Annotated in this window: 56 protein-coding genes, 3 tRNA genes and 3 pseudogenes (2 of these 62 running past the window's edge); 25 read left to right on the forward strand and 37 right to left on the reverse strand. The window is 50.6% G+C overall.

All coding sequences use genetic code 11. The annotated features are described in order from the left end of the window. Window positions 1-385 carry the end of an ABC transporter permease gene (locus tag ACTHSW_RS00815; protein ID WP_070459637.1) on the forward strand. 869 nt of this gene lie to the left of the window's left edge, so only the last 385 of its 1,254 coding nucleotides appear in the window; its start codon lies beyond the left edge, outside the window; the stop codon is at window positions 383-385. Window positions 386-580: 195 nt separating this feature from the next. Here ACTHSW_RS00815 and ACTHSW_RS00820 read toward each other — a convergent pair. From ACTHSW_RS00820 to glnE, 5 genes are all read right to left on the reverse strand, one after another. Continuing rightward, window positions 581-656, reverse strand: a tRNA-Lys gene (locus ACTHSW_RS00820). Between the two features lie 59 nt (window positions 657-715). After that, window positions 716-1,795: an iron-sulfur cluster carrier protein ApbC gene (apbC, locus tag ACTHSW_RS00825; RefSeq protein WP_070459640.1), complete on the reverse strand. Its 1,080-nt coding sequence runs from the start codon at window positions 1,793-1,795 to the stop codon at window positions 716-718. A 162-nt stretch (window positions 1,796-1,957) separates the two neighbouring features. Beyond that, window positions 1,958-4,099 carry a glycine--tRNA ligase subunit beta gene (gene glyS, locus ACTHSW_RS00830; RefSeq protein ID WP_070459643.1) on the reverse strand — a complete coding sequence of 714 codons (2,142 nt, stop codon included), beginning with the start codon at window positions 4,097-4,099 and terminating at the stop codon, window positions 1,958-1,960. Window positions 4,100-4,267: 168 nt separating this feature from the next. Then, entirely contained in the window at window positions 4,268-5,362 is a 1,095-nt protein-coding gene (locus ACTHSW_RS00835) for an FAD-dependent oxidoreductase (protein WP_070459646.1), read from the reverse strand. A 268-nt stretch (window positions 5,363-5,630) separates the two neighbouring features. Further along, window positions 5,631-8,315, reverse strand: a complete 2,685-nt coding sequence (gene glnE, locus ACTHSW_RS00840; protein WP_219089327.1) for a bifunctional [glutamate--ammonia ligase]-adenylyl-L-tyrosine phosphorylase/[glutamate--ammonia-ligase] adenylyltransferase — start codon at window positions 8,313-8,315, stop codon at window positions 5,631-5,633. A gap of 127 nt (window positions 8,316-8,442) precedes the next feature. Here glnE and ACTHSW_RS00845 point away from each other — a divergent pair, with 127 nt between their 5' ends. The 3 genes from ACTHSW_RS00845 to coaD all read left to right on the forward strand — a co-directional run bounded on the left by ACTHSW_RS00845 (window position 8,443) and on the right by coaD (window position 10,188). Next, entirely contained in the window at window positions 8,443-8,718 is a 276-nt protein-coding gene (locus ACTHSW_RS00845) for an oxidative damage protection protein (protein ID WP_070459650.1), read from the forward strand. A 163-nt stretch (window positions 8,719-8,881) separates the two neighbouring features. After that, window positions 8,882-9,568 carry a Bax inhibitor-1 family protein gene (locus tag ACTHSW_RS00850; RefSeq protein ID WP_107768682.1) on the forward strand — a complete coding sequence of 229 codons (687 nt, stop codon included), beginning with the start codon at window positions 8,882-8,884 and terminating at the stop codon, window positions 9,566-9,568. 107 nt (window positions 9,569-9,675) lie between these two features. Then, window positions 9,676-10,188, forward strand: a complete 513-nt coding sequence (coaD, locus tag ACTHSW_RS00855) for a pantetheine-phosphate adenylyltransferase (RefSeq protein ID WP_107768681.1) — start codon at window positions 9,676-9,678, stop codon at window positions 10,186-10,188. 47 nt (window positions 10,189-10,235) lie between these two features. Here coaD and ACTHSW_RS00860 read toward each other — a convergent pair whose 3' ends face one another. After that, window positions 10,236-10,796: a hypothetical protein gene (locus ACTHSW_RS00860; RefSeq protein WP_107792161.1), complete on the reverse strand. Its 561-nt coding sequence runs from the start codon at window positions 10,794-10,796 to the stop codon at window positions 10,236-10,238. Between the two features lie 205 nt (window positions 10,797-11,001). Here ACTHSW_RS00860 and ACTHSW_RS00865 point away from each other — a divergent pair. From ACTHSW_RS00865 to ACTHSW_RS00905, 9 genes are all read left to right on the forward strand, one after another. Further along, window positions 11,002-11,077, forward strand: a tRNA-Phe gene (locus ACTHSW_RS00865). A 308-nt stretch (window positions 11,078-11,385) separates the two neighbouring features. Next, window positions 11,386-12,294 carry a hypothetical protein gene (locus ACTHSW_RS00870; RefSeq protein ID WP_107792162.1) on the forward strand — a complete coding sequence of 303 codons (909 nt, stop codon included), beginning with the start codon at window positions 11,386-11,388 and terminating at the stop codon, window positions 12,292-12,294. A 34-nt stretch (window positions 12,295-12,328) separates the two neighbouring features. Further along, window positions 12,329-12,574 carry a GNAT family N-acetyltransferase gene (locus tag ACTHSW_RS00875; RefSeq protein WP_070459813.1) on the forward strand — a complete coding sequence of 82 codons (246 nt, stop codon included), beginning with the start codon at window positions 12,329-12,331 and terminating at the stop codon, window positions 12,572-12,574. Between the two features lie 19 nt (window positions 12,575-12,593). Further along, window positions 12,594-13,760 (forward strand): beta-ketoacyl-ACP synthase III, encoded by a 1,167-nt coding sequence (locus ACTHSW_RS00880; RefSeq protein ID WP_070459664.1) that lies wholly within the window; start codon window positions 12,594-12,596, stop codon window positions 13,758-13,760. Next, window positions 13,761-14,156, forward strand: a complete 396-nt coding sequence (locus ACTHSW_RS00885) for a hypothetical protein (protein WP_070459667.1) — start codon at window positions 13,761-13,763, stop codon at window positions 14,154-14,156. Between the two features lie 8 nt (window positions 14,157-14,164). Continuing rightward, window positions 14,165-14,839, forward strand: a complete 675-nt coding sequence (locus ACTHSW_RS00890; protein ID WP_070459670.1) for a glutathione S-transferase family protein — start codon at window positions 14,165-14,167, stop codon at window positions 14,837-14,839. 162 nt (window positions 14,840-15,001) lie between these two features. Next, a complete protein-coding gene (tsaB, locus tag ACTHSW_RS00895) occupies window positions 15,002-15,676 on the forward strand; it encodes a tRNA (adenosine(37)-N6)-threonylcarbamoyltransferase complex dimerization subunit type 1 TsaB (protein WP_070459674.1) in 675 nt (224 codons plus the stop codon). Continuing rightward, window positions 15,673-16,116, forward strand: coding sequence for a ribosomal protein S18-alanine N-acetyltransferase (gene rimI, locus ACTHSW_RS00900; protein ID WP_070459676.1), 444 nt, complete (start codon window positions 15,673-15,675; stop codon window positions 16,114-16,116). Before tsaB ends, rimI begins: the two co-directional genes overlap by 4 nt. Then, window positions 16,110-16,877, forward strand: a complete 768-nt coding sequence (locus ACTHSW_RS00905; RefSeq protein WP_070459679.1) for a uracil-DNA glycosylase family protein — start codon at window positions 16,110-16,112, stop codon at window positions 16,875-16,877. The genes rimI and ACTHSW_RS00905 overlap by 7 nt, the downstream gene beginning before the upstream one ends. A gap of 71 nt (window positions 16,878-16,948) precedes the next feature. Here ACTHSW_RS00905 and ACTHSW_RS00910 read toward each other — a convergent pair whose 3' ends face one another. The 8 genes and pseudogenes from ACTHSW_RS00910 to ACTHSW_RS00945 all read right to left on the reverse strand — a co-directional run bounded on the left by ACTHSW_RS00910 (window position 16,949) and on the right by ACTHSW_RS00945 (window position 22,927). After that, the gene (locus ACTHSW_RS00910; protein WP_049332237.1) at window positions 16,949-17,737 is read right to left on the reverse strand and encodes a thiazole synthase; all 789 of its coding nucleotides are present in this window, start codon (window positions 17,735-17,737) and stop codon (window positions 16,949-16,951) included. 118 nt (window positions 17,738-17,855) lie between these two features. After that, the gene (thiS, locus tag ACTHSW_RS00915) at window positions 17,856-18,050 is read right to left on the reverse strand and encodes a sulfur carrier protein ThiS (RefSeq protein ID WP_070459683.1); all 195 of its coding nucleotides are present in this window, start codon (window positions 18,048-18,050) and stop codon (window positions 17,856-17,858) included. Between the two features lie 42 nt (window positions 18,051-18,092). Then, window positions 18,093-18,710, reverse strand: coding sequence for a thiamine phosphate synthase (gene thiE / locus ACTHSW_RS00920; RefSeq protein WP_070459686.1), 618 nt, complete (start codon window positions 18,708-18,710; stop codon window positions 18,093-18,095). A 114-nt stretch (window positions 18,711-18,824) separates the two neighbouring features. Next, window positions 18,825-19,283, reverse strand: a complete 459-nt coding sequence (locus ACTHSW_RS00925; protein ID WP_070459692.1) for a methyltransferase family protein — start codon at window positions 19,281-19,283, stop codon at window positions 18,825-18,827. Window positions 19,284-19,350: 67 nt separating this feature from the next. Then, window positions 19,351-19,494 (reverse strand): annotated as a pseudogene (locus ACTHSW_RS00930) (FAD-dependent oxidoreductase); the annotation flags it as partial. A gap of 100 nt (window positions 19,495-19,594) precedes the next feature. Further along, entirely contained in the window at window positions 19,595-21,067 is a 1,473-nt protein-coding gene (gene mgtE / locus ACTHSW_RS00935) for a magnesium transporter (protein ID WP_070459695.1), read from the reverse strand. A 232-nt stretch (window positions 21,068-21,299) separates the two neighbouring features. After that, window positions 21,300-21,392, reverse strand: a complete 93-nt coding sequence (locus ACTHSW_RS00940; protein ID WP_036472778.1) for a methionine/alanine import family NSS transporter small subunit — start codon at window positions 21,390-21,392, stop codon at window positions 21,300-21,302. After that, the gene (locus tag ACTHSW_RS00945; protein ID WP_083290018.1) at window positions 21,392-22,927 is read right to left on the reverse strand and encodes a sodium-dependent transporter; all 1,536 of its coding nucleotides are present in this window, start codon (window positions 22,925-22,927) and stop codon (window positions 21,392-21,394) included. Before ACTHSW_RS00945 ends, ACTHSW_RS00940 begins: the two co-directional genes overlap by 1 nt. Window positions 22,928-23,708: 781 nt before the next feature. On the opposite strand from ACTHSW_RS00945, the gene gap reads away from it, so the two are divergent. Then, window positions 23,709-24,737: a type I glyceraldehyde-3-phosphate dehydrogenase gene (gene gap / locus ACTHSW_RS00950; RefSeq protein ID WP_003682614.1), complete on the forward strand. Its 1,029-nt coding sequence runs from the start codon at window positions 23,709-23,711 to the stop codon at window positions 24,735-24,737. 100 nt (window positions 24,738-24,837) lie between these two features. Then, window positions 24,838-27,045 carry a DNA helicase II gene (gene uvrD, locus ACTHSW_RS00955; RefSeq protein WP_440373741.1) on the forward strand — a complete coding sequence of 736 codons (2,208 nt, stop codon included), beginning with the start codon at window positions 24,838-24,840 and terminating at the stop codon, window positions 27,043-27,045. A gap of 96 nt (window positions 27,046-27,141) precedes the next feature. Here the strand turns inward: uvrD and ACTHSW_RS00960 are convergent. From ACTHSW_RS00960 to polA, 3 genes and pseudogenes are all read right to left on the reverse strand, one after another. Beyond that, window positions 27,142-27,327, reverse strand: a pseudogene (locus ACTHSW_RS00960) (DUF2339 domain-containing protein); the annotation flags it as partial. A 324-nt stretch (window positions 27,328-27,651) separates the two neighbouring features. Continuing rightward, the gene (locus ACTHSW_RS00965; protein ID WP_070459744.1) at window positions 27,652-28,764 is read right to left on the reverse strand and encodes a hypothetical protein; all 1,113 of its coding nucleotides are present in this window, start codon (window positions 28,762-28,764) and stop codon (window positions 27,652-27,654) included. Window positions 28,765-28,805: 41 nt separating this feature from the next. Then, window positions 28,806-31,601 carry a DNA polymerase I gene (gene polA, locus ACTHSW_RS00970; RefSeq protein WP_107768671.1) on the reverse strand — a complete coding sequence of 932 codons (2,796 nt, stop codon included), beginning with the start codon at window positions 31,599-31,601 and terminating at the stop codon, window positions 28,806-28,808. Between the two features lie 181 nt (window positions 31,602-31,782). Between polA and ACTHSW_RS00975 the strand changes: the two genes are divergently transcribed. From ACTHSW_RS00975 to ACTHSW_RS00995, 5 genes are all read left to right on the forward strand, one after another. Further along, entirely contained in the window at window positions 31,783-32,283 is a 501-nt protein-coding gene (locus ACTHSW_RS00975; RefSeq protein WP_107768670.1) for a hypothetical protein, read from the forward strand. Between the two features lie 53 nt (window positions 32,284-32,336). Continuing rightward, window positions 32,337-33,005 carry a PspA/IM30 family protein gene (locus tag ACTHSW_RS00980; protein ID WP_070459753.1) on the forward strand — a complete coding sequence of 223 codons (669 nt, stop codon included), beginning with the start codon at window positions 32,337-32,339 and terminating at the stop codon, window positions 33,003-33,005. Between the two features lies 1 nt (window position 33,006). Continuing rightward, window positions 33,007-33,450 (forward strand): hypothetical protein, encoded by a 444-nt coding sequence (locus ACTHSW_RS00985; protein ID WP_070459756.1) that lies wholly within the window; start codon window positions 33,007-33,009, stop codon window positions 33,448-33,450. Window positions 33,451-33,540: 90 nt separating this feature from the next. Beyond that, window positions 33,541-34,206, forward strand: a complete 666-nt coding sequence (locus tag ACTHSW_RS00990) for a YqiJ family protein (protein ID WP_070459759.1) — start codon at window positions 33,541-33,543, stop codon at window positions 34,204-34,206. 212 nt (window positions 34,207-34,418) lie between these two features. Next, window positions 34,419-36,131, forward strand: coding sequence for a flotillin family protein (locus ACTHSW_RS00995; RefSeq protein WP_004519001.1), 1,713 nt, complete (start codon window positions 34,419-34,421; stop codon window positions 36,129-36,131). A gap of 373 nt (window positions 36,132-36,504) precedes the next feature. Here the strand turns inward: ACTHSW_RS00995 and ACTHSW_RS01000 are convergent, their stop codons facing one another. The 11 genes from ACTHSW_RS01000 to ACTHSW_RS01050 form a co-directional block, all read right to left on the reverse strand. Further along, the gene (locus tag ACTHSW_RS01000) at window positions 36,505-36,930 is read right to left on the reverse strand and encodes a F0F1 ATP synthase subunit epsilon (protein WP_003683708.1); all 426 of its coding nucleotides are present in this window, start codon (window positions 36,928-36,930) and stop codon (window positions 36,505-36,507) included. 10 nt (window positions 36,931-36,940) lie between these two features. Beyond that, window positions 36,941-38,338: a F0F1 ATP synthase subunit beta gene (gene atpD, locus ACTHSW_RS01005; protein ID WP_003683789.1), complete on the reverse strand. Its 1,398-nt coding sequence runs from the start codon at window positions 38,336-38,338 to the stop codon at window positions 36,941-36,943. 38 nt (window positions 38,339-38,376) lie between these two features. Continuing rightward, window positions 38,377-39,252, reverse strand: a complete 876-nt coding sequence (gene atpG / locus ACTHSW_RS01010; protein ID WP_004519003.1) for a F0F1 ATP synthase subunit gamma — start codon at window positions 39,250-39,252, stop codon at window positions 38,377-38,379. Window positions 39,253-39,276: 24 nt separating this feature from the next. Beyond that, window positions 39,277-40,824: a F0F1 ATP synthase subunit alpha gene (atpA, locus tag ACTHSW_RS01015; RefSeq protein WP_070459762.1), complete on the reverse strand. Its 1,548-nt coding sequence runs from the start codon at window positions 40,822-40,824 to the stop codon at window positions 39,277-39,279. Between the two features lie 10 nt (window positions 40,825-40,834). Further along, window positions 40,835-41,368: a F0F1 ATP synthase subunit delta gene (locus ACTHSW_RS01020; RefSeq protein ID WP_049328782.1), complete on the reverse strand. Its 534-nt coding sequence runs from the start codon at window positions 41,366-41,368 to the stop codon at window positions 40,835-40,837. 4 nt (window positions 41,369-41,372) lie between these two features. Beyond that, a complete protein-coding gene (locus ACTHSW_RS01025) occupies window positions 41,373-41,843 on the reverse strand; it encodes a F0F1 ATP synthase subunit B (protein ID WP_004464459.1) in 471 nt (156 codons plus the stop codon). Window positions 41,844-41,916: 73 nt separating this feature from the next. Next, entirely contained in the window at window positions 41,917-42,153 is a 237-nt protein-coding gene (atpE, locus tag ACTHSW_RS01030; protein WP_003676106.1) for a F0F1 ATP synthase subunit C, read from the reverse strand. Window positions 42,154-42,217: 64 nt separating this feature from the next. After that, window positions 42,218-43,084: a F0F1 ATP synthase subunit A gene (atpB, locus tag ACTHSW_RS01035; protein ID WP_070459764.1), complete on the reverse strand. Its 867-nt coding sequence runs from the start codon at window positions 43,082-43,084 to the stop codon at window positions 42,218-42,220. Further along, window positions 43,074-43,427: an ATP synthase subunit I gene (locus ACTHSW_RS01040; protein ID WP_083290022.1), complete on the reverse strand. Its 354-nt coding sequence runs from the start codon at window positions 43,425-43,427 to the stop codon at window positions 43,074-43,076. Before ACTHSW_RS01040 ends, atpB begins: the two co-directional genes overlap by 11 nt. Before the next feature lie 277 nt (window positions 43,428-43,704). Continuing rightward, the gene (locus tag ACTHSW_RS01045) at window positions 43,705-44,565 is read right to left on the reverse strand and encodes a ParB/RepB/Spo0J family partition protein (protein ID WP_070459768.1); all 861 of its coding nucleotides are present in this window, start codon (window positions 44,563-44,565) and stop codon (window positions 43,705-43,707) included. Window positions 44,566-44,666: 101 nt separating this feature from the next. Then, entirely contained in the window at window positions 44,667-46,448 is a 1,782-nt protein-coding gene (locus tag ACTHSW_RS01050; RefSeq protein WP_107810948.1) for a bifunctional chorismate-binding protein/class IV aminotransferase, read from the reverse strand. A 166-nt stretch (window positions 46,449-46,614) separates the two neighbouring features. Here ACTHSW_RS01050 and ppk2 point away from each other — a divergent pair, with 166 nt between their 5' ends. Beyond that, window positions 46,615-47,544, forward strand: a complete 930-nt coding sequence (gene ppk2, locus ACTHSW_RS01055; RefSeq protein ID WP_107810947.1) for a polyphosphate kinase 2 — start codon at window positions 46,615-46,617, stop codon at window positions 47,542-47,544. A gap of 53 nt (window positions 47,545-47,597) precedes the next feature. Here ppk2 and ACTHSW_RS01060 read toward each other — a convergent pair whose 3' ends face one another. From ACTHSW_RS01060 to tpiA, 5 genes are all read right to left on the reverse strand, one after another. Then, window positions 47,598-48,032, reverse strand: coding sequence for a pyridoxamine 5'-phosphate oxidase family protein (locus ACTHSW_RS01060; RefSeq protein WP_070459778.1), 435 nt, complete (start codon window positions 48,030-48,032; stop codon window positions 47,598-47,600). Window positions 48,033-48,083: 51 nt separating this feature from the next. Then, entirely contained in the window at window positions 48,084-48,641 is a 558-nt protein-coding gene (locus tag ACTHSW_RS01065; RefSeq protein WP_070649836.1) for a UbiX family flavin prenyltransferase, read from the reverse strand. Between the two features lie 90 nt (window positions 48,642-48,731). Beyond that, window positions 48,732-48,817 (reverse strand) — tRNA-Leu (locus ACTHSW_RS01070). 15 nt (window positions 48,818-48,832) lie between these two features. Continuing rightward, a complete protein-coding gene (gene secG / locus ACTHSW_RS01075; protein WP_003683944.1) occupies window positions 48,833-49,192 on the reverse strand; it encodes a preprotein translocase subunit SecG in 360 nt (119 codons plus the stop codon). Window positions 49,193-49,199: 7 nt separating this feature from the next. Then, complete coding sequence (gene tpiA, locus ACTHSW_RS01080) at window positions 49,200-49,973, reverse strand: triose-phosphate isomerase (protein WP_004519014.1); 774 nt, start codon at window positions 49,971-49,973, stop codon at window positions 49,200-49,202. 182 nt (window positions 49,974-50,155) lie between these two features. Between tpiA and ACTHSW_RS01085 the strand changes: the two genes are divergently transcribed. Both ACTHSW_RS01085 and ACTHSW_RS01090 read left to right on the forward strand, forming a co-directional pair. Continuing rightward, on the forward strand, window positions 50,156-50,812 hold the full coding sequence (locus ACTHSW_RS01085; protein WP_070459784.1) for a protein-L-isoaspartate O-methyltransferase family protein: 657 nt from the start codon (window positions 50,156-50,158) through the stop codon (window positions 50,810-50,812). 52 nt (window positions 50,813-50,864) lie between these two features. Continuing rightward, window positions 50,865-51,194 (forward strand): rhodanese-like domain-containing protein, encoded by a 330-nt coding sequence (locus ACTHSW_RS01090; RefSeq protein WP_070583862.1) that lies wholly within the window; start codon window positions 50,865-50,867, stop codon window positions 51,192-51,194. A 55-nt stretch (window positions 51,195-51,249) separates the two neighbouring features. Here ACTHSW_RS01090 and ACTHSW_RS01095 read toward each other — a convergent pair whose 3' ends face one another. The 3 genes from ACTHSW_RS01095 to acpP all read right to left on the reverse strand — a co-directional run bounded on the left by ACTHSW_RS01095 (window position 51,250) and on the right by acpP (window position 53,769). Continuing rightward, the gene (locus ACTHSW_RS01095) at window positions 51,250-51,942 is read right to left on the reverse strand and encodes a hypothetical protein (RefSeq protein WP_049351302.1); all 693 of its coding nucleotides are present in this window, start codon (window positions 51,940-51,942) and stop codon (window positions 51,250-51,252) included. Window positions 51,943-52,122: 180 nt separating this feature from the next. Then, a complete protein-coding gene (fabF, locus tag ACTHSW_RS01100; RefSeq protein ID WP_070459816.1) occupies window positions 52,123-53,370 on the reverse strand; it encodes a beta-ketoacyl-ACP synthase II in 1,248 nt (415 codons plus the stop codon). Between the two features lie 162 nt (window positions 53,371-53,532). Beyond that, window positions 53,533-53,769 carry an acyl carrier protein gene (gene acpP, locus ACTHSW_RS01105; RefSeq protein ID WP_003679644.1) on the reverse strand — a complete coding sequence of 79 codons (237 nt, stop codon included), beginning with the start codon at window positions 53,767-53,769 and terminating at the stop codon, window positions 53,533-53,535. 252 nt (window positions 53,770-54,021) lie between these two features. On the opposite strand from acpP, the pseudogene ACTHSW_RS01110 reads away from it, so the two are divergent. Together ACTHSW_RS01110 and ACTHSW_RS01115 are read left to right on the forward strand one after the other, a co-directional pair. Beyond that, window positions 54,022-54,676 (forward strand): annotated as a pseudogene (locus tag ACTHSW_RS01110) (IS1595 family transposase). Window positions 54,677-54,947: 271 nt separating this feature from the next. Next, window positions 54,948-56,405 (forward strand): DUF389 domain-containing protein, encoded by a 1,458-nt coding sequence (locus ACTHSW_RS01115; protein ID WP_070583969.1) that lies wholly within the window; start codon window positions 54,948-54,950, stop codon window positions 56,403-56,405. 44 nt (window positions 56,406-56,449) lie between these two features. Here the strand turns inward: ACTHSW_RS01115 and ACTHSW_RS01120 are convergent, their stop codons facing one another. Further along, window positions 56,450-56,615, reverse strand: the 3' portion of a protein-coding gene (locus tag ACTHSW_RS01120; RefSeq protein WP_234396205.1) for an aminotransferase class IV. Its footprint extends 50 nt past the window's final position; only the last 166 of its 216 coding nucleotides appear in the window; the start codon falls outside the window, past its right edge; it ends in the stop codon at window positions 56,450-56,452.

Genomic DNA, 56,615 nt, shown 5'->3' on the forward strand with positions numbered 1-56,615 from the left:
CCTCATACTCAACGGCAGCCTTGTTCCCTACGCGCTACTGTCCGCCGCCGTCAGCGCCGCCGCACTCGGCTACGCGCTGTTAATCAGCGTCTGCGCCAAATCCACCGAACATGCCGTCGTCCTCGGCGGCGGCGGCATCATCCTGATGGCGGCAATCGGCGGCATTATGGTACCCGCCCACGTCATGCCCGAAACCATGCAGCAACTCACTTGGATTTCCCCGATGGCTTGGGGCTTGAAGGCTTTTCAGGAATTGCTGCTCAACCGCAGCGGACTGGACGGAATCGGCCGTTATCTGCTTTTATTGTCTGCATTCTCTTTTGCCACGCTGACTGCTGCCGTATTGGTTTATCGTAGGCAGTTGCAGACGCAGGTAAGGTTTTAAACGTTTGTCTGCCCTAAGTAGAAAGCTTATTTCTCAAAAACATTCCTATAAAAAACTTCAGGCCGTCTGAAAGATATTTTCAGACGGCCTGATGCTTGATGCGCTATGGATTGTCTCAATAATAAAATATGCTCAATAAAATCCCAAAATCCAAACGTAAAAAAACCTACTTTTTTCAAAGTAGGTTTTCATATTTGGTGGGTCGTGAGCGATTCGAACGCTCGACCAACGGATTAAAAGTCCGCTGCTCTACCGACTGAGCTAACGACCCGATAAGCTGTGCATTATAGAGATGGGGTACACAGCTGTCAACACCTTTTTTAAATTTTTTTATTCGACAACGATTTTCGGGAAGCGGCTGCTGAAGTCTTTACCTTTATCGGCAATGGCCAGTGCAATTTGGAAGGCGGCTTCGGTGTAGATGTCGGCGATGGTTTGGTTGTTTTCAAACAAGGCCGAAGATGTGCCGCTATCCATAGCTTCGCGTACAGGCAGGCTTAATGGAAGTTGGCCAAGCAACGGTACATTCAAACGCTCTGCCAAGTTTTTGCCGCCTTCTGCGCCGAAGATTGCTTCGGCATGGCCGCAGTTGGTGCAAATATGGACAGACATGTTTTCTAAAACGCCCAAAATCGGGATATTGACTTTGTTGAACATATCCACGGCTTTGCGTGCATCAATCAGGGCGATGTCTTGTGGCGTGGTGACGACAACGGAGCCGGTCACGGGGATTTTTTGCGACAGGGTCAATTGGATATCGCCGGTACCGGGCGGCAGGTCGATGAAGAGATAATCGACATTGTCCCACTCGCTTTGGAACATAAGCTGTTGCAAGGCTTGGCTGACCATCGGGCCGCGCCAAACGACGGCTTGGTCGGTATCGACCAGGAAACCGATGGACATCACTTGAATGCCGCTTTCGGCTTCAACGGGAATGAGTTTTTTGTTTTGTTGGTCGGGTTTGCGGTCTTGTACGCCGAGCATGGTGGGCTGGCTTGGGCCGTACAGGTCGGCATCGAGTACGCCGACGCGCGCGCCCATTCTGGCCATTGCGGTGGCAAGGTTGGCTGTGGTCGTTGATTTGCCGACGCCGCCTTTGCCCGATGCAACGGCGATAATGTTTTTCACGCCTTTGATGGTTGCTACGCCGGGTTGAACTTTATGCGTACCGATTTCGGTATCGATACTCAAGTGAATGTGGGTATCGCCGGTATGCGAAATGACGGCTTCTTGAACGGCATTGGCAATGTCTGCGGCAATATGGGCAACTGGGAACGCGAATTTCAGGCCGATATGCAGGCCGTCTGAACGCTCTTCAAGGAGTGTAACGGCTTTTTCGCTGCCTAAGGTGCGCATTGTGTGGGGAATCAATACGGCATCGAGTGCGGTTCGGATGGCTGGGATATTCATAATCTGCCTCTTGAATGTGGGAAATTGTTTATGTGCGCGATTTGTCGTGCGACAAATCTGCCGAATTATACCCTTGAACGCCATGCAAGGGATACGCCCGAAAAACTTCAGGCTGCCTGAATCATCGGGCAGCCTGAAAAAAGGGTCAACTGAAACGCGGCCTTATTCGCTCAAGAGCGCAATGTCGGCAACTGCGTTCATTTGTTCTGCCAAGCGGTTCAACAGGTTCAAACGGTTTTGCTTCACGGCGGCATCTTCAGCCATTACCATCACGCCGTCGAAGAATGCATCGACTTGCGGTTTGACGGAAGCCAGCTCGGACAAAGCAGTTTGGAAATTGCCTTCGGCAACAGCGGCGGCAATTTTCGGCTGCAAACCTTGCGCGGCGGCATACAGGGCTTTTTCTTCGTCTTGTTGCAGCAGGCTTTCGTTAACCGCACCCAACTCGGCATCGGCTTTTTTCAGCAGGTTTTGCACGCGTTTGTTGGCGGCAGCGAGCGCGGCGGCTTCGGGCAGTTGTTTGAACGCGGCGACGGCTTGCAGTTTGGCATGGAGATTATATAGCTTATGAAACCAACGACTTACTCCCTGTTTACTTTCTTCAGGAGTTTGTTTCGGACCTTTCAAAACTGCTGAGATTACGTCTTGCGAATATTCATTTTGTAAAAGAATTGCTAAACGGGTCTCTATGAAAGAGGTTATTTTGGACAAAAAATGTCGCTGTTCCAAGGAATTTGCCATATCTTTCCAACCACGAGGAAAGGTTTTATATGTTTTATCAATTAACTTACCTAATCCTAATTCATCTCCTTTACACTCAGGTAACATTAGTATCCGCAAAATACCCAATGTGGCACGACGCAAGGCGTAAGGATCTTTATCACCGGTAGGAATTTGTCCAATACCCCAAATGCCAACTAAGGTTTCTAGCTTGTCGGCCAGCGCAACAGCGATAGCGATTTTGCTTTGAGGAAGATTGTCACCTGCAAAACGTGGCCAATAATGTTGCTCAATAGCTTCGGCGATTTCTTCGGTTTCGCCGTCCAAGCGGGCATAGTATTTGCCCATCGTGCCTTGCAGTTCAGGGAATTCGCCGACCATTTCGGTCACCAAGTCGGCTTTTGCCAAACGCGCGGCGCGTTCGGCTGCTGCGGCGTCTGCGCCCAAAGCTTCGGCGATGTAGGCGGCTATGATTTGTAGGCGCCCGATACGCTCGGCTTGCGAACCGATTTTGTTGTGGTAAACCACGCTGGACAATTTCGGCAGGCGGCTTTCCAAAGTCGCTTTTTGGTCTTGTTTGTAGAAGAACTCGGCATCAGACAGGCGCGCGCGCAAAACGCGTTCGTTGCCTTGGATGATATGCGACGGGTCTTCGGTTTGCAGGTTGGAAACCAGCAGGAAGCGGTTCATCAGCTTGCCGTTTGGATCGAGCAGCGGGAAGTATTTTTGGTTTTGCTGCATGGTCAGAATCAAGCATTCTTGAGGCACGGCGAGGAAGTGTTCTTCAAAACCGGCTTCCAATACCACAGGCCATTCGACCAATGCGGTCACTTCATCCAACAAGGCTTCATCGGCGGCAACGGTCGCGTTCAGACGGCCTGCCTGCTCGTTCAAGGCCGTCTGAATGGCGGCTTTGCGCTCGGCAAACGAAGCGACGACTTTGCCTTGCTCACGCATTTGCAAGGCGTAGCTGTCGGCGTTTTCAATGGTGATTTCGCCGTTGGAGAGGAAACGGTGACCCAATGTTTTGTTGCCGCTTTGCAGGCCCAAAACGCTGACATTTACGATGTCGCCGCCGTGCAGCACGATCAGGCTGTGTACAGGGCGCACGAAGGTAAATGTGCTGCTGCCCCAACGCATGACTTTAGGAATCGGCAATTTTTTCACTGCGGCATTGATGATGTCTTCCAAGAGCTCGCCCAGCGGTTTGCCGGTTTGGACGTATTCGTAGGCGTACACGTCTTGCTTGCCGTCGTTGATGATGGTCAGGTCTTCGATTTTCGCACCCGCACCGCGCGCAAAACCTTCCAAAGCCTTAGTCGGCGCACCGTCTTTCATAGCATTCGCCACGGCCGGGCCTTTTTTCACGATTTTTTGATCGGCTTGAACGGCTTTCACGTTTTTGATTTGAACGGCCAAACGGCGCGGAGAAGCGTAGGCAGTGTATTCGGCTGCGCCGTCAATCAGTTGCGCCTTTTCCAAGCCTTCGGCAACGGAAGCGGCAAAATGGTTGCCCAGATTATTGAGGGCTTTTGGCGGGAGTTCTTCAGTGAGAAGTTCGATTAAAAGGGTTTGGGTTGTCATGTGCTTATCGTTAAATAGGAAATTGGTTTGGCGTCTGAATACGGCATCATGCGGTTTTCAGACGCAAGGTTAATTGAATTGACGGCGATTTTATCATTTTCAGACGGCCTGTGGCTGTCTTTCACAAACAATTTGCCCGATTTTCAAGCCACTTCGTCCGCAACAGCTTCAATTCGCAGCGCGGATATACGGCAAACCACTGGTTTCGTCGTATTCGGGAATGTCGCTTCCGGCAAACAGCGCACCGGCCAAACGCACGGCCGCGCCGGTAACGGCCGGGGAAATCATAAAGCCGTGGCGGAACAGGCCGTTGACTTCAATCAGGCGGCGTTCGCGGTTGAAGCGGATTTCGGGATTGTGGTGGTTTAACGTCGGGCGCAGGCCGGTGGCCAGTTCCAAAAGGTTCGCCTCGCCAAATGCCGGATGCACGGCGTACAGCGCGGACAAAAGTTCCAAACCAGAACGCACGCTGGCCGGCGCTTGGCTTTCGCTTTCGATTTGGGTCGCACCAATCACAAAAATATGGTTTTCCTTCGGCGCGATATACAAAGGATAGCGCGGATGCAGCAGGCGCACGGGGCGGGACAGCTCGACTTCGGGTGCGTAAACGCGCGCCACTTCGCCGCGTATGCCGCGCAATTGGCTTTCAGACGGCCTGTTCCACGCGCTCTTTGCACCATAACCGCGGCAGTCGATGACCCAATCGTATTGCGCCGCAAAATCTTCGACTTCGCGTTCGTACGACCAATGGCACGCTACATTCATTGACTCCAAAGCATCGGCCAGCGCATTCAATACCTGCCGTCCGTCCAACTGCCCTTCTGTCGGCAGATACAGGCCGTCTGAAAACCTCCCTGCCAGTTGCGGCTCGTTTGCTGCGATTTCATCCGCGTTCCAACGTATGGTTTCATATTCCGCCACACCGCCGCGCTTCAAATGACGGGCAAACTCGGCGGAAAGCGGCTTGTCCTGCGTGTGCCAGACAATCAGACTACCGTTTTCCTGCATCATCACCGGCGTATTCAGACGGCCGACAATAGCGCGCCAAAGCGCAATGCTTTGTTTGCCTAAACGGATGACTTCGGGCGTTGCCTCCACCGCTTCGGCAGACGGCGCTAACATGGCGGCGGCAACATAGGCTGCGGCTTGTGCGCCGTTACGTTCGCCTTTCTCAAACAACTCTACCGCCACACCCTGCTCCGCCAATTGGAACGCAATAAGGCGACCGGAAAGGCCGCCGCCGAGTACCGCAATCTTAGACATCAGTTTCTCCTTGTTTTTAATATGAAAATGAGCTGCATATTTTAGAACTTGTTTTGCTGTATCACAATATCTACAGAAAATGAGAACAGCTTTTGCAGATCATACTTGGGCTGAATCAGTAATACGTAAACAAAAACTTCCCTCAAGCTGCCAATCAGCTTTTATAAAAATATCTTCCTTACATAAAACCTACTATTTAGAGTGAATTTGTCCTGGCAGTAAATTATGTTGCTGTATAGGGCTTTTGACGCTGAATACGTCCGCCTGCTTATCCGAACTTCACTTCTACTCCGAATACTTCCTGCCATAGTTTTCGCACATTGCCGTAGTGGGTCAGCAATTCGTCCGTTACTTCGGTTTTTTTGGCATCGCGCAGTTTGGCGTTGTGTTGCTGCTGGCGGTAGTAGCGGTAGGCGGTGCGGCTTTGTTCGGCGAGGGTTTTGTCGATGAGGCCGCAGTCGGCGGCGATGTTTAAGAGGGCGATGTTGCCGTAGTTGTCGAGGAGTTGCGGATACCGTCGGGCATGGGCAAGGATGAGGTATTGGACGATAAATTCGACGTCGACCACGCCGCCGCGCGCGTATTTGACGTTGCTGTCAACCGGCGGATGGGTGGGGAACATTTTTTCGCGCATTTCGATGATTTCGCCTGCCAAGGCGGTTTGGTCGCGTTCGGCGGTGAGGATTTCGGTGCGGATGCGGTCGAAGGCCGTCTGAACATCAGGCGTACCGCAGATAAAACGGGCGCGGGTAAGGGATTGGTGTTCCCACGTCCAGGCGTTTTCGCGCTGGTATTTTTCAAAGGCGGCGATGCTGTGGGCGAGGAAACCAGCGTCGCCGTTGGGGCGCAGGCGCAGGTCGGTTTCGTAGAGGCTGCCTGCGCCGGTGGCGGCGGAAAGCCAGTTGGTCAGCCGGCGAGCAAGGCGGCTGTAAACGTCGCCTGCGTCGGAATGAGGGTCGTCGTAAAGATAGACCAAGTCGAGGTCGGAGGAATAGCTGAGCTCTTTACCGCCCAGTTTGCCGTAACCGATGATGGCAAATTGCGGCGTGTCTCGGTGTTTTTTGGGCATATCCGCCCACGCACACGACACGGCGGCGGCGAGGATGGTGTCGGCGAGGGCGGAAAGTTGGTCGGAGAGGGATTCTACCGTCCACAGTCCGGCGAGGTCTTGGACGGCGAGGCGGAAGACTTGGGCGTGCTGGAAGCGGCGCAGGGTGTCCATTTGCGCTTCGGTGTCGCCGCCGCAGGCTTTGATGTCGTCTGAAAGGGCGGCGGCAAGGGCTTGCCAGTCGAACGCGGTATCCAAAAGCTGCGCGCTGATGAGTTCGTCCAGCAGAATTGGGTATTTGCTCAGATACGCCGCCACCCATGAGCTTTGGCTCATAATCTGCGCCAGTTGCGCCAGGGTTTGCGGATGTTCGTTGAGGAAGGCGAGATAGGCGGAGCGGCGGCTGATGTTTTCGAGGAAGTCAAACAGCCGCATTAATGTATCGGTCGGGTTGGGTTGCTCGGCCGCTGCCTGCACGAACAGCGGCACAATCGCGTCGAAACGCGGCTGGGCGTGTGCGGAAAGGTGGCGGTATTTATGGCCGTACCGGATTTGGTCTAGCCTTGCGGCGATGGTTTCGGCATCAAACCCATATTCTTTCAGACGGCCTAGCCGCTCTTCTTCGTCGGGTTTATCCTGCCATGCCCATTGCCATTCGCTGTTGTCGGGAGTTTGCTCTTCGGGTTCGCTTAAAATTTCGTTGAACAACTGATTGACCTTGGTGCGGTGAATGTTGAGGTCGTCTGAAAAGGCGGCGTAGCTGTCGAAACCCATGCTTTCGGCGAGCAGTTGTTGCTGTTCGGGCGAGGTGGGCAGGGTTTGGGTTTGCTGGTCGTCCCAGTATTGCAGGCGGTGTTCGACGTCGCGCAGGAAGCGGTAGGCGGCAAGCAGGGTTTCGACGTTTTCAGACGGCATGATGCCCAGCTCGGCAAGTTTCTTCAGCGTTTCCTGCGTGCCTTTCAGTTGCAGCGCGCGCATTTGCCCGCCGCGTATCATCTGGAAAATCTGGGCGATAAATTCGACTTCGCGGATGCCGCCCGCGCCGAGTTTGATGTTGTCCGCCATGCCTTTTTTGCTGACTTCGCTGCGGATTTGGCGGTGCAGGTTGCGCATTGCTTCATATGCGCTGTAATCCAGATATTTGCGGAACACAAAGGGGCGCACCAACGCTTTGATGTCGTTCGGATACGGCGTAACCACGCGGCCTTTGCACCACGCATAGCGTTCCCATTCGCGCCCCTGCGTGATCAGGTATTGCTCCAGCGCGGTTTCGCTCAATACCAGCGCGCCCGAATCGCCGTCTGGCCGCAGCCGCATATCGACGCGGAACACCTGCCCGTCGGCGGTAATGTCGTTCAGCAGCGCAATTAGTTTCTGCCCGACTTTGGTGAAAAACTCTTGATTGCCGCGTTCGCGCCTGCCGTCCGTATCGCCCGATTCGGGATAGATGAAAATCAAATCGATGTCGGAAGACACGTTCAGCTCATAGCCGCCCGCCTTGCCCATTGCCACCACGCTCAAATGTTGTGGCGATTTCGTATAACGCCCGATCGGCGTGCCGTACATGTCCTGATAATAGGCGTAGGAAAAGTTCAACGCGGTATTGACGGCAAAATCGGCAAACAGCGTAATTGTGCGGGTTACTTCGTTCAAATCACTGATGCGGTTGATATCGCGCACGATAATCTGCGACACGACATAACGGCGCAACTCGCGCAACTGCCGCGCTAATTCTTCCTCGTTTTCTTCCGCACGGATTTTGTCCCAATCGGCAAAAGCTTGAAAATCAGCTTCGGTCAACGCCTTGTCCAGCATAGGCAGGAAAATTTCGGGCTTGAGTTTGCCGGAATCAAGATTACGGGCGAGAAAAAGGGAATAACGGCGGGCAGTATCAAGGCGGTTCATAATCTTTGCCTGAATAAACAGAAAAGACCATCATAGCAAGCTTTCAGGCCGTCTGAAAGCCACGCTTTCCCCTATCCGTGCAATCGGCTAAAATACCAACTTTGCAACCCATCATAAGGAAACCGCCATGACCCGTATGGTTCACTGCGTCAAACTCGGCAAAGAAGCCGAAGGCATGAAATTTCCGCCGCTGCCCAACGAACTGGGCAAACGCATCTTCGAAAACGTTTCCCAAGAAGCATGGATAGCTTGGACCCGCCACCAAACCATGCTGATCAACGAAAACCGTCTAAGCCTTGCCGATCCGCGCGCACGCGAATACCTCGCCCAGCAGATGGAACAATACTTCTTCGGCGACGGAGCAGATGCCGTACAAGGCTACGTTCCGCAAGAGCCTAAATAAGCATTGAAAAGCCAAGGCCGTCTGAAACCCGATTTTCAGACGGCCTTTAAAATTCCCGATTGCCCCGCATATTAGGCAAATAGAACAGATAAATCATACAAACCCATGATTCTCTGTTAGAATCCAAATTTCATTTATTTCAATCCACACTGGAGCAAACGCCATGCAAAACGACGTTTACGACTATACCTCGCAAGGCTCGGTTGCCAAAAATACCGTCCTGCAAAAAACCTACCGCCTGCTCGGCCTGTCTTTCATTCCTGCCATTGCCGGCGCATTCTTTTCCGCCAAAACAGGCTTTAACATTTTCGCCATGTTCGGTTCATACTATGTTGCCCTGGCCGCCTTCTTCGGCTTTTTCTACGGCATGACCTTCCTGATTGAGAAAAACCGTTACAGCAACGTCGGCGTAGCCCTGTTGATGATCTTCACTTTCGGCATGGGCCTTGCCATCAGCCCTATGTTGCAATACGCACTGTCTATTAACAACGGCGCGCAAATCGTCGGTACGGCCGCCGCCATGACCGCCGGCGTATTCTTCACCATGTCCGCCATGGCACGCCGCACCACAATGAACATGAACAAACTCGGCAGCTTCCTCGGCGCCGGTGCGATCGTGCTCATGATTGCCGTTGTGGCCAACATCTTCCTCAACATCCCTGCCCTGAGCCTGACCATCGCGGCCGGCTTCGTTGTCTTCAGTTCCCTGATGATTATGTGGCAGGTGCGTGCCGTTATTGACGGCGGCGAAGACAGCCACATCAGCGCGGCGCTGACCATCTTCATCTCCATCTACAACATTTTCAGCAGCCTCTTGAGAATCCTCATCTCTATTAGTGGTGACGACTGATAAAGCCGCAAAGGCCGTCTGAAATTTCAGACGGCCTTTTTGATTTTTGACATCACCAGCAAACTCCCCTATCCTGAACGCCACACAAACCCCATTCCCAACCCAAAATGACCACGACCACTCCGCGCCGTGCCGTGTACGCAGGCAGCTTCGACCCTCCCACCCTCGGCCACCTGTGGATGATACAGGAAGCCCAGTCCCTCTTTGACGAACTCATCGTCGCCATCGGCACCAATCCCGAAAAGCGCAGCACCTACACCATAGAAGAACGCTGCGCCATGCTCGATGCCATTACCCACCCCTTCCCCAACGTCCGCATCAGCGTGTTTGAAAACCGCTTTTTGGTCGATTACGCCCGCGAAGCCAAAGCCAATTTTATCGTCCGCGGCATCCGTTCCGCCGCCGACTACGAATACGAACGCTCGATGCGCTACATCAACAGCGACATCGCCCCCGAAATCTCCACCGTCTTCCTAATGCCGCCGCGCGAAATAGCCGAAGTGTCCTCCACCATGGTCAAAGGCCTGGTCGGCCCACAAGGCTGGCGCGATATGATAGGCCGCTACCTCCCCGACCCCGTCTATCAAAAAATTCTGCAAGACCACGAAACAAACACATAAAACAAAGGCCGTCTGAACATTTCAGACGGCCTTCCAATTTTCATTGATTATTTACGGGCAGACGTCAACGCCTGCAGGTTTTGATTCAACGTTTCCATATCCAACCAACCGGCGGCAATAAACAGCATCAAAATCACCGTACCCACACACAACACGCCGAAACCATACAACAGATAGCCCACCAAAACACGGCCTACCGTCGCATTCCCCATCCACATCAAACCGCGTACCTGCACCACAAACACCCAAGCCTGCCACAACAGCGCAAACACAGCCAACGCCGGCACATACAACACCAGCAACAGCGGCAGCAGCAAAGCCTCAGACACCAAAATAAAGCCCCACAAAGGCAGCCGGGGCGCACCGTAATAATGCAGCACCTTGCGCATCGAGCGGCTCAGCACCAACCATTTCACAATCACCAAAATTACCGACAGGCACACCGCCGCCGCGCCACTGCCAAACAAAGGCGACATGCTGGCCGCGTTCACCACACCCAACAGCAGCAGCACCGCCGCCATCACCAAAGGCGAATACAAATACGTCTCCGGCGAACGATAGCGCAAACGCAAAACATCCCACATATCACGAACAAACACATACAGCATGGCATAAATCCAAAGCAAAAAAGCCGATTGTATCTTAGGCCGTCTGAAAATCAAACCGGTAAACCTAAAAACCGCCAATTAAAACGAAAAAATAATTCAATACAAAACAAAATCTTAATTTACCGCCTCAAAAATAAAGCCTGCAAACGCTTGCACAAGACAACGAAATTTGGTTTAATTCACATCTCGCAACGAAATACGCGAAGGCCAGATAGCTCAGTTGGTAGAGCAACGGATTGAAAATCCGTGTGTCGGCGGTTCGATTCCGCCTCTGGCCACCACCAACCGCCTTGAAGCGGTTATTTTTTTATCTATACGATTTGCACGCCATACTTAGCGCAAATCCTGCTCCAGACCATGCGTCCCGATTTCCACACAAGGCCGTCTGAAAAATTTCAGACGGCCGTTGTTCATGTTGGCATGGCATAAAAATCCGCTTTACCGCCCCATTCCGACAGAATACGGCGCTTCCATCCAAATCGGCTGAAACCTTCGCGAACATACTGAATATGAATAAAGTTCAAGGCAGGTTGGTTTACTATATAATACTGTCCAAACCAACCATAACTTACTCATTGCAGGGAAGATAATGAAAAAAGTGCTGATTGTGCATTACTCGCAAACGGGGCAGCTCTCGAGCCTGGCGCGAAATTTTGCCGCGCCGTTGCAAACAGCCGGCATACAGGTCGATTGCGTCAATATCGTACCGAAGCAGGCGTTTCCGTTTCCGTGGCCGTTTTGGCGTTTTTTCGATACCTTTCCTGAAACAGTCCATTTAAAACCCGCCCCGATTCTGCCGCCGCAAATCCCATCCGAAGATTACGATGTGGTGGTCATTGCCTACACTGTTTGGTTCCTCTCCCCTTCGCAACCGATGACCGCCTTTTTGCAACGCGAAGAAACGCGCCGCCTGCTGGACGGTAAACCGGTCATCACGCTTATCGGCTGCCGCAATATGTGGCTGGGCGCGCAGGAAAAAATGAAATCTTTGCTGAAACAAAACGGCGCAAAACTCATCGGCAACATCGTAAAAATCGATGATTGCAACAGCGCGGCAAGTTTCATTACCACGCCCGCATGGATGCTGACCGGCGACAAACGCTATTTCCGCTCCCTGCCCTCTGCCGGCATTGCTGAAGAAGAATTGGCGGATGCGGCGCGGTTTGGTACGAAATTGTGCGATACACTATTGAACCAACAGCCTTTGGACGAAACCCTGTTTCAAAACATGGGCGCGGCGACAGTGAATGAAAAACTGATTTTCAGCGAACGTGCCGCCGGCCGCAGCTTCTTCGTCTGGGGCAGGCTTTTGATGGCGGCAGGCAGGATTTCTCCGCTCTTGCGCCGTGCCTTGTTGTGCTTCTACATCGTCTTTTTATTGGCGATGATTTTGGTGGTTTTACCCATCAGTGTAATTTTGAAAAAACTGCTGCATCCGCTGCTCAAAGGCCGTCTGAAAAAGCTGGCGGATTATTATGAACAACCGTCAGGCAGATAATCTGTTTCAGACGGCCTCAAACCAGGAATCCATCATGCCCGAAGTTATCCACTACCCCGAACGCCGTCGCTTTCAAATCGACATTGACGGTTTGGAAGCAGGCTATATCAGCTATACCGAACATAACGGCGGCTGGGACGTAAACCATACCGTGGTCTCGCCCAACTTCCGTCATCGCGGCATTGCCAAACTACTGGTGAGCGCGCTGATGGAATACGCCGAAACACACCACATCCCGTTGACTGCAAGCTGCGACTACGCGGCGCGGTTTATCGGTTGATTATTTTGACAAACACATCATGACATCGAATAACACTCTCAAAGACGTTTATCTCAACCGCGTTTCTGCCTTTTTACCCAATGCCCCCGTCGGCAATGACGAAATGGAAGCCGTCCTCGGCATGGCAGGCGATGTGCCTTCACGCGTGCGCCGTATGATTTTGCGTTCCAACGGCATTTTGTCGCGCCATTACGCCATCGATCCCGAAAGCCGCCTCACGACGCACACCAATGCCGAGTTGGCTGCCGAAGCAGTCAACGGCCTGTTTGTCCAAGGCGTTGCAGCAGAAGCCATCGGCAGCCTGGCCTGCGCCACTTCCTATCCCGACCAAACCATGCCCGGACACGGCGTGATGGTGCATGGCTTGCTGGATATGCCGCCTTGCGAAGTGTTCAGCATGGCAGGCGTATGTGCGGCAGGTATGGCGGCGATGAAACACGCTTACAACGCCGTGCGTACCGGCGAACATGCACATGCGGTTTCCGTTGCTTCCGAAAATGCCTCGGCAGTCATGCGCGGCGAAGTGTTTCAAAGCGAAACCGACCATAAAAAACTGGAAAACGCGTCCCCTGAAATCGGGTTTGAAAAAGACTTTTTGCGCTGGATGCTGTCTGACGGCGCAGGCGCGGTGTATCTGTCCGACCGCCCCAATTCAGACAGCCTCAGCCTGAAAATCCATTGGATAGACCTGCTTTCCTACGCCAACGAAATGCCACCCTGCATGTATGCCGGCGCAGAATTCCGCGACGGCGTATTTGAAGGCTGGAAACACGCCGATGCCGATTACGGCCGCCGCCACAGCCTGATGGCGGTCAAGCAGGACGTCAAACTGCTAAACGAAAACATCGTCCGTTATACGGTGGAAAAACCCCTCTCCCAAATCGCCGCCAAACACGGCATCCGCGCCGAAGAAATCGATTGGTTCCTGCCCCACTACTCTTCCGGCTTTTTCCGCGACCGCCTTTCAGACGGCCTGAAAAACATCGGCTTCGACATTCCGCAGGAAAAATGGTTTACCAATCTGCACAACAAGGGCAACACGGGTTCGGCCTCGATTTACATCATCCTTGAAGAATTTATGCGCACTTTTCCCATCGAACACGGCCAAAAAATCCTGTGTTACGTTCCGGAAAGCGGACGCTTTTCAACATGTTTCATGCTTTTGGAAGCAGTAAAGGCCGTCTGAATGAAGATTGACGACATTCCTCAAGACAACAGCGCCAGCTACCACGGCCACCGCAAAGTCATCTACGGCACCCGCGACGGCCACTACGAAGCGGCCACCAGCAACGGTTGGCAGGACGAAGCCTACGCCACCGAAATGGCGGTGTTCGAACTCGATGCCCAAACGCAGGCCGCGCGCGAAGCCGTCAAAAAAGGCGAATACTCGCCGCTGTACTACCATATGTTCCGCTGCCGTTATGATGAAACCGGCTTGGCCCTGGCGGCAGGCGTATGGAAATGGCAGCTTCGTCGGCATTTCCGCCCCGAAGTGTTCGCCAAACTACCGGCCAAAACCCTGCAAAAATACGCCGATGCCTGCCAAATCAGCATAGACGGCCTCAAACAAACCAATATTTAAAGTCCCTCATGATTACCCTGCATTCGCTCAACCAATCCCGCGCCCTGCGCATTGTTTGGCTGCTTGAAATCCTCGGTACGCCCTACCGCCTGCAAACCTACCGCCGCCATCCCGACACTTTGCTCGCCCCTGACGAACTTAAAGCCATCCATCCCTTGGGCAAATCGCCTTTATTGGATGATGACGGCTTTATCTTGGCGGAAAGCGGCGCGATTACCGACTACCTGATTCAAACCTACGGCAACGGCCATCTGATGCCCGAACGCGGCAGCCGCGAATACTGGCAATATCAACGCTGGCTGCATTATGCCGAAGGTTCGCTGATGCCGTTATTGCTGCTCGGACTGGTGTTCCGCCGGATTGAAAGCGCACCCATGCCGTTTTTCGTCAAACCGATTGCCCGCAAAATCAGCGGCAGCGTTAAAAGCAGCTTTATCCTTCCGCAAGCCGCGCTGCATCTTTCCCACATCGACAGCGAGTTGGAAAACCGCGAATGGTTGGTCGGCAACAGCCTCAGCGGTGCCGACATCATGATGAGTTATCCGCTGCAAGCCGCAGCCGACCGCTTCGATTTTGCCGACTACCCCAATATCCGCGCTTATTTGCAACTCATCGAAGCGCATGAAGCCTACCGCCGTGCCGTTGAAAAAGCAGGTTCGCCTTTATTGAAACTTGACCAATAAAACAAGGCCGTCTGAAATATTTTCAGACGGCCTGAAATCTTGGTTCACTTATCGAATAGCTTTGCAGCAAACGGCATTTTTACCCAAGCGCCGCCCGAGTGCTTTGTTCCCTCTCGCCGTTCCACTATAATGGCAACCCATATCCTTCTAAAAAATAACACCATGCCAACCGACAACCGCCCGACTCTTGCCATCGACACCAGCACATCCTTTCTGTCCATCGCATTGGAACATCAAGGCGAAATCCGCCTGTTTCACGAAAATGTCGGCACCAAGCAATCCGAACAAATCCTGCCGCAAATCGAGCGCCTCTTTAAAGAAGCAGGCATCACTGCCGCCGATTTGGGCTACATCGTCTATGCACAAGGCCCCGGCGCATTTACCGGCCTGCGTATCGGCGCGGCGGTTGCACAAGGTTTGGCCACGCCGTTTGACACGCCCATGATCGGCATTCCCTGCCTCGATGCCGCCGCTTCGCTGCTGCCGCCATCAAGCTGCGTACTGGCGGCCACCGATGCACGCATGGGCGAAGTGTTCTACGCATGGTTTGATACGCAAAACCATGTCCGCTTGAGCGATTACACAGTTGGCAAAGCCGCCACCATTACCGCGCCCGAAGGCAAAACGCCTAGCGGCGGCATCGGTAACGCCTTTGCCCTCGCCGACAAACCGCCTTTTGACGGTCAAGCCGATATGCCGACCGCCACCGACTATCTTAAACTTGCCCGCAGCGGCCGCTATGTTGCTACTGACGCGGCACACGCCGAGCTGCTCTACGTCCGCAACAAAATTGCCCTGACCGCGCAAGAGCAAGCCCAACAAAAGGCCAAACCGTGAACCTGCGTCCAGCCGTACTTGCCGACTGCCCCACCCTTGCCGCCATCGACGCACAAGGCAATCCTTCGTCGTGGACGGTGAAGCAGTTTGAATCAGCTGTTCAACACCATCCCGACAGCATTTGGCTCAGACAGGCAGACAACCAAATTACCGGCTTTATCGTGTGGCAAACCGTATTTGACGAATCCGAGCTACATTTGATTGCCGTCGCGCCCGAATACCGCCGCCAAGGCATTGCGTCCGCCCTGCTGCAACACTGGCAAAACGCAGTGCAACAGCAAGGCGCAACCCGATTGCTGCTCGAAGTCCGCGCAAGCAATGAAACCGCGCAACAGCTCTACCGCAAACACGGCTTCCAAACCTGCGGCCGCCGCAAAAACTACTACGCCCTGCCCGACGGTGGCAGCGAAGATGCCGTATTGATGGAGAAATCATGTTAAGCAGCCGCTACCTGCACCTGCACGAAGCCTTGGGTTTGGGCCCGATGTGGCTGAACCAAAACGCCAAAATCATCCATGCCGCGCCTCAAGCCGCAGCATCAGCCGCACCCGTCCGCCCCAAAGCCATTGCTGCCGATACCGCGCAAGCCGTGCGCACTTTATCCGCAGGCGCCCATCGGGCACGCACTGCCGCCATTGCCACTGCACAAACGGCCAAACCTGCTGTCCGCGTTCCCGAAGCAGCACCCAAAGCCATTGCCGAAACACCGGCAAAAACAGAAAAAGCCGCGCATTCAGACAATCTGCCCCGTCTTGACGTAACCATCAGGCCGTCTGAAATCATGGTGGTCAGCATTTGCCCGTCCACCGAAGACAGCCTGCACGGTACGCTGTTTAGCGGCGATGTCGGCACGCTTCTCGACAACATCCTCGCTGCTATCGGCCTCAAACCCGAGCAGGCGCACAAAACCGCATGGGTCAAAACCGCGCCCGTATTTACCGCTCTCCCCGATGCCGAACACATCCGCTCCGAACTTGCCGAAATGCAAAACGAGCTGACCGCTTCGCAAGCGCGCGCAGTCTTGTTTCTCGGCAAAATCTTTGATAGCCCCGACATGATTGGACTGATGAACGAATTGTGCGGGAAGCGGCCGCATTTCGTCATTCCCCACCCCGCCCGCCTGCTGATGCAGCCGCAACTCAAAGCGCAGGCATGGCAAATCTTAAAGCCACTGAAACAGCTTTTGACCAAGGCCGTCTGAACATTCTGTTCAACCTGAAATCAGGTTTTTTACCAATAAAAAAGGGCGTGTTCGACACGCCCTAATGTGTATCAATATTCCGCCGAATGCCAGAAAGGCTGGCCCACCGTCGGCGTACTGGCGCGCGCTTTCTCACGCGCCTCCACAGGTTCCGCCTCATAAGCCAGACGGCCCGACTCGACCGCAAGCGCAAAAGCGCGTGCCATATTGACCGGATCGCCACTACGGGAAACGGCGGTATTCAGCAACACGCCGTCAAAACCCCATTCCATCACTTGCGCCGCCTGCGAAGGCAAACCCAAACCCGCGTCGATAATCAACGGCGTGTCGGGCAGGCGTTCACGTAGGACTTTCAGCGCATAAGCATGAACCGCGCCCAAACCCGTGCCAATCGGCGCCGCCCACGGCATCAACGCCTGACAGCCTGCGTCAAGCAGTCGGCGGCAGGCAATCAGGTCTTCGGTGCAATAAGGCAGCACTTTAAAGCCGTCTTTAATCAGAATTTCCGCCGCTTCAACCAGTTGGAACACATCCGGCTGCAAGGTGTCATCATCGCCGATGAGTTCGAGCTTGATCCAATCGGTATCAAACACTTCGCGTGCCATTTGTGCAGTAGTTACGGCTTCCTGCACACTTTGGCAGCCTGCGGTATTGGGCAACACAGGTACGCCCATTTCTTCCAACAATGACCAAAAGCCCTGCCCGTGCGCTTCGCCGCCGCTGCCGGCGCGGCGTAACGAAACGGTAATCATCGCCGGTTGCGCGATTTGAACAGACTGCTTGAGGATTTCCGGCGTCGGATAAGCAGCCGTACCGAGCAGCAGCCGTGAAGGGAAAGTTTCTCCGTATAGGGTAAACATGATGGATTCCTTTGTAATATTTTTTAGATTTTAAGCATAAGGCAATCGGGCAACCCTGCCCGATATTCAAACAGGCAAAAGTCGAGCGCAAATACCCAACCTATTGATTGCAAACTGCTTATCCGCCGACTACGGGGCGCACAATGTCCACTTTGTCGTTTTCGTTTAAAACCGTTTCCGCATACGCGCCTTTGGCGACAAAATAGGTATTGACGGCAACGGCAAACGGCTTTTGCGGCGCGGTTTGGGCGATAAGGTCGGCAACGGTTGTGCCGTTTAATGTGATGGCTTCATTGTTCAATATAATCTTCATAATGTTTGCTCCTCTTGTCAGACTTCTTATTTTCAGACGGCCTCATTCATTCCACAAAGCCTGAAACGCTTTAACCACCGCTTCGGGATTTTCCGCTTCGGTCACGGCGCGAACAACAGCGAGCGAGGAAACGCCGGTGGCAAGCACATCTTCGGCGTTGTTCAAATCGATGCCGCCGATGGCGACGACGGGCGTGCCGCGTGCCTGTCTGACGTATTCGCGCAGTTTGTCCAAACCTTGCGGGGCGGTTGGCATTTGTTTGGTCGTAGTCGGAAAAATCGCGCCGCTGGCGACATAGCTGGGGTGTACGGACAAAGCGCGGTCGAGTTCGGCGACGGAGTGCGTACTCAAACCCAAGCGCAAACCGGCGGCGGTAATGGCGGCAAGGTCGGCGGTGTCCATGTCTTCCTGTCCGAGATGTACGCCGTATGCGCCCGCTTCTATCGCCTCGCGCCAGTAGTCGTTGATGAAAAGCTGCGTACGGCTGCCCTGACAGGCGGCGACGCAGCGGGCGATTTCGCATTTCAATTCATCGCCGTGCAGGGTTTTGCAGCGCAGTTGCACCGTGTCGGCACCTGCTTCGACCATGCGCTCCACCCAATCGGCGGTGGGAACGACGGCGTAGAATTTGAGCGGGGATTTTAGGGGCGGGAAGGTCATGGGGTGTCCTTTTTCATTTCTTACGGAGCAATAAAGGTTGTCTAAAAACATCGAGTATTCGCATTCATGCCGTAGAGCAGAAGAGGGGCGATACTTGATGGGAAGCTTTCGCTTTTATAACCAACGGCGGACGCGCCGACAATAAGACTCGTACTCTGCACCGAATTTCTGCGCCAAAACGCGTTCTTCGGGCATGATTTGAAAGCGTGTCATATAGGCAACAAATGCAGCCAAAAACAACCACGGCAGCGGGTGCGCCAAATAGCCCGCCCAGGCGACCAGCCAGCAGCCCAGACCCGCATACATCGGATTGCGACTGAAACGGTACACGCCGTCTGAAACGAAGTGTTCGGTTTGTTCGGGGTGGAGCGGGCTGATGGTCGTGCGCAAACGGCGAAACGCCCACACACCTAATACGCTCAACAGAGTCCCAAACACCATGAAAACAACCGACAGCAATATAGGAAAGCGCGGCAATATGTCGGCTAACGCCGACACTTGGGTAGAGATGTACATCAACAACGCACAAATAAAACATATCGCCGGCGGCGGAATTTTGGTTTCTAAATTCATATTGTTACCTTTATAAAACTGATGGCGCGACGTTTTCAGACGAACTAAAGCTTATTTTACCTCAAGCTTATTTTCCAATATACGCCAAACCGCTTTCTTCATCACGTTCGGGCGCGTCTTTTCCGTCAAACAGTGCCACTGCCAATCTGACGGCGGCGGCGGTTACGGCAGGGGAAATCATGAAACCGTGGCGGAAACAGCCGAAAATCTGTGTTTAGGTTTCGGCTGTTGGGGGGAAGGGCTTTTTTGCAAAGGTCTCGGCCTTTTAAACGGTTTGAAAAAGGACGTGTCGAACACGTCCTTTTTTCCTATTACAACAGGAATATGGTTGCCAATCCCAAGAAAATCAGGAAGCCGCCGGAGTCGGTGACCGCGGTAATCAGCACCGAGCTGCCCAATGCCGGGTCGCGTCCGGCTTTGTCCATCATGACGGGAATGAGGACACCGACGGTCGCGGCAAGCAAAAGGTTCAAGGTCATCGCGGCCACCATGACCAAACCGATGCCGATGTTGCCGTAGAGCAGCCATGAAATCACGCCCATCACGGTGCCCCAAATAATGCCGTTGACGAGGGCGACGCCGACTTCTTTTTTCAGCAGGCGGCCTGCCTGCGTGCTGGTCATTTGTCCCATCGCCATGGCGCGGACGATCATGGTGATGGTTTGGTTGCCGGAGTTGCCGCCGATGCCGGCGACGATGGGCATCAGCGCAGCCAGTGCGACGATTTTCTCGATACTGCCTTCAAATGCGCCAATCACGCGGCTAGCGATAAAGGCGGTACACAGGTTGATGGCAAGCCACATCCAGCGGTTTTTCACCGAGTCCCAAATCGGGGCGAACAAGTCCTCTTCTTCTTGCAAACCGGCCATGTTAAACATGTCGGCTTCGGATTCTTCACGGATCACGTCCACCATTTCGTCAATGGTGATCCTGCCGATCAGCTTTTTGTTTTCATCGACAACCGGCGCGGTTACCAAGTCATAACGTTCAAACGCCTGCGCCGCTTCTTCCACGTCGTCTTCGGGACGGAAGCGCACGACATCGGTGGCCATCACGTCCGCCACCATGTCTTCGGGGTCGGCGACCAAGAGTTTGCGGATGGGCAGCACACCTTGCAACACGTCGTTTTCATCGACCACGAAAATCTTGTCGGTATGGTCGGGCAGGCTGTCGAAACGGCGCAAGTAGCGCAACACGACCTCACACGTCACATCGGCGCGGATGCTGACCAATTCAAAGTCCATAATCGCGCCGACTTGGTTGTCTTCGTAAGACATCGCCGCTTTGACCTGCTCGCGTTCTTCTTCATCACGCGTTTGCAGCGCTTCGTACACCACTTGGTGCGGCAAGTCGTCTGCCAGTTCTGCCAATTCGTCTGCGTCCAAATCATCGACAGCGGCCAACAGCTCGTCTTTGTCCATGGACTCGATCAGCATTTCGCGTACGGAGTCGGATACTTCCAGCAACACTTCGCCGTCGTCTTCAGGGGCGACCAAAAGCCAAACGATGTTACGCTCGCGCGGTGGCAGAGATTCCAAGACGGCGGCCACGTCGGCAGGGTGCAACTCGGCCAAGAGGACGGTCAGCTCGGTGAACTTGTCGCACAGGCTTTCGTCTTCAATCGGCATGCCTGCTTCGATTTGTTCAAATGACGGCTCAAGGATTTCGCATAAGGCGTGGATGCGGTCGATATCGTCAGAGATGCGATCGTCAGAAATGCGGTCTTCTACCACATCATTGTCGGGGATATTGTCGAGATTCGGAGGGGTTTGTTCGATGCTCATAAATGCTCCGCCCGCCAGACGCGGGAAGGCATTTCGGCGGGATGATTATTGTTGTTGTGTATCAGATGGGAAGTTCAAAGACGAACTGGGAAGGTCCATAATTCAAGCCTGCTGAGAGGCGCAGAGTTGTAAACGGTCCATATTCTACTCTTTTTTAGGCCGTTTTACCATTTTTAACGGGAAAGGCCGTCTGAAATTTAAATTTCAGACGGCCTTTTCATTTGCTCAAACCTTATTCTTTAGGCAGGCGCAGGACGGAGACGATGAATCCGCCCCAAATGACGATCAATGCGACAAGCATCATAATAATGGCTGAAGTACTCATTATTCGTCTCCTTCACGTTCGTGTTCATGTTCGTCTTTGACGTTGAAGTTCTGACCATGTTTCCACGGCAAGAAAGATAGCAGGACGGACAATACCAAGAGAGTGCCTACCATGCCCCAACCGAAGATATTGAGGAAGCTGTCAGGATAGCCGCTGTAATTCTCTTTTAAGAGGCTGGCAGTATCTTGATACAGCATATAGCCGAGCATAGCGACGGTAACCACCACGCTGGCAGTCCACACTTTACCGACACGGATGGAAGACAGCGCGTTCAAGTGGTTGCGCAGTTCCGGCAGCTTGTTCAACAAGACAATCGCCAAAACATAAATAAAACCGGAAGCCACAATGCCGTAGGTATTGATGAATTTGTCCAACACATCCAACACAGGCAGGCCGGTAGTCGTACCGAACAGCAAGGTAGAAATAATTGCCATTGGCACGCCTGCAATCAGCGTTGCGCTGACACGGCCAATGTTCATTTTGTCTTGAATCGCAGCCACAATCACTTCAACGATGGAAATCATCGAAGTGACACCGGCAAACACCAGAGAGCCGAAGAACAACACGCCGATCAACGCACCCATAGGGGCTTGGTTAATGATGGTCGGGAACGCGATAAACGCCAAACCGATACCGTTGGATGCCACTTCGCTGACTTCTTTGCCTGCGGCTTGAGCCATAAAGCCCAATGCGGCAAATACGCCGATACCGGCGAGCAACTCAAAGCTGCTGTTGGCAAAGCCGACAACCAAGCCAGTACCGCCCAAGTCGGTTTTTTTCTTCAGGTAAGAAGAATAAGTAATCATGATGCCGAAGCAGATGGAGAGCGAGAAGAAAATCTGGCCATATGCGGCTACCCAGACTTTCGGATCCGCCAAACGGCTCCAGTCAGGCGTAAACAAAGCGTTCAAACCTTTTGCCGCACCCGGCAGAGTCAGCGCAATGCCCACCATGATGACGAACATCACCACCAACAAAGGCATGAAGAATGTAGATGAACCGGCCACGCCTTTTTGTACGCCCAAAGCCATAATCGCCAGCGTAAACACCCACACGGCAATCAGCGGACCGGCTACTTTGCCGACAAAATCCAAGCCCAAGTCTTTGGCATCGGCCATTTGCAGGAAGTCTTTGAAGAAGAATGCCTGCGGATCTGCACCCCATGCCGAAGTCAAAGAATAATAGGCATAGCTTGCCGCCCAGCCGACAATCACGGCGTAGTAGATACAGATGATGACGTTGGTCAGGAAGTTCCACCAACCCATCGGCTCAAACAAACGGCCGAGGCGGCGGAAAGCCAAAGGTGGCGAGCCGCGGTAACGGTGGCCGATGGCGTAGTCGAGCAGCAACAGCGGAATACCTGCCGTCAACAGCGCAACCAAGTAAGGGAGGACGAAAGCACCGCCGCCGTTGTCGAAAGCGATGTAAGGGAATCGCCAAATGTTGCCTAAGCCCACGGCCGAGCCGATGGCAGCAAACATAAAGGCGCGGCGACTGCTAAACGTCGCGCGTTCGCTGGATTGAGAATTTGACACGATGAACCTCTTAAAAGTCGAGTGCCGCCAAGGCCGTTCAGCCTTGCGCGTATATATTTAGGAATCAGGCCGGGCAAGCCGGTCGGTTAAAGTAGATATTCGGACAAGGATAATATCCGGTATAGAGGATGCACCGCTTATGGCCATGCAAACATAATCTGACCTTATCGTAAAAAAATTTAACAGTGTTGACAAGTCATAATTAAATTAAAATCACAAGCAAAATCTTCATACACTACGACTAAAACCTTCATACACTTATTTATATAACCCCCAAACACAGCTCAATCCACCGTTTTTCCCTCCCTTGTTCCGACAATTTTCCCCTTTGCTAAAAACCGCCCTCCCCTTATCCGGCAAGGAAAACCGGGAATCCAAGGCGTTTAAATTCCATGTCATCAAAAATGTTCAGACGGTCTTTTCCTTTTGCTCGATTAAACCCGGGCCGTCTGAAAATTACACTGTTGTATGTTGTAATCAAAAGCCACACTCAAATTCTGTTTAATATAAACAAAAACAATCCGCCTTTTCCCGTTTCATTCATTACCATGATTTAAAACGAGCATAAAACACTAAAAACAGAATTAATAAAAAATGAAATTTCAAAAAATATTAAATAACATTAAATTTAAACCTGTATTTCTACTCTAATCATCTACAATTAAAAATAATCGAACCTAAAATTTTCAATAAAACATTAATTACACAGCACTACATTTTTGCTATAATTGCCACCATTCACTCCCCACCCAAACCCAAACCCAAAAGAAGAGGAAAAGCCATGGGTATCAAAGTTGCCATCAACGGCTACGGCCGCATCGGCCGCCAAGTAGTGCGCGCTATTTTTGACTACAAACTGCAAGACCAACTCGACATCGTTGCCATCAACGCCAGCGGCAGCATCGAGACCAACGCCCACCTGACCAAATTTGACACTGTTCACGGCCGCTTCAACTCTGAAGTTTCCCACGATGAGAAACACCTCATCATCGACGGTAAAAAAATCCCTTACTTCTCTACCCGCAACCCAGCCGAATTGCCATGGGGCGAATTGGGCGTTGACCTGGTAATGGAATGTACTGGCGCGTTCACCAGCAAAGAGAAAGCCAAAATCCACTTGGAAAGCGGCGCGAAAAAAGTGCTGATTTCCGCTCCCGGCGGCGATGACGTAGACGCAACCATCGTTTACGGCGTAAACGACGACGTGATTACCGACGACATGACCGTTATCTCCAACGCGTCTTGTACCACCAACTGCCTGGCACCTGTGGCCAAAGTATTGAACGAAAACATCGGTATCGTAAACGGCGTGATGACCACCATCCATGCGCTGACCAACGACCAAACCGTAACCGACGTACGCCACAAAGACCTGCGCCGTGCGCGTAGCGGTGTGGAAAACATGATTCCGACCAAAACCGGCGCTGCAAAAGCCGTCGGTTTGGTATTGCCGGACCTGAAAGGCAAACTCGACGGCCTCGCCATCCGCGTACCGACCGTCAACGTTTCCCTGGTTGACCTGAGCTTCCAAGCAGGCCGCGACACTTCCGCCGAAGAAATCAACGCGCTGATGAAAGCCGCTTCCGAAGAAGGCCGTCTGAAAGGCGTATTGGCCTACAATACCCTGCCGCTGGTTTCTATGGACTTCAACCACACTACCCAAGCCAGCACATTCGACTCTACGCTGACTAAAGTCACCGCAGGCAAAATGGTTAAAGTGTTCGCATGGTACGACAACGAGTGGGGCTTCAGCTGCCAAATGCTGAACACCGCGCGCCGTATGTTCGGTTTGGAAGTACGTCCGTTCTAATCGGCTTCCAACACAAAGGCCGTCTGAAACATCTTTTCAGACGGCCTTTTGTATTTCCTTTAAAATATCGCATTCCCATTTATTTTCAGACGGCCTCTTCATGTTTCCCAACGAATCCGCCCCCAACCTCCTGCAAGGCTTAAACCCCGAACAACTTTCCGCCGTAACCTGGCCGCCGCAATCCGCCCTTGTGCTGGCGGGCGCGGGCAGCGGCAAAACCCGCGTGCTGACCACGCGCATCGCATGGCTGTTGCAAACCGGTCAGGCAAGTGTACACAGCATTATGGCGGTAACGTTTACCAACAAAGCTGCCAAAGAAATGCAAACCCGACTTGGCGCAATGATTCCCATCAACGTCCGCGCCATGTGGCTCGGCACGTTTCACGGTCTCTGCCACCGCTTTCTACGGCTGCACCACCGCGACGCCGGTTTGCCCTCTTCCTTTCAAATCCTCGACAGCGGCGACCAGCTTTCCCTCATCAAACGCCTGCTCAAAAGCCTCAACATCGCCGAAGAAATCATCGCGCCGCGTTCGCTGCAAGGCTTCATCAACGCGCAAAAAGAATCCGGTTTGCGCGCTTCCGTGTTGAGCGCGCCCGACCCGCACACAAGCCGCATGATTGAATGCTACGCCGAATACGACAAAATCTGCCAACGCGAAGGCGTAGTCGATTTTGCCGAACTCATGCTCCGCAGCTACGAAATGCTGCAAAGCAACGAAATCCTGCGCCAACACTACCAAAACCGCTTCAATCACATTCTGGTCGACGAGTTCCAAGACACCAACAAACTGCAATACGCCTGGCTGAAACTCATGGCGGGCGGCAACGCGGCAGTGTTTGCCGTCGGCGACGACGACCAAAGCATCTACCGGTTCCGCGGCGCGCACGTCGGCAACATGACCGCGCTGATGGAAGAGTTCCACATCGACGCGCCCGTCAAACTCGAACAAAACTACCGCTCCGTCGGCAACATCCTCGCCGCCGCCAACGCCGTTATCGAAAACAACGACGAACGCCTCGGCAAAAACCTGCGCACCGACGCCGAAGCAGGCGACAAAATCCGCTACTACTCCGCCTTTACCGACCTCGAAGAAGCCCAATTCATCGTTGACGAAACCAAAGCCCTCGAACGCGAAGGCTGGGATTTGGACGAAATCGCCGTCCTCTACCGCAGCAACGCCCAATCCCGCGTCATCGAACAAAGCCTGTTCCGCAGCGGCATCCCCTACAAAATCTACGGCGGCCTGCGCTTTTACGAACGCCAAGAAATCAAACACGCGCTCGCCTACCTGCGCCTCGCCGTCAATCCCGACGACGACAACGCCCTCTTGCGCGTCATCAACTTCCCGCCACGCGGCATCGGTGCACGCACCATCGAAAACCTTCAGACGGCCTCAACCGAACAAGGCATCACCCTCTGGCAGGCAGCCTGCAACGCCGGCGCAAAAGCCGCCAAAGTCGCCGCCTTCATCCGCCTCATCGAAGCCCTGCGCAACCAAGTCGGACAAATGCCCCTGCCCGAAATTATCGTCGGCATCCTCAAAGACAGCGGCCTGACCGAACACTACCGAACCCAAAAAGGCGACAACCAAGACCGCCTCGACAACCTCGACGAACTCGTCAATGCCGCCATCGAGTTCAAACCCGAAGACAGCAACTTCGAAATCCTGCCCGACAACATTTCAGACGACCCCGCCTTCCCCATCCTCGCCTTCCTCAGCAACGCCGCCCTCGAATCCGGCGAAAACCAAGCAGGCGCGGGCGAAAAAGCCGTCCAACTCATGACCGTCCACGCCGCCAAAGGCTTGGAATTCAACGCCGTCTTCCTCACCGGCATGGAAGAAGGCCGCTTCCCCAGCGAAATGAGCCTTGCCGAACGCGGCGGCCTCGAAGAAGAACGCCGCCTCATGTACGTCGCCATCACCCGCGCCCGCAAACGCCTCTACATCACCATGGCGCAACAACGCATGCTGCACGGACAAACCCAATTCGGCATCGTCTCCCGCTTCGTCGAAGAAATCCCGCCCGAAGTATTGCACTATCTGTCCGTCAAAAAACCCGCCTACGACAGCTACGGCAATACACGCCCAACCGCCGTACAACGGGACAAAATCATCGAAGACTTCAAACAGCCGCAAACCTACGCAGGCTTCCGCATCGGCCAAAACGTCCGCCACGCCAAATTCGGCACCGGCGTCATCATCGATGCCGTGGACAAAGGCGAATCCGCCCGACTGACCATCAACTTCGGCAAACAGGGCGTGAAAGAGCTGGATACCAAGTTTGCGAAACTGGAAGAGATGTAGAAGGGAGATGACAGAGGTCGTCTGAAACCCGTAGCGTGGGCTTTGCCTACGAATCAAACTCAAAATTTCAGACGACCTTTTATTTGAAGTTAATGATTAGGCTTTGTGTTCGCCATCATTTTCTGCTTTGGGCGGAACGGGGGCAAACCAGCCGACCAGAAGCAGCAGCAGGCCAACAATGATGAAGGAGGCAATGCGCTCAATACCGCCGCTGTTGGAAAGCTCGATCAGGAAGAGTTTGACGACTACGATGCCCATCAGCGTCGCGCCTGTCATCCAGTAGGAATGCTATTTCAGAATCAGAAATATGGTCAGGAGCAGATTTTTTAATCTGTACTCCGTCGCATAAGTCTGAAAAGAAAAATCGCGACAGCTATTAAAAAACAAGCAAGTAAAAAATCCATCTTATGTTACCAATTCTATTCATTTTTTTATTTTCGATACCATAATTATTTTTTAATTACACCCATTGAAATGGTGGTTGCCATTAAATCAAATTCTTAAAATCTAGTCATGTTGAATATAACATCGTCTGAAAACCTTGAAAGGTTTTCAGACGACCTTGGATATGTTTGAATTCAAATACTTTTGATATTATTGCAACTTTTATCGAAATTGAAGTATTCGACCTCCAATTACTAGCTTAACATTACCCTTTTTCATAATTTGAAGATTATCAAACCATATATCAATAAAGTCTTCCTGGTAAATTTTTATTGATAAAATATCACATATATTTTTTACAGAGCCAGAATATTCCTCACCCAAATTATAGTCTTCTAATATTAAATCTATACAGTCTCTAGAATAGTTATAATCTGATTGAACATATTCAACTAAATATCCATAGAATGAATTTATTATTTTATCAATACCTAACGATATACTTTGTTCATCAGTGATTAATTTATCCGTTTTTACCTGCATGATACCTAGCGTTATTTCCCTAGGGCTATGCTTAGCTACAAAATTTTCAATCAATCTAGCATTCTTTGGTCTATTAAAATCTTCAAATATCATTATAGAATAAACAACCAATTGAAGAAACTTAAGATTATTAATTCTAAAATCATTATTGTTTGTATCCCATTCTTTTGCAATCTCTACCTTTTTATAAATATTTTCTAAGCCATCCTCAAGATTAGATTTAATATATTTATCATACAAAGAGATAAAATTCTTATATTTAATAGCTATATATTTTGAGATTCTTTCTTTTTTCTTAGCTTCGGGCAATTCAATTTTATTTATGATATTAAATATAAACAAACCAATTATTATCCATAACTCATTAGAAATAGTATTAAAATCTGGAATCAATGGTTTTTTAGGTAAGATTAACTTAACGTATACAAAATAACTAACAATGCTAATAGTAATTGCATAAAATATCTGCAGCTTCCAATCTAGGATATGCAGTCTACCCATGAACAAATTAATAAATAATCTTAATAAAACAGAGTAAATAGTAACTATGTAAATACTTTCTGTGAATCTATCGAGTTGAAAACTATAAAGAATTGCAGATATTAAAATAATAAAAATTGCAGGAGTAAGTACCTTTAGAGAAAAATTAAAAGCAGCAGAGTCCTCTCTATCTACAATAAAATCAATTTTATGATAGCCAAGAGAATAAGAATGTTTACCCAACCAATTTGATATAAAAAATAATGCAATTGCTAAAATAGGATAGATAATTACATACAATAAGACATTCATAGAAAATTCTTTCTTATTCAAAATAATAAATTTATAGTTTATCAATGTGCCTCTTCCCAATTCATACCCACGCCCACTTCAGCCACCAGCGGCACGTTCAACATCCCTTCGTCCACTTTCGCCATAATCTGCGGCAGTTTTTCTTTGACTAAATCCAGTTCGGCTTCGGGTACTTCCAACACCAGTTCGTCATGCACCTGCATAATCAGTTTGCTCTTCAGGCCGTCTGAAACCAGCCAGCGGGACACGTCTATCATGGCGCGTTTGATGAGGTCGGATGCGGTGCCCTGCATGGGGGCGTTGATGGCGGCGCGTTCGGCTCCGGCGCGGGCGTTGGCGTTTTTGTTGTGGATGTCGGGCAGGTAGAGGCGGCGGCCGAACAGGGTTTCGACGAAGCCTTGCGCGGCGGCTTGTTCTTTAGTGCGCTGCATGTATTCGGCGACGCCGGGATAGCGGGCGAAGTAGCGGTCGATAAAGTTTTTGGCGGAGATGTTGTCGATGCCCAATGATTTGGCGAGGCCGTATTGGCCCATGCCGTAAATGAGGCCGAAGTTGATGGTTTTGGCGTAGCGGCGTTGTTCGGACGAGACGTTTTCAGGGGCAATGCCGAACACTTCGGCGGCGGTGCGGCGGTGTACGTCTTCGCCGTTTTGGAACGCTGTAATCAGGGTTTTGTCGCCGGAGAGGTGCGCCATGATGCGCAGCTCGATTTGGGAATAGTCGGCGGAAACGATGACGCTGCCTTGCGGTGCGGTAAAGGCGCGGCGCACGCGGCGGCCTTCGGCGGTGCGGATGGGGATGTTTTGCAGGTTGGGGTTGTTGCTGGCGAGGCGGCCGGTAATGGCGACGGCTTGAGCGTAGGTGGTATGCACGCGACCGTCTTTGGGCGAAATCATTTCGGGCAGTTTGTCGGTGTAAGTGGATTTGAGTTTTGCCAGGCTGCGGTTTTGCAGGATGATTTTGGGCAATGGATAATCGGGCGCGAGCTGTTCGAGCACGGCTTCGTTGGTGGAAATGCCGCCTTTGGCAGTTTTTTTCAGTCCTTTGGTGGGGATGCCCATTTTGTCGAACAGGATTTCTTGAAGCTGTTTGGGCGAGTTGAGGTTGAACGGCTGGCCTGCGGCGGCGTAGGCTTCTTGTTCGAGCTTCATCAGTTCGGCGCCGAGTTCTGCGCTTTGGCGGGCGAGTTCGGCGCGGTCGATTTGTACGCCGTTGCGTTCCATTTCAAACAATACTTGCGCAACAGGCAGCTCCATTTTTTCATACATTTCAAGCTGTTTGTCGTCCATTTGCGCGCGCAGGTGCGCTTCGAGGCGCAGGGCAAAATCTGCGTCTTGTGCGGCGTATTCGGTCGCCTGCCCGATAGCGACGTCGGCAAAACCGATTTGTTTCGCGCCTTTGCCGCACAGCGATTCGTAGGTAATGGTTTCCAAGCCCAGCCAGCGTTCGGACAATTCGTCCAAGCCGTGTCCGAGATGGCTCTCGATGATATAGGAAGCAAGCATGGAATCGCCGGCAATGCCGTTCAGGGCGATGTCGTAGTTGGCGAAAACGTGTTGGTCGTATTTGAGGTTTTGCCCGATTTTTTTCAGGGCAGGATTTTCCAAATGCGGTTTCAGACGGCCTAATACTTCTTGCAAATCAAGTTGTTCGGGCGCAGCAGTCAGGCTGTGTCCTACGGGGATGTAAACCGCTTCGCCTGCTTGGAACGCGATGCTGATGCCGACCAGCGCGGCGTTCATCGCGTCTAGGGAAGTGGTTTCCGTATCGATGCCGATTGTGTCCGCCTGCGCCAGTTTGTCCAACAAAGCGGCAAACTGCGCTTCGGTGGTAACGGCTTGATAATCCAACTTTTCGGGGGCGGGGGCATGTTCTATGATTTTTTCAGACGACGTTTCCATGTCCAACGCCGCCTGTTCGCCTATCGTATCGCTGCCGAACAAATCGCCGTCCACCGCTTCGTGCATACGGCTTTCCGCTTCTTTCAGCCAAGTGCGGAAGCCCCAGCGTTTGAAATCGACAACCAGCTGCGCCCATTTAGGCGTAGTACGGCGCAGGCTTTCGAGGCCGTCTGAAAGCTCGGTGTGCAAATCCAAATCGGTTTTAATCGTTACCAAATCATACGACAGCGGCAGTTGTTCCAAAGCAGCTTGCAGGTTTTCTCCCACCTTGCCTTTGACTTCGGCAGCGTGTTCCATCACACCAGCCAGCGAGCCATAGACTTCCAGCCACTTCACCGCAGTTTTCGGGCCGCATTTTTCCACACCCGGCACGTTGTCCACCTTGTCGCCCATCAGCGCGAGATAATCGCGGATTTGGTCGGGGCGCACACCGAATTTTTCCTTCACGCCTTCAATATCCAGCGTTTCGCCGCTCATCGTGTTCACCAGTGTCACGCGCTCATTTACTAACTGCGCCATGTCCTTATCGCCGGTAGATACCACCACGTTCCACCCTGCTTCGCTAGCCATCTTAGCCAAAGTGCCGATAACGTCGTCCGCTTCCACCTGCGGAATCACCAATACCGGCCAGCCCATCAGGCGCACCAAATCCGGCAAGGCTTCCGCCTGAGGGCGCAAATCGTCCGGCATCGGCGGGCGCGTCGCCTTATAGTCGGGGAACATCTCGTGGCGAAAATTTTTGCCCTTAGCGTCAAACACCACCGCGCAATATTCATGCACATAATCCGCCCGCAGCCGGCGCAGCATGTTCAACACACCATACATCGCCCCCGTCGGCGCACCATCGGGCGCAGACAAATTCTGCCCCATGGCATGATAGGCGCGGTAAAGATAAGAAGAGCCGTCAACGAGAAGGAGTGTGGGTTTGTTGGACATGGAGAACCTGCTGTGTGTATGAAAATAATGTACGGATTATAAAGGAAAAGGCCGTCTGAAAACCGAAAATCAAGTTTCAGACAGCCTGATGTTTACATAAATATACGGTTTCAGGTATTGCGCCTCAGAATCCCATCTTGTATATTTGTATTCAAATGAATACAAATCAAAGCAGACGAATATGAATGCAACGAACCGTATCCCAATTAGTGTGCGCATCACTCAGGAAGATGCTGATTTTATTGCCGAACTCAAAATTGAAGGTGCGAATACAGCGTCTGAAAAAATCCGCGAATTGCTCAAGCTGGCGCGCTTGGCGCATACGCAGACACGCGATTACGGCTCTGCACTGACGGCGCAAGAGCAGTTTTTCCAACCAGCAAAACACGAAATCTTGCACGCTGAAAAACAGGCTGGAGTGCATTCGCATATCGTGGCGAGGCTGTTTGAACAACTGCCCGACTTAGGCGCAACACTCGCCGCCGATCTGCCAGCAGAAGCTGACCTAGACGATTTGAAAAAATACGAGCGCGAACTGATGTGGCGCATCGTCCGCCTTACCGACAGCATCCTGCAACTCGCCGTAACCGGCAAAGGCGCGGCATACGACGATACCGTGCTGCAACAGCTTGAAAATACTTTGAAACTGGCAAAGATTGTGCAGCAGGCAAATGAAATTTAAGGCTGCCGCCATACCAAATGAAACAAACACATTTTAGTGAAAGGAAAATCCAAATGAGCGAAACCCTATCCCGCCGAGTAGGCCGTCTGGTAAGCGGCGGTTTTCATGCCCTGATTGATGCGGCGGAAAACCTCGCGCCTGAAGCGGTAATGAACGAAAGCATCCGCGAAATTGAGCGCGCAGTAGATGAAGTGCGTGCTGAATTGGGCAAAGTGTTGGCACAGAAACATCTTGCCGCCAAGAAAATGGCCGATGAAAGCAACCGCCACGAAGCCATCGATGCCAATCTGCAAGCCGCCGTAGATGCCGGTCGCGATGATCTTGCCGAAGCGGGTATCGCCGAACAGATGGACATCGAAGCGCGTCTGCCCATCTTGGAAAACACCATTGCCGATTGTGCCGCACAAGAAAAAGAGCTCGAAGGCTTTATCGCCGCCCTGCAGGCGAAAAAACGCGAGATGCAGCAGCAGTTGCAAGACTGGCGTGCCGCACAGCAAAGCATGGGCACAGGCAAAACAGTCGGCGGCAACGGCAGCGACCTCAACCGCATTGCCCGTGATGCCGAAAAAAGCGGCAATGCCTTCGACCGTGTGATGGGTCGCCAAAACTCGGTACACAGCAGCACCGATGCGGCGCAGTTGGCCAAGCTGAAAGAACTGGAAGACTTAAGCCGCAACCACCGCATTGCCGAAAGATTGGCGGCATTGAAAGCAGGGAAATAAGATGAATTTTGTTAATAAGATTTATGAGCTTGCTGAGCAGATTGCTTACCGCCATAAGATGTTGAATCACCATGCTGCATGGTTGCTGTTATCAACTATCGCGGTTTGGTCTCTTAGTGATAATCACCCCATACCCGCAATAGTTGCTGCTATTTTAATTATGGGATTCTATGCTGTTATTATTATGAATGACGTGAAGACAAAATATGGAGACAAATTAATTGCAGATGGACGGAAAGTTTCTATTGAACAAGCCATAGAATTATTAAAAACCGAAATCTTGGAAAACTGTGACAAACAAGAGCAGCAAAAACTCTTAGATCTATTGGAGAAGAAATGCCTAACTCAAATAAAGTTTAAAAACTTCTTCAAATACCGTTTATTTTGGATTGCATATATCTTTTGGGGGTGGATGCTTTTAGATTTACTTATATTAAGTAGATAAAATCCAAACAAACCCCACCAACATTAAAAATGTATTATTCAAAATACAAATCCCATAAAGAAAAAATCAAAAAGAATAAGGAAATGCAATATGTGGAATTTAATCAACGCCCCCGAAACTGAAATCTTCGGCATTGCCATTGCGCTGATGATTTTGCTCGGTGTGTTGGAAGTCATTTCCATGCTGGCAGGCGGTATCAGTGACTGGTTGGACAACCTGTTGCCCGACAGTCTGACCGAAACCGCGCACGCCGAGGTTGGATTGGATGTGGCGGATGCAGGCATATTCGTGCGTTTCCTGAGCTGGCTGTATGTCGGACGTATCCCGGTGTTGATGTTGATGGTGGTATTTCTTGCCGTATACGGACTGACGGGTTATCTGTTTCAGACGGCCTTTGCCACTGTATTCGGCAGCTATCTGAATGGCACGCTGGCAGCAGTCATCGTTTGGTTTCTTTCCCTGCCCTTAGTGCGAGTGACGGCTAGCGGTTTGTACAAAATTATGCCGAAAGATGAAACCACTGCCGTTTCGCAAGAAAGTTTAATCGGCCGCGTCGGCACAGTGGTGCTGGGCGAAGCTCGGGTAGGTAATGCGGCGCAGGTGCGCGTGAAAGATGCTTACGGCCAACAGCATTATGTGATGGTAGAGCCTGACTCTGAAGATGTATTGAAACAAGGCGATGCGGTATTGCTGGTGTCGTTGGACGGAAATACATTTAAGGCAATTTTGAATCCGAGCGGCAGCTTGGTAGATTAAGGCCGTCTGAAACCGCTGATTTATCGATACGGTAAAAATAGATACTTTACCGCCCTATCCTCACCATCTAGAAATCCGAAATAACAATATAGAAGAACAACCACTCTATTATTTCAACCCATATTTTTAACCCTTTCAGACGGCCTCTTTCTCTCAAAGCCTTCTGAATCCACCGCCCCAAAAGGCATATTAACAAGAAGAAAGGAAAAACCATGAATTTGGTCTCCATCGGCACTATCGCCGGCGTCATACTCGTCGCGCTGTTTGTACTCGGCCTTATCCTGACCCGTCTGTATCGCCGTGCCAGCAAAGAAGTCTCATTTGTCCGCACCGGTTTTGGTGGCGAAAAAGTCATCATGAATGGCGGCGCGATGGTGCTCCCCGTATTGCACGAAATCATCCCCGTCAACATGAATACACTGCGCCTTGAAGTGCGCCGCGCTGCCCAACAAGCGCTGATTACCCGCGACCGTATGCGCGTTGACGTGATGGCTGAATTTTACGTCCGCGTTAAACCCAGCGCCGAGAGCATTGCGACCGCCGCACAAACGCTGGGTATGAAAACCATGTCTCCCGATGAGCTGAAAGACCTAGTCGAAGGTAAATTCGTTGATGCCCTGCGCGCCGTTGCCGCCGAAATGGCCATGGAAGAACTGCATGAAAAACGTGTTGATTTCGTTCAGAAAGTACAGCAAGTCGTGAGCGAAGATTTGTTTAAAAACGGTCTCGAACTCGAAACCGTTTCCCTGACCGGCCTCGACCAAACCAGCTTTGAGTTCTTCAACCCGCAAAACGCCTTTGACGCGGAAGGTTTGACCAAACTGACCGAAACCATCGAAGGCCGCCGCAAAAAACGTAACGAAATCGAACAAGACACCGACTTGGCAATCAAAACCAAAAACCTCGAAGCCGAGCAGCAACGCCTGAAAATCTCGCGCGAAGAAGAATACGCCAAACTCGAACAAGAGCGTGAAATTGCCGTCCGCCGCGCCGAACAAGAGGCCAGCATTGCCGAACAAGAATCTCAGAAAAAACGTGAAGCGGAAGAAGCAAAAATTGCCGCTGAACGCGAAGTGGATTTGAAACGCATTGCCGCCGAGCGCGATATTAAAAACGAAGACATTAGAAAAGCCCAAGCCGTTGAACAGGCAGAGGTTGAACGCCGCAAAGCCATCGAATTGGCCGAGCAAGACCGCGCCATCGCCGTTGCCGAAAAATCACGCGCCGAATCCGAAGCCAAAGCCGAAGCCGACAAAGCCCGTGCCGCAGCTGTTCGTGAAGAAGAAAGCGTGATTACCGTACGCGAAACCGAACGCGCCGAGCGTGCTAAAGCGGTCGAACTGATTGCCGCAGAAGAAGCCGCGCAAAAAGATGCGATTTCGCTCACTGTTGCCGCCGAAGCTGAAAAACAAGCTGCACAAGACCGCGCTGAAGCCGTGCGTATTGCCGCCGAAGCCGAAGCCGAAAAACACCGCCTGCAAGCCAAAGGTGAGGCCGATGCCAAAATTCTGTTGGCGCAAGCGCAAGAGCAACAATACAAGGTTGACGCCGAAGGTACCCGCGCTGTGAACGAAGCTGCCAACGTCCTGAGCGTTGAACAGGTTGAAATGCAAGTCCGCCTTGCCCTCTTGAAACATCTGCCTGACATCATCCGCGAATCCGTCCGCCCAATGGAAAAAATCGAAGACATCAAGATTTTGCAAGTCAATGGTCTGGGTGGCTTTGCCGGTGGTGCAAACGGTGCGGAAGGTGTTTCAGACGGCCAGACCACACAAGCCAGCCTTGCAGACCAAATGGTCAACAGCGCACTGCGCTACCGCAGCCAAGCTCCGTTGGTTGACGGTCTCTTGAAAGAGTTGGGGCTAAATGGTGGCGACATCAACGGCCTGACCCAAGGACTTGATAAAACCATCGACCAATCATAAACGAATGCCATCATAATGGTTTAAAGGCCGTCTGAAACTTTTCAGACGGCCTTTTGTTTATACAAGAGCTTCCACAAATTCTAATATTTTCAATACTGATCAATTCAGATCTGTTGTAGTAGCAATAAATTAGGAATCATCCAATCTATTTTTTGAGGATAAAAAAGATTGGGTGGACTATTTTAAATGTGAATCACAAGGCTAACTACTTCAATAATGATCCACCAATAATTTAATCATAAAAACCTGTTCTACCGTTTCGATTTCAAACTTGCCATCTACTCATCTATCGACATTTCAATATCAAGCCACTTATCTTCAGATAAATAAAAAAGCACAACATTTCGTTGTGCTTTTTCTTGATGAACCCACATTACTTGTTTTTTTGCGAACGAAGGTAATCCAAAGTTTTCAGCTGGGCAATGGCGGCTGCCAATGCTTTGTGCGCTTCAGCCAAAGATTTTTCGTCTCTAGCTTCAGAAACACCTGTTTCGGCTGCTTTTTTAGCTGCTTCAGCACGCGCCTGATCCATTTCTGTACTGCGGACGGCAACGTCTGCCAATACGGTAATCTTATCAGGCTGTACTTCTAAAACGCCACCGGAAACGGCAACCAGTACTTCTTCAGCTTCACCCGGAACAGTCAAACGCAATGCGCCGGGGCGTACCAAACTCATAATCGGCTCGTGTCGTGGATAAATACCAAGCTCACCTTGAACGGTCGGAACCACCACAAAGCTGGCCTCGCCCGAATAGATGTTTTGCTCGCTACTGACCACTTCAACTTGCATGGTGCTCATGCCGGCCTCCTTAGTTTAAGGTTTTCGCTTTCTCAGCCGCTTCTTCGATACCGCCTACCATATAGAACGCTTGTTCAGGCAGATGGTCGTATTCGCCGTTCAAGATGGCTTTAAAGCCGGCGATGGTGTCACGCAATGAAACATATTTGCCTGGAGAACCGGTAAATACTTCGGCAACGTGGAACGGTTGAGACAGGAAGCGTTGGATTTTACGGGCGCGCATCACAGTCAGTTTGTCTTCGTCAGACAATTCGTCCATACCCAGAATAGCGATAATGTCGCGCAATTCTTTGTATTTTTGCAGAGTAGACTGTACACCGCGCGCTACGTCGTAGTGCTCTTGGCCCAATACCATCGGATCCAATTGGCGTGAAGTAGAATCAAGCGGGTCAACTGCCGGGTAAATACCCAAAGATGCAATATCACGGCTCAATACGACGGTTGCGTCCAAGTGGGCGAAAGTTGTCGCTGGAGACGGGTCAGTCAAGTCATCCGCAGGTACATATACGGCTTGGATGGAAGTAATGGAGCCGGTTTGGGTAGAGGTAATACGCTCTTGCAAACGACCCATTTCTTCAGCCAATGTCGGTTGGTAACCCACTGCAGAAGGCATACGGCCCAACAGTGCAGATACTTCGGTACCGGCCAAAGTGTAACGGTAGATGTTGTCAACGAAGAACAATACGTCGCGACCTTTACCGTTTTCGTCTTTTTCGTCACGGAAATATTCAGCCATAGTCAAACCTGTCAAAGCAACGCGCAGACGGTTGCCTGGAGGTTCGTTCATTTGGCCATACACCATGGCTACTTTATCCAATACGTTGGAATCTTTCATCTCGTGGTAGAAGTCGTTACCTTCACGGGTACGTTCACCCACACCTGCGAACACGGACAGACCGCTGTGCGCTTTGGCGATGTTGTTGATCAATTCCATCATGTTCACGGTTTTGCCCACGCCGGCACCACCGAACAGACCTACTTTACCGCCTTTAGCAAACGGACACAGTAAGTCGATCACTTTAATACCGGTTTCCAACAATTCGGTAGTTGAAGACAACTCGTCGAATTTCGGAGCAGTTTGGTGAATGGCACGGCTCTTGTCGGTATCGATCGGACCTGCTTCATCAACAGGCGTACCCAATACGTCGACAATACGACCCAATGTACCTTTACCTACCGGTACAGTGATTGGTGCACCAGTATTGCTTACAGACATGCCGCGTTTCAGGCCGTCTGAACTACCCATTGCAATAGTACGGACAACGCCGTCACCCAGAAGCTGTTGAACTTCCAGAGTCAGACCGTTCTCGTCCAATTTCAGGGCATCGTAAACATGCGGGATAGCGTCGCGTGGAAATTCCACGTCAACCACCGCACCAATAACTTGTACGATTTTGCCTTGGCTCATTATCGTATCCTAATTTCCTGTTCAGGCTTCAGACGGCATTAAACTGCCGCTGCACCTGCTACAATTTCTGACAATTCTGTGGTAATCGCGGCTTGACGCGATTTGTTGTACACCAAGCGCAATTCTTTGATGGCATTGCCTGCGTTGTCGGTTGCGGCTTTCATCGCTACCATACGCGCGGCTTGTTCAGATGCCATGTTGTCGCTCAATGCCTGATAAACCACAGACTCTAAATAGCGGCGAACCAAATATTCCAATACGGCGATAGGACTCGGCTCGTAGAGGTATTCCCAAGTAAATGAAGAATGACCTGTTCCGTCGTCAATAACGTTTTCACCGATAGGCAGCAAAACTTCCATACGCGGCTCTTGGCGCATTGTATTGACGAAACGTGAGTAAACCATATGGATACGGTCTAATTCATGCTTCTCATAACGTTGGAAGATTTCGGTCAGAGGGCCGAGCAGCAATTCCATTTTTGGGGTATCGCCCAAATTGGTTGCGCTAGCAATAACATTCAAACCGATACTTTGGCATGCAGCCAAACCTTTACTACCCAGGCACACGACTTCGACTTCGATGCCTTGTTCCTGATACTCTTGAACTTGCGCCAAAAACTTTTTCAGTACGTTTGCGTTCAAGCCACCGCACAAACCTTTATCCGAGGTAATCAAAATGAAGCCGGCACGACGCACTTCACGGTGCGGCTCCAACAATTTGATACCATGATCGGCATTAGTCTGTGCAAGATGGCTCATCACTGTACGCACTTTTTCGGCGTACGGACGCGCTAAGCGCATCCGGTCTTGAGTCTTCCGCATTTTAGAGGTCGACACCATTTGCATCGCTTTAGTGATCTTTTGGGTATTTTGAACACTACGGATTTTGGTGAGAATCTCTTTTCCGACTGCCATTTCAGACTCCTTTCATCTCAATACTTATGCTTGGTAAGCGTAAGAAGATTTGAAAGATTTCATGGCTTCGGTCAATGCTTTTTCGCTTTCGTCAGACATTGCGCCTGATGCATTAATCGCTTCCAGAACGTCAGGATGTTGCGTACGTACGAAACTCAAGAATTCTGCTTCGAAAGCCAAGGCTTTGGATACCGGAACATCTGCGTAAGAACCGTTGTTGATCGCCCACAAAGTCAATGCCATTTCGGCAGTGTTCAATGTGCTGAATTGTTTTTGTTTCATCAATTCAGTAACTACTTCACCGTGTTGCAGCTGTTTGCGTGTTGCTTCGTCCAAATCGGAAGCAAATTGCGAGAACGCTGCCAATTCACGGTACTGTGCCAACGCCAAACGGATACCGCCACCCAGTTTTTTGATGACTTTGGTTTGTGCTGCACCACCTACGCGCGATACGGAAATACCGGCATTGATTGCAGGACGGATACCGGCATTGAACAAGTCGGTCTCCAAGAAGATTTGGCCGTCTGTAATCGAGATTACGTTGGTTGGTACGAATGCTGATACGTCACCGGCTTGGGTTTCAATAATTGGCAACGCAGTCAGAGAACCGGTTTTGCCTTTTACTTCGCCATTGGTCAGTTTTTCAACTTCGTTTTCGCTGACACGGGCTGCACGTTCCAACAGACGGGAGTGCAGATAGAATACGTCGCCAGGATATGCTTCACGGCCAGGAGGACGGCGTAACAGCAGAGAAATTTGACGGTATGCAACGGCTTGTTTAGACAAGTCATCGTATACGATCAACGCATCTTCGCCACGGTCACGGAAGAATTCACCCATGGTACAACCGGAGTAAGGAGCAATGTATTGCAGTGCAGCGGCTTCAGAAGCAGTTGCAGCAACCACAATGGTATGCTCCATCGCGCCATGCTCTTCCAATTTGCGTACTACGTTGGCAATAGAAGATGCTTTTTGACCGATAGCCACATAAATACAGATAACGCCTGTACCTTTTTGGTTAACGATGGCATCCAGTGCTACGGCAGTTTTACCAGTTTGACGGTCACCAATGATCAACTCACGTTGGCCACGACCAACCGGAACCATAGAGTCAATGGCTTTCAGGCCGGTTTGCATTGGTTGGTCAACCGATTTACGCGCAATCACACCTGGTGCAATTTTTTCGATTGGAGCAGTCAATGTTGTGTTGATTGGACCTTTACCATCGATAGGACGACCCAATGCATCAACCACGCGGCCAACCAGTTCACGACCGATCGGCACTTCCAAAATACGGCCGGTACAGGTAACTGTATCGCCTTCTTTAATGTGTTCGTACTCACCCAACACTACGGCACCGACGGAGTCACGCTCCAAGTTCATGGCCAGACCGAAAGTGTTACCGGGGAATTCGAGCATCTCACCTTGCATCGCGTCTGACAAGCCATGAATGCGCACAATGCCGTCTGTAACAGAAACAACGGTACCACGGGTACGCACTTCTGTATTGACGGACAGATTTTCGATTTTGGCTTTAATCAAATCGCTAATTTCAGCAGGATTAAGCTGCATGAAAACTCTCCTAATTTGTCATAGTCGCATACAAAGCATTCAGTTTGCCTTGTACGGACAAATCCAAGACCTGATCACCCACTTCTACTTTGATGCCGCCGATTAATTCAGGGGCAACTTTAGCTACCACATCCAATTTGCTGTTGAAGCGTTTTGTCAGGATATCGGTAACATCGGCCAGCTGCTGAGAACTGAGCTCATACGCGCTGTAAATTACTGCCGATTTCGTATTGTTGTGTATCAAGGTCAAATCTTGATATTGGGCATAAATTTCCGGCAATACCAGCAAACGCTTTTGCTCGGCCAAAACGGTAATGAAATTTGCCAATTCGACATTTTTGATACCGACAAGACCTTTGAGCGTTTCTGCTTTTTCGGAAGCTCCCGTTTCCGGTTGCTCGATGAGCGCAATGACTTTCTCATCTTGAACAACCGCTGCGAGTTCTTTCAGTTCGCCCAACCAAGACTCGATTTGGTTTTTTTCCTGAGCCAGACTAAATAATGCTTTCGCATAAGGTCTGGCAATCGTTGCGAACTCTGCCATAAGATTACAGCTCCTGTTTTAAGGTACTGAGCAAATCTGCATGTTTGGAAGCATCAACTTCTTTACGCAAGATAGATTCCGCACCTTTAACAGCCAGTGTAGCAACCTGTTCACGCAACACTTCGCGCGCACGATTAACTTCTTGCTCCACATCAGCTTTTGCTTGGGCTGCAATGCGTGCTGCTTCATGAGAAGCTTGCTCTTTGGCTTCTTCTACAATTTTTGCAGCACGTTTTTCGGCGTTGGCAACCATTTCGGTTACCTGATTACGCCCTTCGGCCATAAGTTCTGCAACTTTTTTCTCTGCCTGCTCAAAATCGCTCTTACCGCGCTCGGCAGCAGCCAAGCCCTCGGCGATTTTTGCGGCACGCTCATCCAATGCTTTGGCAATCGGAGGCCATACGAATTTCATCGTAAACCAAACCAAGCCAAAGAAAACCAGGATTTGCGCAAATAAGGTTGCATTAATATTCACGTTACTTAACCTTCGTATCTGGGTTAATCAAACAGACCATAAGCCTGTATCTGAACGGATCGCTCCGTCTTGATTACGCAGCACCAAACGGGTTAACGAAGGCGAACAACAGGGCAATAGCCACACCGATCAAGAAGGCCGCGTCGATCAGACCAGCGATCAAGAACAGTTTGGTTTGCAGAGGACCGATCAGCTCAGGTTGGCGAGCAGAAGATTCCAAGTATTTAGAACCAACCATTGCGATACCGATAGAGGCACCCAATGCGCCCAAGGCAACGATCAAACCACATGCGATAGCAATCAAACCCATTTTTAAACTCCTTAAAATAGTAAAGGTTAAACTACAAAAAACAAACTACGAAAAAACTACTTGATTAGTGTGCATCATGCGCTTGTCCGATATATACGAACGCCAACGCCATGAAAATAAATGCCTGCAAGGTGATAACCAAAATGTGGAAAATCGCCCAAGCCAAACCGGCAATCAGGTGGAACACAAATAAAATTGGATCTAAAGTTTCGATGCTGCCAGTTGATGCCCACGCACCACCCAACAAAGCAATCAGCAGGAACACCAGCTCACCGGCATACATATTACCAAACAACCGCATACCGTGGGATACGGTTTTGGACAAAAACTCTACCAAGTTGAGCAGGAAGTTGGCCGGAGCGAGCATCGGACCGAAAGGCGCGCTGAACAATTCGTGAATCCAACCGCCAAAGCCTTTGATTTTGATATTGTAATAAATACATACCAACAATACGCCAATTGCCAAAGCCAAAGTGGTATTCAAGTCAGCAGTCGGTACGACACGCAACAGTGCGTGATGATTACCGGTAACGCCTTGCCATACCATTGGCAGCAAATCAACCGGCAACATATCCATGGCGTTCATCAGGAAAATCCAGACAAACAGAGTCAAGCCTAAAGGCGCAACAGCTTTACGCGATTGTTCGTTATGGATAATGCTCTTACACATGTTATCCACGAATTCGAACAGAATTTCAACAGCCGCTTGAAAACGACCAGGTACGCCAGCAGTTGCTTTTTTGGCCCCACGCCACAAAAGGAAGCTGCCGATTACGCCCAACAGAACGGCAAAAAAGATTGCATCAAGGTTAATGAACGAAAAATCAGCGATGTTTTTCAGTCCTTGACCCCGAGTAACATCCGACATACTGGTCAAGCTTTGCAAGTGGTGCTTGATGTAGTCGGCAGCGGTCATAGTTTCACCTGCCATAGTGTTTCACTCTCAACAATACTAAAAAAACCAAATGACTGACGCCAAGAAACGCCAATAAAAATGGGTAAAATACCAGTGATCGATGCCATATCGCAAAAACGACCGACATAGATACCAGCGACAGCACTACTTTTAAAACCTCTCCGCCGATAAACATCGAACTTTGCAGATCGGGATTTCGTCGGGAAAACTTTAAAAGTAAAACTGCAACCAGGGTAGGCAAAATATACGAAAATCCTCCCGCCAAAGCAGAGAGGAAGCCGGGCAATCCGGAAAATAACGCACAAACAACTGAAATTATTAACAATACAATCACTTGCAATGGGACTATCCGATTCATTGTACTCCACACCCCAAAAACGCAAGGTAAATTAATATAATCAAGAAGTTTGTTAACGTCAAGCAATATGTTAATCTTTGTGAACCTTTCACAGATAAATGATTAACACATATAAAACAAATCTTTGCAGGAACGGAGTTTAACACAAATTACATGTTGCTACACAGATTTTACAGAAGATTTTGATTTGTATTGTAAACATCTGTACGACCAGTCCTTTTATCAAAAATTCAGGCTGTCTGAAAAACTTTTTTCAGACAGCCTGTTCATAAAACCGTTAAAACTCTTGATTGATGCCTAACTGTTTCAGTAGATATTCGAACGTTTCCGGCGTATCAAAATGCAGTACGATTTTGCCTTTTTTCTGATTGCTGGTTTTGACTTCGGCATTGACACCCAATCGCTCAGTCAGGGCATCATTAATACGGCGGATATCCGGGCTGATGGTTTTGGCTGCTTCGGGCTTGGCTTTTTGATGTGCCAACTGGCTGCGTCGTTCTACTTCGCGCACCGACCAACCGTTTTTGACGGCTTTTTGCGCCAACTCCAATTGGTCAACCACATGCAAAGTTAGCAACGCACGGGCATGCCCCATTTCTAGACGGCGTTGGTAAAGCATTTCCTGAACCGGCTCAGGCAGGCTCAACAGGCGCAGGCTGTTGGAGATGGCACTACGGCTTTTACCGACGGCTTTTGCGATGGTTTCATGAGTCAGGCCGAATTCATCGGCAAGGCGTTTCAAACCTTGAGCTTCTTCAATCGGATTGAGGTTTTCACGTTGCAGGTTTTCAATCAAACCCATGGCCAACGCGGTTTCGTCGCTGATGGTTTTGATGACGACGGGAATTTCGGTCAAACCGGCCAACTGGGAAGCACGCCAACGGCGTTCGCCGGCAATCAATTCATATTGAGACAGACCACGTTCGCGTACGATAACCGGCTGGATAATACCTTGCGCTTTAATGGAGTCAGCCAATTCCTGCAAGGCTTCGTCATCCATTTGCACACGCGCCTGATAGCGGCCGGGCTGAATATCGGCGATGGCAACCGTTGTCAGGCGGTCGCTACTGCTGCTGTCCACCGCATTGGATATCAGCGAATCCAAACCGCGTCCCAATCCACCTTTTGCTTTTGCCATATTGTTTTCCCTTTCAGACGGCCTCAATGTTGAAATGACGTATTCTATCGGATATTGCCACTTTACGACAATTTGAATCACGATGATTTGACCCTTGCCGTTTATTTACGGAGCGAAACCGCAAACATGCCCCTTAAAGCATTGCTCAAGCGGATTTCTTCCGCATTTTCCAACATGGTGCGCGAGATATGGGTTTCTTTGATTGTATCCGCACCTAAAAGCTGAGGCTGCTTCAATACCGCTTGGCGCATTACCCCGTTCAAAATATCCAAATCCAAAGACGGCGTAAGCCATTGTCCCTGATATTTGATAAACACATTGCTTCTTCCGCCCTCCAACAACAGGCCGTCTGAATTGAAAAACAAGCTGTCAAATGCGCCCTGCCCTTCTGCTGTTTTCCACGCTTGGTCAAACATTTCACGGCGCGTGGTTTTGAAGCGGCGCAGATAATCGCGTTGGCTTAATGTGTGCTCACTCAAGATAACGTATTGTTGTTCACTCAATTCAGAAACAGCCGCATGACTCAATGCAAGGCCGTCTGAAAACAAGGCGGCTTTGACTCTAAACAACCCATTTGGCAACGCATCTATATAATGTTGGATTTGCTCTATTGCGTTTTCAGGCCAAGTCAGGTTGAGTGCTTGCGCCGAGCTGTTCAGACGGCCCAAATGCAAATCAAGCAAACGGCATTGTTTGTTTTCCACGCGCATGGTTTCAAAAATACCGAAATCAGGCCGCAAGTCATTGAGAAAACGCGCCTTCCAACCGCACTCGCGATATTCGGCCTCCGGATCGCTATCAATCACAATTCCCGAACCCACGCCATAAACACCTTGATAAAGGCCGTCTGAAACCGGCTTCAGGGATAAGGTGCGGATCACGACATTAAACACGCCTTCAAACCCCAAACCCGTATCACACGGATGCAAAAAGCCGATGCTGCCTGTGTACAAACCGCGCGGTTCGGATTCAAGGGACTCAATAATCTGCATACTCATGCGTTTGGGTGCGCCGGTGATACTGCCGCACGGGAAGGCTGCGCGGAGAATATCGGCAACCGAAACATCAGCCAGCGCCTGCGCCTCAATAGCACTGGTCATCTGCCAAACACTGCCGAAACGGGAAACTTTAAACGGTTCAGGCACGCGTACTTTGCCTGTTTGCGCGATTTTGCCGAGGTCATTGCGCAACAAGTCGACAATCATCACATTTTCGGCGCGGTTTTTCGGATCGTTTTGCAATTCAACGGCGCGGCGTTCATCTTGTCCGTCAAGAAGAATCGGCGCAGTGCCCTTCATCGGCTCGGTTGTAATCAGGCCGTCTGAATCGATTTTGAGGAAAAGTTCGGGAGAAAAACACAAAGTCCACGCGTCCTGCCCTACCCCGTCGGGCAGACAAGACAAAACGGCATACGGCACAGGCTGGCGCAAGCGGCGGTAAAGTTGGATCGGATTGCCGTAAGTTTGCAGGTGCAGGCGTGCGGTGTAATTGATTTGATAGGTATCGCCGCGGCGGATGGCTTCGTGGATTTGACGGATATGCTCGAGATAATCGGCTTCGGATACGGAGAATCGGGGAGTGGAAATACCTGCCTCAAGGCCGTCTGAATGATTGGCCAGCCAGTTTTCGGCATCGATTTCGGAATAATCGGCAAACCAGTGCAAACGCAGACTGCCACTGCGACCAGACGGAATATCCATCAGCGGCAACCCGAATTCGTAGTCTGCAAACAACACTGCATGCAAACCCTTTTTCCAGCCGGCTTGCAAAATACTTGTTAACGAATCCAGTTCGTTATGATAAAACCGATGGCTTTCTACATGATTTTGATAGAGTTTTGCTCGGCCGCTCACGGCATCGTCAAACAGGGCGAAATAAGGCATGATTGCTGTACAAATAGGCTGATTATACGCTGCTTTTACATAAGTTAGCAGACAAATTCAAAAAAAGCACTCAAATGTAATTTTATGTAGTCGAACGAGGCATAAAAGGGTAGAATCAAACCATACCACACTATATCATTTAAAACTTAATCGATAAGGAGACTTTATGGCAGACCACCAATTAGAACCGTTCGAGAATGTTGAACTGGGCGAGAAACAAGACCAGCTGCAAGTATTCGAAAAGGCTGTTTTGGAACACGAAGGACGCGGTTCAGACGAAGATTCCAGCAGCGCACCGCTTCCTGCCAACTACCCGTACAAACAACGTATGCGCCGTTCTGTTTACGAAAAAGAAAAACAGAAGCTGCAAATCGAATTATTGAAAGTACAAAGCTGGGTCAAAGATTCCGGCCAACGCATCGTCAGCCTGTTTGAAGGCCGCGATGCAGCCGGTAAAGGCGGTACCATCAAACGCTTTATGGAACATTTGAACCCGCGCGGCGCACGCGTTGTCGCACTGGAAAAACCGACCACTACCGAACGCGGCCAATGGTATTTCCAACGCTACATCCAAAACCTGCCGACCGCAGGCGAAATGGTATTCTTCGACCGCTCATGGTACAACCGTGCCGGCGTAGAACGCGTCATGGGCTTCTGCGAACCTAACGAATACCTACTCTTCATGCGTCAAACCCCTGAATTGGAACGTATGCTTGTTGCCAGCGGCATCCACCTGTTCAAATTCTGGTTCTCCGTATCCCGTGAAGAACAACTCCGCCGCTTCATCTCCCGTCGTGACGACCCCCTGAAACACTGGAAACTATCCCCTGTGGATATCCAGTCGCTCGACCGCTGGGACGACTACACCGAAGCCAAAAACGCCATGTTCTTCCACACCCACACCGGTGACGCGCCTTGGGTCATCATCCGCTCCGATGACAAAAAACGCGCACGTTTGAACTGTATCCGCTACTTCCTGCACCAGCTGGACTATCCGGGCAAAGATGTGAAAGCCATCGGCAAAGTGGACGATAAAATCGTTTTGGTTCCTGATACACGTTACAAAGACAAAACTGTCGATCTCGGACACGATTAATTTGTAACATTACCAAAGGCCGTCTGAAATTTCATCTTTCAGACGGCCTTTTCTTAATCCTCGCGATTCCAGTACGTTTTTTGTGCGAATACCAATTTATTGTCAGTGAATTTCACACTATCCAAATTCAATGCCCAAACATCGCTTTTCATCACTCGAGCAGCAGGATGCGCTTTGTAATACAAAGACTGCGCCGCTTTCAAATCCGCTTCATCCTCAATCAAAGCGGCAGTCGCCGCAAACTGAATGCCGCTGATTTTTGCGATGCTGTCAGGTTGTCCGGCAATGGTACCGGCTACTTTGGCAGAACGACTCATCATTCCGCCATGCTTCGTTTTCAAAGATGTCAGCACAATCAATCGGGCATTCACCTCATCAAACACATAAAAACAGCAAGCTGCCCAAACTTCGCCCTCTTCCGCAGCAGCAATACTGACGACATGATGATTGCTCAAAAACTTCACTATATTGGCAGGAATCGTTTGCATGGCTTTTATCTTCCTTCTCAGTCGTAACTTATGCTCAGGCCGTCTGAAACATCAGCCCTGCCAGCGCGGCACATCGTTTTGAATGATGCCGAACAAGTCCAAAGCATGAGAGACGCTGTGTGTAATCATATCTTCGATGGATTCGGGCTTCTGATATAAAGCCGGAACGGGAGGAAACACAATGCCGCCCATCTCTGTCACACGGCGCATATTTTCAATGTGCGCCAAGTTTAACGGCGCTTCACGCACCATCAACACCAGCCTGCGTCGCTCTTTCAACGTTACATCCGCCGCACGGCTGAGCAAATTATCGGCAAATCCATGAGCAACCGAAGCCAAGGTCTTCATTGAACACGGCGCAATCAACATTCCATCCGTCAAAAACGAACCGCTGGCAATGCTTGCCCCGACATTACGGATGGAATGCACGACATCCGCCAAAGCATAAACGTCTTCTTTGGTGTAATCCGTTTCCAAAGCGCGGGTCATCTCCGCCCCTTGTGAAACCACCAAATGCGTTTCTACCTGATGCGCACGCAAAAGCTGCAAAGCCTTCACGCCATACTGAAAACCGCTGGCACCGCTGATGCCGACAACCAAACGCTTCATTGTATTTCCCTGTCTCGGCCTAAAGATAAATAAAAGGCAGATTCTCAAGACGAAAAAATAACCGCTAAAAAGCGGTTAGATTTTCTAATGTGGTGCCGACAGCGAGATTTGAACTCGCACAGCCTACGGCCACTACCCCCTCAAGATAGCGTGTCTACCAATTCCACCATGTCGGCATAAATCAAATTGTCTTACTGCTGCTGAGGATTTGGTGCAACAGGAGTTGTATTGTTTTGTGCAGGCGTTGCAGGCTTAGGAGCTTGCTGGGTCTGCTTCACATCGCTGAAGTCTAAACCGTGCTTACTGGAGTGGGTGTGAATATACACCATCGCCATACAGGTCGCAAAGAAAAATGTTGCGGCAATGGCAGTCGAGCGGCTGAGGAAGTTGGCATTACCGGCAGAACCGAATACGCCTTGCGCGCTACCGCTGCCGGAACCGAACGTTGCGCCGGCATCCGCGCCTTTACCGTGTTGCAGCAATACTAACACGATTACGGCTAAAGCGGAAATAATATTAATGATCCAGATAAGGGTTTTAAAGGCTTCCATATGTTTTCTACGAGGCTTGTGCTGCGTTGATGATGGCGGTAAAGGAGTCATATGATAATGACGCGCCACCAACCAATGCGCCGTCTACATGAGGTACTGCGAAGATGTCGGCTGCGTTATCCGCTTTCACACTTCCGCCGTAAAGAACGCGGATTTTAACATCGCTTCCGCACAAAGACAAGATTTCTTTGTAGATAAATGCGTGCATATCGGCGATTTGTTCGACGGTGGCGACTTTGCCTGTACCGATCGCCCAAACCGGCTCGTAGGCAACGGCGATGTTTTTGGTGTTCAAACCTTGCAGGATGGAAAGCTGGTGGGCAATGACTTCGTGTTCTTTACCGGCTTCGCGTTCTTCCAAGCTTTCGCCGACGCACAACAATGGAATCAGGCCGACGTTGAGGACGTTTTCCATTTTGCGGCGTTGGATTTCGTTTTTCTCGCCGAAATAAAGGCTGCGCTCGGAGTGGCCGATGAGAACGATGTCTGTACCGATGTCGGCAAGCATTTCGGCGGACACTTCGCCAGTGTATGCGCCGTTATTCGGGAAACGGCTCACGTCTTGCGCACAGGTTAAGATGCGGTTGTTCAAAACAATCTGCATGGCGTTGTGCAGTTGCAACAGATAAACGGTTGGAGCGGCCAGGCCGATTAACACGCGTTCTGCGGTTGGCATGACACGGAAGCGGTGCATAAGCGCATTGTTGTTTTGGAGTCGGCCGTTCATTTTCCAGTTGCCGATAACCCATTTTTGGTCCCACATTCCGATTTGGTGATACATCTTTATTGCTCCGTGTGTTGGTTGTTGCTTGTTGTAGCGTCGTGTAATGTGAAAGTTTAGTGGATATATGTGCGCTTGGCAATTATTAACAAGCCTCGAGGCCGTCTGAAAGATGGCACACTCTCCGACAAGGATTTATAATGTATGCTTCGATAAAATTAAGAATTGAACGGAGCACAAATATGGACTTTGAAAAAGCGCGTTTCAATATGGTTGAACAGCAGATTCGTCCGTGGGATGTCTTGGACTTCGACATTTTGGATGCTTTGGAGGAGATCGGGCGCGAACATTTTGTCGGCGAGGCTTTTCAAGGTTTGGCCTATGCGGATATGGAGCTGCCGCTGGCCAACGGCCATAAAATGTTGGAACCCAAAGTCGTTGCCCGCCTAGCTCAAGGTTTGAAACTGAAAAAAGACGAAACTGTCTTAGAAATCGGTACAGGCTCAGGCTATGCAACCGCCCTGCTATCCAAACTGGCCGGCAAAGTCGTCACTGACGACATTGATGCCGAGCAGCAGCAACGCGCCAAAAAAGTTTTGGACGAATTGGGCTTTGCCAACGTCGATTATGTGCAAAACAACGGCCTGACCGAAGCATCGCAAGGCGCTCCTTTTGATGCGATTTATGTGGGCGGCGCAGTAGACAGCGTACCTGAAATTCTGAAAGAGCAACTGAAAGACGGTGGCCGTATGGTGGTCATCGTCGGCCGCAAACCGGTACAACGCGCGCTTTTGCTGACGCGTAACGGCAATGAGTTTTCCGAAAAAGTATTGTTCGACACCGTCGTGGCACACTTGGAAGACAAATCGGCCAATCCGTTCGGCGATTTCGATTTTTAAACAACAGGCCGTCTGAAAGTTCAGACGGCCTCATACTTTTATACCCGACCCTATGACCGACATTATCCAACTCTCGCCCACCGAATTGAAACAATGGCAGGACGAAGGCCGCGCATTTCATCTGCTCGACGTCCGCACCGATGAAGAACGCGCCATCTGCACCCTGCCCGCCGCCATTCATATCCCGATGAACCTCATCCCCCTGCGCCAAAACGAGCTGCCCGACGACGATTTGCCCATCGTCATTTACTGCCACCACGGCATCCGCAGCCTGCACACGGCAATATATTTGGAAGACGCCGGATTTGAAAACCTCTACAACCTGCAGGGCGGTATTGATGCTTGGGCAATGCAGGTTGACAGCAAAATGATGCGGTATTGAATCGGTTTTATCAATAAAAGGCCGTCTGAAACTGGATTTCAGACGGCCTTTGCAATTATTTCACAAACCTTGCATCTGCCATAAACGGCCGTGTAGCGGCTGGTTTGGCGGAATAGAAGCGGGAGAACGTGCTGTCGATTTTGGTCTGTATCGGCTTACCGTCCAATGTTGCCGATGCTTCCAATTTCACACCACCGCCACTGGTTTCGCCCAATTTCATATTTGGCAACGTCAGTTTGGCAATATTGAGTTTCACATTTTCCACTTTGGTATCGGGGGACATCAGCTGTTTGCCGACGGGGCGGATTTTTTCACCCTCATCATGAGGCGCGGCACCACCGTTATCGTCAACCACGCCGATATTAATCAATCTGGCAGACGCCAAATCCATCTTGCCGTTTTTGACCGGAATACCGACAAACAGTTTTACGCCACGATGAATGAACGTATTGTCCCGCCACTGAGTTTGGCCCTCTTTCGGCGGTTTGGTTTCTGCCGCCACCGAATAAGTGCGGCCCATAATCATCAATTTATAACCTGGAATTTTTTTCGAACCGAATCCATCGGTAATGTCTTCGACCAGTTGCGGCGCAGTCAGGGTTTCGTTTGCCAAAATACGGGCTGAAGTTTCTGCCAAATGGGCAGGCTTGCCGTCTATGGTCAATGCCTGTTCATGGCCGAAATCAGACGCAAATGCAGGCACGGCGGCCAGCGCGGCGGCCAATGCTAGAATACGGATAGTTTTCATTGCAGACTCCTGATAAAAATGTAATTGGGTTGATTACCCGATAAAATCCGGGCAATATTGATTGGAGTCGATATTTTTATATAAATGATACAGATTATCAAGAATATTTGTATTTTAAAATAAAAAAGGCCGTCTGAAATCCAGTTTCAGACGGCCTTTTAATCTACTTACAACCTTCTATCAGTCTTTGAAGCGTTTGAATACCAATGTGCCGTTGGTACCGCCAAAGCCGAAGGAATTGGAGATGGCAACGTCGATTTTCGCATCGCGTGCTTCGTTGGCGCAGTAGTCCAAATCGCAACCGGCTTCAACGTCTTGTTCAAAGATGTTGATGGTCGGTGGAGATTTTTGCTCGTGTACTGCCAACACGCTGTACAACGCTTCCACGCCGCCGGCCGCGCCGAGCAAGTGGCCGGTCATAGATTTGGTAGAGTTAACAATGACTTTGCGCGCATGATCGCCCAAAGCGCGTTTGAGGGCTTTGGTTTCGTTGGCATCGCCCAGCGGAGTGGACGTACCGTGTGCGTTGACGTAATCCACGTCTTCAGGATTCAGGCCGGCATCTTTCAGCGCACGAGTAACCGCCAATGCAGGGCCTTCTTCGTTAGGCGCGGTAATGTGGTAGGCATCTGAGCTCATACCGAAGCCGACGATTTCGGCGTAAATTTTCGCACCGCGTTTTTTCGCGTGTTCCAATTCTTCCAACACCAGCACGCCAGCGCCTTCGCCGATAACGAAACCGTCACGGCCTTTGTCCCACGGACGGGAAGCGGTAGCAGGGTCATCGTTTCGGGTGGAAAGTGCCTTCATGGCAGCAAAACCGCCAACGCCCAAAGTGCTGATTGCGCCTTCCGCACCACCGGCAATCATCACATCCGCGTCGCCGTATTTAATCAGTCGTGCAGAATCACCGATGGAGTGTGCACCGGTCGTACAGGCAGAAACCATGCCGTAGCTTGGGCCGCGGTAGCCTTTAAGGATGGTAACATGGCCGGAAATCAGGTTAATCAGCGAGCCTGGGATAAAGAAAGGATTGATTTTGCGCGCGCCGCCTTCGATAACGGCTTTACCGGTCGCTTCAATGCTCGGCAGGCCGCCGATACCGGAACCGATGTTGACACCGACGCGGTCTTTGTCGAGGGTTTCCAAATCGTCCAAGCCTGAATCATTGATGGCTTGCAGGGCGGCGGCGATACCGTAGTGGATGAACACGTCCATGCGGCGCGCTTCTTTTGCGCTGATGTATTGGCCGATGTCGAAATCGCGCACTTCGCCGGCGATTTGGCTGTTGATGTCGGATGTGTCAAAGCGGGTAATCCGTCCGATGCCGCTTTTGCCTGCGAGCAGATTGCTCCATGCGGTGGCGACGTCGTTGCCGACCGGTGATACTTGGCCAAGACCTGTGATGACTACTCTTCTCTGACTCATGATAATCTCGCTGTTGGTTGTCGGGATTTTCGCGGCAGCCTTGCTCTTTTTCTTCGTGAAAACAGGCAAAACTCATGCCGTCTGAAATTTCAGGGGTTTAATAATAAGGTAAAAGCCTCTATTGCGATGGCGCAGCAGAGGCTGGATGTTTGGTGCGACCGATTAGCCTTGGTGGGCGTTGATGTAGTCGATAGCCAATTGTACGGTAGTGATTTTTTCAGCGTCTTCGTCAGGGATTTCGCAGCCGAAAGCTTCTTCCAAAGCCATCACCAGTTCTACGGTGTCCAGAGAGTCAGCACCCAAATCGTCTTGGAAAGAAGATTCGTTTTTCACTTCGGCTTCGTTTACGCCCAGTTGTTCAGCAACAATTTTTTTAACTTGTTGTTCGATGTTTGACATGTCAGTCGTTCCTTTTCGCCTTGCGGCAGGTTGTTTAAGGGAAATAATTCGTCGGTATTGTACCGAATTCGGATAGAGTTTTCCATCTAATCCTGCATTTTAGCACAGATTATTCAGTAAAAACCTGTTGTTGTGCATATTAGCATAGCCTGATTTTAACCTACAAGCGGGAATTTGTTTTGTTACGTATTAACATTAACATTATTAAAAAAAGGGGCTGTACTAGATTAGCAGATATGTTACCCTCGAAATATGAAGATAACACACTGCAAATTAAAGAAAAAAAGTACAGAAAGAACTGCTTCGTTTTTTTGTACTCGAAGTTACCGCCCGTTCCGCTGCCGATATTTTGGGCATTCAGCCCAACTCCGCTATTCTGTTCTACTGCAAAATTCGTATGGTTATCCGCCATTATCTGGCCTTGGTTGCCGATGAGGTTTTTGAGGGCCCTGTCGAGTTGGACGAAAGCTATTTCGGCGGACGGCGTAAAGGCAGACGTGGTCGCGGTGCGGCAGGAAAAGTGGTTGTCTTCGGCATTCTGAAACGCAACGGACGGGTCTCTACCGTTGTGGTGGATAATGCCAAGTCTGAAACGTTACTCCCTGTCATTAAAAAGAAAATCATGCCGGACAGCATTGTTTACACGGATAGCCTGAGCAGCTACGACAAGTTGGACGTGAGCGGTTTTATCCATTACCGCATCAACCATTCCAAGGAATTTGCCGACCGTCAGAACCACATTAACGGCATTGAGAACTTTTGGAATCAGGCAAAACGCGTCTTGCGCAAATACAACGGAATCGATCGCAAATCTTTCCCGCTGTTCTTGAAAGAATGCGAATTTCGATTTAATTTCGGCATACCGTCTCAACAGCTTAAAATCCTGCAAAAATGGTGTGGAATTTAGGGCTAATCTAGTACAGCCCCTTAAAAAATTTTGATGGCGGTTGCTGCTGAAAAAGTAGGAATTGGATTTGAGAGAAGGTTTTTGCATATGCTGGTTTCGTGAAGGCCTACGCAGGATCAGCGTTGTCAGCGTTTTCATGTGTATGCTAACCTTCTGCAAGGTATCTGCTTAATCATATTTGAAATCAGTATTAAAGCATAATTATCAGTATCCGAAATTCCAGTTAATTAAATATTCAGAGACAATCGTTAAGATTGATTTAAGGATGAAAATGCAAGACCAAGAAAACATTAAAAACCAAGAAGAACAAGAAAATCAGCCAAAAGAAGACAATGGTGCCATGACCAAGTTGCAAGATGTGTTCAATCTTGCGCATGACCAGGCCCATCCCGATAAAATTGATGCCGTCATCCGCGCCAATACTCGGGTGTCCGGAACCAATATGTGGGTATTGATGTTTGCCATTGCCGTGGCGAGTATCGGTCTGAATGTAAACAGCACGGCGGTAGTGATCGGCGCGATGTTGATTTCGCCGTTGATGGGGCCGATTGTCGGTATGGGTTACGGTTTGGCGGTAGGGGATACTGCGCTGATCCGTCAAGCCGTGCGCAATATTATTATATTCGTCGTCATCAGCTTGATTACCGCTACGTTGTATTTCCTGTTAACCCCGCTTAAAGAGGCGCAAAGCGAGCTTTTGGCGCGTACTCAGCCGACCCTTTGGGATGTGTTGATTGCCTTCTTCGGCGGTAGTGCGGGTATTGTGGCGCTGACTCGAAAAGAAGGAGGCAATGCCATACCGGGTGTGGCGATTGCTACCGCATTGATGCCGCCCCTGTGTACTGCGGGCTACGGACTGGCACATGGCAACTGGCACTACTTTCTCGGTGCTTCATATCTTTTTGCCATCAACTGCGTGTTCATCGCTTTTTCGACCTTGTTGTTTTCCAAGCTGCTCAAGCTGCCGCGCAGGGGGTTGGTAACGGAATCCAAACGCCGGTTGCAAAGCATCATTATTACTGCCGTCGTGTTGGCTGTGATGATTCCGAGCGGCTATATGGCATCAGGACTGGTGCGTCAGGAGATCTTCAACACCAGAGCCAATGCCGCCATTGCCACTGCGCAGCAACAGGAAGGTTTTTTCGTGCTGCGTAAGATGTTGAACCACAGAGAAAATAAAGTCGGTCTGATTGTCAATGGAACGGGCAATGCCGAGAAAATTTCCGCCTTGCTGGTGAAAAGCCTTAACGCGTCGGGGGTGAAAGAGCCGAAGGTCAACGTGGTCTATGCGGGAGGGAACGATGCTAAAATCGAAGAATTGCTGGCAAGCCGAAACAACCCGGTTCAGCAGCAAAATGAGCTGAAAGAGCAGCAGGCCTATATCGATACCATACTGGCAGGCAAAGCCTCCGATATCGACGATGCAGCGGTACTCAAGGAATTAAAAGCCCAATATCCGGAAGCGGAAAAAATCGTTGTCGGACGCGGCTTGGCTTGGGATAAAGCGCAAACAACGCCTGTTTCCGAACAGTCTGAAAGCCAAAAAAACGCAGAACCGAAGACAGATACATATGACGATATCGTCGTTGTCTCTCTCGAATTGGAGCAGCCATTGCCTGCCAAAGATCACGAGCGGATACAGGCGTGGTTAAGCCAGCGTTATGAGGGTAAGGTCGTGCGCATATTATTAACGCACAAGTCTCAGACAGATAAACCGTCTAATGAATAATCGCCTTCAGACTTTATCCATTTCCGAGAAATCATTGATTGTTCCTAGTACACCAAATCCGCCTCAAACACGCCTCTCAAGGCGTTGGAGAGGCAGATTTTTTCTGCGCGTTCGAGCATGTCGTGGGTGATGTGCGTTTCGATGATGGTGTCCGCGCCCAAGTAGGTTTGCAGCTGCTGCAACACGGCTTGGCGCATGATGCCGTTGAGG

Origin of the sequence: Neisseria sp. P0008.S004, assembly GCF_051962755.1 — a bacterium.
Classification (GTDB): domain Bacteria; phylum Pseudomonadota; class Gammaproteobacteria; order Burkholderiales; family Neisseriaceae; genus Neisseria; species Neisseria subflava_A.

Bases quoted from the DNA above. Each gene is read 5' to 3' on its own strand.
- apbC (WP_070459640.1), bottom strand. From the start codon at position 1,795: ATGAATATCCCAGCCATCCGAACCGCACTCGATGCCGTATTGATTCCC.
- glyS (WP_070459643.1), bottom strand. From the start codon at position 4,099: ATGACAACCCAAACCCTTTTAATCGAACTTCTCACTGAAGAACTCCCG.
- ACTHSW_RS00835 (WP_070459646.1), bottom strand. From the start codon at position 5,362: ATGTCTAAGATTGCGGTACTCGGCGGCGGCCTTTCCGGTCGCCTTATT.
- glnE (WP_219089327.1), bottom strand. From the start codon at position 8,315: ATGAACCGCCTTGATACTGCCCGCCGTTATTCCCTTTTTCTCGCCCGT.
- ACTHSW_RS00845 (WP_070459650.1), top strand. From the start codon at position 8,443: ATGACCCGTATGGTTCACTGCGTCAAACTCGGCAAAGAAGCCGAAGGC.
- ACTHSW_RS00850 (WP_107768682.1), top strand. From the start codon at position 8,882: ATGCAAAACGACGTTTACGACTATACCTCGCAAGGCTCGGTTGCCAAA.
- coaD (WP_107768681.1), top strand. From the start codon at position 9,676: ATGACCACGACCACTCCGCGCCGTGCCGTGTACGCAGGCAGCTTCGAC.
- ACTHSW_RS00860 (WP_107792161.1), bottom strand. From the start codon at position 10,796: ATGCTGTATGTGTTTGTTCGTGATATGTGGGATGTTTTGCGTTTGCGC.
- ACTHSW_RS00870 (WP_107792162.1), top strand. From the start codon at position 11,386: ATGAAAAAAGTGCTGATTGTGCATTACTCGCAAACGGGGCAGCTCTCG.
- ACTHSW_RS00875 (WP_070459813.1), top strand. From the start codon at position 12,329: ATGCCCGAAGTTATCCACTACCCCGAACGCCGTCGCTTTCAAATCGAC.
- ACTHSW_RS00880 (WP_070459664.1), top strand. From the start codon at position 12,594: ATGACATCGAATAACACTCTCAAAGACGTTTATCTCAACCGCGTTTCT.
- ACTHSW_RS00885 (WP_070459667.1), top strand. From the start codon at position 13,761: ATGAAGATTGACGACATTCCTCAAGACAACAGCGCCAGCTACCACGGC.
- ACTHSW_RS00890 (WP_070459670.1), top strand. From the start codon at position 14,165: ATGATTACCCTGCATTCGCTCAACCAATCCCGCGCCCTGCGCATTGTT.
- tsaB (WP_070459674.1), top strand. From the start codon at position 15,002: ATGCCAACCGACAACCGCCCGACTCTTGCCATCGACACCAGCACATCC.
- ACTHSW_RS00905 (WP_070459679.1), top strand. From the start codon at position 16,110: ATGTTAAGCAGCCGCTACCTGCACCTGCACGAAGCCTTGGGTTTGGGC.
- ACTHSW_RS00910 (WP_049332237.1), bottom strand. From the start codon at position 17,737: ATGTTTACCCTATACGGAGAAACTTTCCCTTCACGGCTGCTGCTCGGT.
- thiS (WP_070459683.1), bottom strand. From the start codon at position 18,050: ATGAAGATTATATTGAACAATGAAGCCATCACATTAAACGGCACAACC.
- thiE (WP_070459686.1), bottom strand. From the start codon at position 18,710: ATGACCTTCCCGCCCCTAAAATCCCCGCTCAAATTCTACGCCGTCGTT.
- ACTHSW_RS00925 (WP_070459692.1), bottom strand. From the start codon at position 19,283: ATGAATTTAGAAACCAAAATTCCGCCGCCGGCGATATGTTTTATTTGT.
- mgtE (WP_070459695.1), bottom strand. From the start codon at position 21,067: ATGAGCATCGAACAAACCCCTCCGAATCTCGACAATATCCCCGACAAT.
- ACTHSW_RS00940 (WP_036472778.1), bottom strand. From the start codon at position 21,392: ATGAGTACTTCAGCCATTATTATGATGCTTGTCGCATTGATCGTCATT.
- gap (WP_003682614.1), top strand. From the start codon at position 23,709: ATGGGTATCAAAGTTGCCATCAACGGCTACGGCCGCATCGGCCGCCAA.
- uvrD (WP_440373741.1), top strand. From the start codon at position 24,838: ATGTTTCCCAACGAATCCGCCCCCAACCTCCTGCAAGGCTTAAACCCC.
- ACTHSW_RS00965 (WP_070459744.1), bottom strand. From the start codon at position 28,764: ATGAATGTCTTATTGTATGTAATTATCTATCCTATTTTAGCAATTGCA.
- polA (WP_107768671.1), bottom strand. From the start codon at position 31,601: ATGTCCAACAAACCCACACTCCTTCTCGTTGACGGCTCTTCTTATCTT.
- ACTHSW_RS00975 (WP_107768670.1), top strand. From the start codon at position 31,783: ATGAATGCAACGAACCGTATCCCAATTAGTGTGCGCATCACTCAGGAA.
- ACTHSW_RS00980 (WP_070459753.1), top strand. From the start codon at position 32,337: ATGAGCGAAACCCTATCCCGCCGAGTAGGCCGTCTGGTAAGCGGCGGT.
- ACTHSW_RS00985 (WP_070459756.1), top strand. From the start codon at position 33,007: ATGAATTTTGTTAATAAGATTTATGAGCTTGCTGAGCAGATTGCTTAC.
- ACTHSW_RS00990 (WP_070459759.1), top strand. From the start codon at position 33,541: ATGTGGAATTTAATCAACGCCCCCGAAACTGAAATCTTCGGCATTGCC.
- ACTHSW_RS00995 (WP_004519001.1), top strand. From the start codon at position 34,419: ATGAATTTGGTCTCCATCGGCACTATCGCCGGCGTCATACTCGTCGCG.
- ACTHSW_RS01000 (WP_003683708.1), bottom strand. From the start codon at position 36,930: ATGAGCACCATGCAAGTTGAAGTGGTCAGTAGCGAGCAAAACATCTAT.
- atpD (WP_003683789.1), bottom strand. From the start codon at position 38,338: ATGAGCCAAGGCAAAATCGTACAAGTTATTGGTGCGGTGGTTGACGTG.
- atpG (WP_004519003.1), bottom strand. From the start codon at position 39,252: ATGGCAGTCGGAAAAGAGATTCTCACCAAAATCCGTAGTGTTCAAAAT.
- atpA (WP_070459762.1), bottom strand. From the start codon at position 40,824: ATGCAGCTTAATCCTGCTGAAATTAGCGATTTGATTAAAGCCAAAATC.
- ACTHSW_RS01020 (WP_049328782.1), bottom strand. From the start codon at position 41,368: ATGGCAGAGTTCGCAACGATTGCCAGACCTTATGCGAAAGCATTATTT.
- atpE (WP_003676106.1), bottom strand. From the start codon at position 42,153: ATGGGTTTGATTGCTATCGCATGTGGTTTGATCGTTGCCTTGGGCGCA.
- atpB (WP_070459764.1), bottom strand. From the start codon at position 43,084: ATGGCAGGTGAAACTATGACCGCTGCCGACTACATCAAGCACCACTTG.
- ACTHSW_RS01040 (WP_083290022.1), bottom strand. From the start codon at position 43,427: ATGAATCGGATAGTCCCATTGCAAGTGATTGTATTGTTAATAATTTCA.
- ACTHSW_RS01045 (WP_070459768.1), bottom strand. From the start codon at position 44,565: ATGGCAAAAGCAAAAGGTGGATTGGGACGCGGTTTGGATTCGCTGATA.
- ACTHSW_RS01050 (WP_107810948.1), bottom strand. From the start codon at position 46,448: ATGCCTTATTTCGCCCTGTTTGACGATGCCGTGAGCGGCCGAGCAAAA.
- ppk2 (WP_107810947.1), top strand. From the start codon at position 46,615: ATGGCAGACCACCAATTAGAACCGTTCGAGAATGTTGAACTGGGCGAG.
- ACTHSW_RS01060 (WP_070459778.1), bottom strand. From the start codon at position 48,032: ATGCAAACGATTCCTGCCAATATAGTGAAGTTTTTGAGCAATCATCAT.
- ACTHSW_RS01065 (WP_070649836.1), bottom strand. From the start codon at position 48,641: ATGAAGCGTTTGGTTGTCGGCATCAGCGGTGCCAGCGGTTTTCAGTAT.
- secG (WP_003683944.1), bottom strand. From the start codon at position 49,192: ATGGAAGCCTTTAAAACCCTTATCTGGATCATTAATATTATTTCCGCT.
- tpiA (WP_004519014.1), bottom strand. From the start codon at position 49,973: ATGTATCACCAAATCGGAATGTGGGACCAAAAATGGGTTATCGGCAAC.
- ACTHSW_RS01085 (WP_070459784.1), top strand. From the start codon at position 50,156: ATGGACTTTGAAAAAGCGCGTTTCAATATGGTTGAACAGCAGATTCGT.
- ACTHSW_RS01090 (WP_070583862.1), top strand. From the start codon at position 50,865: ATGACCGACATTATCCAACTCTCGCCCACCGAATTGAAACAATGGCAG.
- ACTHSW_RS01095 (WP_049351302.1), bottom strand. From the start codon at position 51,942: ATGAAAACTATCCGTATTCTAGCATTGGCCGCCGCGCTGGCCGCCGTG.
- fabF (WP_070459816.1), bottom strand. From the start codon at position 53,370: ATGAGTCAGAGAAGAGTAGTCATCACAGGTCTTGGCCAAGTATCACCG.
- acpP (WP_003679644.1), bottom strand. From the start codon at position 53,769: ATGTCAAACATCGAACAACAAGTTAAAAAAATTGTTGCTGAACAACTG.
- ACTHSW_RS01115 (WP_070583969.1), top strand. From the start codon at position 54,948: ATGCAAGACCAAGAAAACATTAAAAACCAAGAAGAACAAGAAAATCAG.